This window comes from Streptomyces yangpuensis (assembly GCF_001005295.1).
Lineage (GTDB): Bacteria > Actinomycetota > Actinomycetes > Streptomycetales > Streptomycetaceae > Streptomyces > Streptomyces yangpuensis.
In genome coordinates, this window is sequence record NZ_LBMK01000001.1 from 1,049,835 (window position 1) to 1,106,909 (window position 57,075).

Annotated in this window: 51 protein-coding genes (1 of these 51 cut by a window edge); 33 read left to right on the forward strand and 18 right to left on the reverse strand. The window is 71.3% G+C overall.

Features of this window, described 5'->3' with window-relative positions; translation table 11 throughout:
- The first annotated feature begins 81 nt into the window (after positions 1–81).
- On the forward strand, positions 82–1,065 hold the full coding sequence (locus AAT21_RS04735; protein ID WP_046775618.1) for a TerC family protein: 984 nt from the start codon (positions 82–84) through the stop codon (positions 1,063–1,065).
- Between the two features lie 27 nt (positions 1,066–1,092).
- Here AAT21_RS04735 and AAT21_RS04740 read toward each other — a convergent pair whose 3' ends face one another.
- The 3 genes from AAT21_RS04740 to AAT21_RS04750 form a co-directional block, all read right to left on the reverse strand.
- The gene (locus AAT21_RS04740; protein ID WP_046775367.1) at positions 1,093–2,418 is read right to left on the reverse strand and encodes an MFS transporter; all 1,326 of its coding nucleotides are present in this window, start codon (positions 2,416–2,418) and stop codon (positions 1,093–1,095) included.
- A gap of 195 nt (positions 2,419–2,613) precedes the next feature.
- Positions 2,614–3,270, reverse strand: a complete 657-nt coding sequence (locus AAT21_RS04745; RefSeq protein WP_046775368.1) for an MBL fold metallo-hydrolase — start codon at positions 3,268–3,270, stop codon at positions 2,614–2,616.
- 23 nt (positions 3,271–3,293) lie between these two features.
- On the reverse strand, positions 3,294–3,983 hold the full coding sequence (locus AAT21_RS04750) for a maleylpyruvate isomerase family mycothiol-dependent enzyme (protein ID WP_046775369.1): 690 nt from the start codon (positions 3,981–3,983) through the stop codon (positions 3,294–3,296).
- A 184-nt stretch (positions 3,984–4,167) separates the two neighbouring features.
- Here AAT21_RS04750 and uvrA point away from each other — a divergent pair, with 184 nt between their 5' ends.
- Complete coding sequence (gene uvrA / locus AAT21_RS04755) at positions 4,168–7,149, forward strand: excinuclease ABC subunit UvrA (RefSeq protein WP_046775370.1); 2,982 nt, start codon at positions 4,168–4,170, stop codon at positions 7,147–7,149.
- A 100-nt stretch (positions 7,150–7,249) separates the two neighbouring features.
- On the opposite strand, the gene AAT21_RS04760 is transcribed toward uvrA, so the two are convergent.
- Positions 7,250–8,131, reverse strand: a complete 882-nt coding sequence (locus AAT21_RS04760) for a carbohydrate kinase family protein (RefSeq protein ID WP_046775619.1) — start codon at positions 8,129–8,131, stop codon at positions 7,250–7,252.
- Between the two features lie 145 nt (positions 8,132–8,276).
- Here AAT21_RS04760 and AAT21_RS04765 point away from each other — a divergent pair, with 145 nt between their 5' ends.
- A complete protein-coding gene (locus AAT21_RS04765) occupies positions 8,277–8,708 on the forward strand; it encodes a Rieske (2Fe-2S) protein (RefSeq protein WP_046775371.1) in 432 nt (143 codons plus the stop codon).
- Between the two features lie 121 nt (positions 8,709–8,829).
- Here AAT21_RS04765 and AAT21_RS04770 read toward each other — a convergent pair whose 3' ends face one another.
- Entirely contained in the window at positions 8,830–9,771 is a 942-nt protein-coding gene (locus AAT21_RS04770; RefSeq protein WP_046775372.1) for a hypothetical protein, read from the reverse strand.
- A gap of 227 nt (positions 9,772–9,998) precedes the next feature.
- Here AAT21_RS04770 and AAT21_RS04775 point away from each other — a divergent pair, with 227 nt between their 5' ends.
- The 13 genes from AAT21_RS04775 to pgi all read left to right on the forward strand — a co-directional run bounded on the left by AAT21_RS04775 (position 9,999) and on the right by pgi (position 25,798).
- The gene (locus AAT21_RS04775; RefSeq protein WP_046775373.1) at positions 9,999–10,607 is read left to right on the forward strand and encodes a papain-like cysteine protease family protein; all 609 of its coding nucleotides are present in this window, start codon (positions 9,999–10,001) and stop codon (positions 10,605–10,607) included.
- Positions 10,604–11,413, forward strand: a complete 810-nt coding sequence (locus tag AAT21_RS04780; protein ID WP_052757637.1) for a hypothetical protein — start codon at positions 10,604–10,606, stop codon at positions 11,411–11,413. Before AAT21_RS04775 ends, AAT21_RS04780 begins: the two co-directional genes overlap by 4 nt.
- 217 nt (positions 11,414–11,630) lie before the next feature.
- Entirely contained in the window at positions 11,631–13,667 is a 2,037-nt protein-coding gene (uvrC, locus tag AAT21_RS04785) for an excinuclease ABC subunit UvrC (protein ID WP_046775374.1), read from the forward strand.
- A complete protein-coding gene (gene rapZ / locus AAT21_RS04790) occupies positions 13,664–14,611 on the forward strand; it encodes an RNase adapter RapZ (RefSeq protein ID WP_051809984.1) in 948 nt (315 codons plus the stop codon). The genes uvrC and rapZ overlap by 4 nt, the downstream gene beginning before the upstream one ends.
- Complete coding sequence (locus AAT21_RS04795; protein WP_046775375.1) at positions 14,608–15,663, forward strand: gluconeogenesis factor YvcK family protein; 1,056 nt, start codon at positions 14,608–14,610, stop codon at positions 15,661–15,663. Before rapZ ends, AAT21_RS04795 begins: the two co-directional genes overlap by 4 nt.
- On the forward strand, positions 15,654–16,649 hold the full coding sequence (gene whiA, locus AAT21_RS04800; RefSeq protein WP_030009075.1) for a DNA-binding protein WhiA: 996 nt from the start codon (positions 15,654–15,656) through the stop codon (positions 16,647–16,649). Before AAT21_RS04795 ends, whiA begins: the two co-directional genes overlap by 10 nt.
- 148 nt (positions 16,650–16,797) lie before the next feature.
- Positions 16,798–19,758: a M14 family metallopeptidase gene (locus AAT21_RS04805; protein WP_046775376.1), complete on the forward strand. Its 2,961-nt coding sequence runs from the start codon at positions 16,798–16,800 to the stop codon at positions 19,756–19,758.
- A 233-nt stretch (positions 19,759–19,991) separates the two neighbouring features.
- On the forward strand, positions 19,992–20,996 hold the full coding sequence (gene gap / locus AAT21_RS04810; protein WP_046775377.1) for a type I glyceraldehyde-3-phosphate dehydrogenase: 1,005 nt from the start codon (positions 19,992–19,994) through the stop codon (positions 20,994–20,996).
- Between the two features lie 127 nt (positions 20,997–21,123).
- Positions 21,124–22,335 carry a phosphoglycerate kinase gene (locus tag AAT21_RS04815; protein WP_046775378.1) on the forward strand — a complete coding sequence of 404 codons (1,212 nt, stop codon included), beginning with the start codon at positions 21,124–21,126 and terminating at the stop codon, positions 22,333–22,335.
- 5 nt (positions 22,336–22,340) lie between these two features.
- Positions 22,341–23,117: a triose-phosphate isomerase gene (tpiA, locus tag AAT21_RS04820; protein WP_046775379.1), complete on the forward strand. Its 777-nt coding sequence runs from the start codon at positions 22,341–22,343 to the stop codon at positions 23,115–23,117.
- A 128-nt stretch (positions 23,118–23,245) separates the two neighbouring features.
- On the forward strand, positions 23,246–23,476 hold the full coding sequence (gene secG, locus AAT21_RS04825; protein WP_030831296.1) for a preprotein translocase subunit SecG: 231 nt from the start codon (positions 23,246–23,248) through the stop codon (positions 23,474–23,476).
- A 180-nt stretch (positions 23,477–23,656) separates the two neighbouring features.
- On the forward strand, positions 23,657–23,992 hold the full coding sequence (locus AAT21_RS04830; protein ID WP_010352468.1) for an RNA polymerase-binding protein RbpA: 336 nt from the start codon (positions 23,657–23,659) through the stop codon (positions 23,990–23,992).
- 150 nt (positions 23,993–24,142) lie between these two features.
- The gene (pgi, locus tag AAT21_RS04835) at positions 24,143–25,798 is read left to right on the forward strand and encodes a glucose-6-phosphate isomerase (RefSeq protein ID WP_046775621.1); all 1,656 of its coding nucleotides are present in this window, start codon (positions 24,143–24,145) and stop codon (positions 25,796–25,798) included.
- Positions 25,799–25,862: 64 nt separating this feature from the next.
- Here the strand turns inward: pgi and pgl are convergent, their stop codons facing one another.
- The 5 genes from pgl to tkt all read right to left on the reverse strand — a co-directional run bounded on the left by pgl (position 25,863) and on the right by tkt (position 32,680).
- The gene (pgl, locus tag AAT21_RS04840; protein ID WP_046775622.1) at positions 25,863–26,645 is read right to left on the reverse strand and encodes a 6-phosphogluconolactonase; all 783 of its coding nucleotides are present in this window, start codon (positions 26,643–26,645) and stop codon (positions 25,863–25,865) included.
- Positions 26,646–26,882: 237 nt separating this feature from the next.
- Positions 26,883–27,911, reverse strand: coding sequence for a glucose-6-phosphate dehydrogenase assembly protein OpcA (gene opcA, locus AAT21_RS04845; protein WP_046775380.1), 1,029 nt, complete (start codon positions 27,909–27,911; stop codon positions 26,883–26,885).
- Positions 27,908–29,434: a glucose-6-phosphate dehydrogenase gene (zwf, locus tag AAT21_RS04850; protein WP_030766695.1), complete on the reverse strand. Its 1,527-nt coding sequence runs from the start codon at positions 29,432–29,434 to the stop codon at positions 27,908–27,910. The genes opcA and zwf overlap by 4 nt, the downstream gene beginning before the upstream one ends.
- A gap of 5 nt (positions 29,435–29,439) precedes the next feature.
- Positions 29,440–30,558, reverse strand: a complete 1,119-nt coding sequence (tal, locus tag AAT21_RS04855) for a transaldolase (protein WP_046775381.1) — start codon at positions 30,556–30,558, stop codon at positions 29,440–29,442.
- 34 nt (positions 30,559–30,592) lie between these two features.
- Positions 30,593–32,680 carry a transketolase gene (gene tkt, locus AAT21_RS04860; RefSeq protein ID WP_046775382.1) on the reverse strand — a complete coding sequence of 696 codons (2,088 nt, stop codon included), beginning with the start codon at positions 32,678–32,680 and terminating at the stop codon, positions 30,593–30,595.
- A gap of 325 nt (positions 32,681–33,005) precedes the next feature.
- Between tkt and AAT21_RS04865 the strand changes: the two genes are divergently transcribed.
- The 3 genes from AAT21_RS04865 (at position 33,006) to AAT21_RS04875 (ending at position 35,557) form a co-directional block, all read left to right on the forward strand.
- Positions 33,006–33,953 (forward strand): heme o synthase, encoded by a 948-nt coding sequence (locus AAT21_RS04865; RefSeq protein ID WP_078557166.1) that lies wholly within the window; start codon positions 33,006–33,008, stop codon positions 33,951–33,953.
- Positions 33,954–33,977: 24 nt separating this feature from the next.
- Positions 33,978–34,337: a hypothetical protein gene (locus AAT21_RS04870; RefSeq protein ID WP_235438674.1), complete on the forward strand. Its 360-nt coding sequence runs from the start codon at positions 33,978–33,980 to the stop codon at positions 34,335–34,337.
- Between the two features lie 128 nt (positions 34,338–34,465).
- Positions 34,466–35,557 (forward strand): amidohydrolase family protein, encoded by a 1,092-nt coding sequence (locus tag AAT21_RS04875; RefSeq protein WP_046775384.1) that lies wholly within the window; start codon positions 34,466–34,468, stop codon positions 35,555–35,557.
- Between the two features lie 58 nt (positions 35,558–35,615).
- On the opposite strand, the gene AAT21_RS04880 is transcribed toward AAT21_RS04875, so the two are convergent.
- The 4 genes from AAT21_RS04880 to AAT21_RS04895 form a co-directional block, all read right to left on the reverse strand.
- A complete protein-coding gene (locus tag AAT21_RS04880; protein ID WP_412180296.1) occupies positions 35,616–36,575 on the reverse strand; it encodes a COX15/CtaA family protein in 960 nt (319 codons plus the stop codon).
- Positions 36,576–36,609: 34 nt separating this feature from the next.
- A complete protein-coding gene (locus AAT21_RS04885; RefSeq protein ID WP_052757638.1) occupies positions 36,610–37,746 on the reverse strand; it encodes a hypothetical protein in 1,137 nt (378 codons plus the stop codon).
- A 68-nt stretch (positions 37,747–37,814) separates the two neighbouring features.
- A complete protein-coding gene (locus AAT21_RS04890; protein WP_046775385.1) occupies positions 37,815–38,582 on the reverse strand; it encodes an ABC transporter permease in 768 nt (255 codons plus the stop codon).
- Entirely contained in the window at positions 38,579–39,505 is a 927-nt protein-coding gene (locus AAT21_RS04895) for an ABC transporter ATP-binding protein (protein WP_046775386.1), read from the reverse strand. The genes AAT21_RS04890 and AAT21_RS04895 overlap by 4 nt, the downstream gene beginning before the upstream one ends.
- Positions 39,506–39,854: 349 nt before the next feature.
- Here AAT21_RS04895 and AAT21_RS04900 point away from each other — a divergent pair, with 349 nt between their 5' ends.
- From AAT21_RS04900 to AAT21_RS04945, 10 genes are all read left to right on the forward strand, one after another.
- A complete protein-coding gene (locus AAT21_RS04900) occupies positions 39,855–40,616 on the forward strand; it encodes a helix-turn-helix transcriptional regulator (protein ID WP_046775387.1) in 762 nt (253 codons plus the stop codon).
- Positions 40,613–42,028, forward strand: coding sequence for a Fe-S cluster assembly protein SufB (gene sufB, locus AAT21_RS04905; protein ID WP_046775388.1), 1,416 nt, complete (start codon positions 40,613–40,615; stop codon positions 42,026–42,028). Before AAT21_RS04900 ends, sufB begins: the two co-directional genes overlap by 4 nt.
- A gap of 71 nt (positions 42,029–42,099) precedes the next feature.
- Positions 42,100–43,278, forward strand: coding sequence for a Fe-S cluster assembly protein SufD (sufD, locus tag AAT21_RS04910; RefSeq protein ID WP_046775389.1), 1,179 nt, complete (start codon positions 42,100–42,102; stop codon positions 43,276–43,278).
- Complete coding sequence (locus AAT21_RS04915; protein WP_030027083.1) at positions 43,278–43,595, forward strand: bifunctional 3-phenylpropionate/cinnamic acid dioxygenase ferredoxin subunit; 318 nt, start codon at positions 43,278–43,280, stop codon at positions 43,593–43,595. Before sufD ends, AAT21_RS04915 begins: the two co-directional genes overlap by 1 nt.
- A gap of 7 nt (positions 43,596–43,602) precedes the next feature.
- The gene (gene sufC / locus AAT21_RS04920) at positions 43,603–44,367 is read left to right on the forward strand and encodes a Fe-S cluster assembly ATPase SufC (RefSeq protein WP_046775390.1); all 765 of its coding nucleotides are present in this window, start codon (positions 43,603–43,605) and stop codon (positions 44,365–44,367) included.
- Positions 44,364–45,620: a cysteine desulfurase gene (locus AAT21_RS04925; protein ID WP_046775391.1), complete on the forward strand. Its 1,257-nt coding sequence runs from the start codon at positions 44,364–44,366 to the stop codon at positions 45,618–45,620. The genes sufC and AAT21_RS04925 overlap by 4 nt, the downstream gene beginning before the upstream one ends.
- A gap of 22 nt (positions 45,621–45,642) precedes the next feature.
- Positions 45,643–46,104 (forward strand): Fe-S cluster assembly sulfur transfer protein SufU, encoded by a 462-nt coding sequence (sufU, locus tag AAT21_RS04930; RefSeq protein ID WP_030846233.1) that lies wholly within the window; start codon positions 45,643–45,645, stop codon positions 46,102–46,104.
- Entirely contained in the window at positions 46,101–46,445 is a 345-nt protein-coding gene (locus AAT21_RS04935) for a metal-sulfur cluster assembly factor (protein ID WP_030027092.1), read from the forward strand. Before sufU ends, AAT21_RS04935 begins: the two co-directional genes overlap by 4 nt.
- A gap of 135 nt (positions 46,446–46,580) precedes the next feature.
- Entirely contained in the window at positions 46,581–46,901 is a 321-nt protein-coding gene (locus tag AAT21_RS04940) for a DMT family transporter (protein WP_030963955.1), read from the forward strand.
- Positions 46,901–47,467 carry a TetR/AcrR family transcriptional regulator gene (locus tag AAT21_RS04945; RefSeq protein ID WP_046775392.1) on the forward strand — a complete coding sequence of 189 codons (567 nt, stop codon included), beginning with the start codon at positions 46,901–46,903 and terminating at the stop codon, positions 47,465–47,467. The genes AAT21_RS04940 and AAT21_RS04945 overlap by 1 nt, the downstream gene beginning before the upstream one ends.
- A gap of 96 nt (positions 47,468–47,563) precedes the next feature.
- On the opposite strand, the gene AAT21_RS04950 is transcribed toward AAT21_RS04945, so the two are convergent.
- A complete protein-coding gene (locus tag AAT21_RS04950; protein ID WP_046775393.1) occupies positions 47,564–48,448 on the reverse strand; it encodes a winged helix-turn-helix transcriptional regulator in 885 nt (294 codons plus the stop codon).
- Between the two features lie 136 nt (positions 48,449–48,584).
- Here AAT21_RS04950 and AAT21_RS04955 point away from each other — a divergent pair, with 136 nt between their 5' ends.
- Positions 48,585–49,784, forward strand: coding sequence for an MFS transporter (locus tag AAT21_RS04955; RefSeq protein WP_235438675.1), 1,200 nt, complete (start codon positions 48,585–48,587; stop codon positions 49,782–49,784).
- A 9-nt stretch (positions 49,785–49,793) separates the two neighbouring features.
- Entirely contained in the window at positions 49,794–50,774 is a 981-nt protein-coding gene (gene dapD / locus AAT21_RS04960) for a 2,3,4,5-tetrahydropyridine-2,6-dicarboxylate N-succinyltransferase (RefSeq protein WP_046775395.1), read from the forward strand.
- A 322-nt stretch (positions 50,775–51,096) separates the two neighbouring features.
- Here dapD and AAT21_RS04965 read toward each other — a convergent pair whose 3' ends face one another.
- Both AAT21_RS04965 and AAT21_RS04970 read right to left on the reverse strand, forming a co-directional pair.
- Entirely contained in the window at positions 51,097–51,351 is a 255-nt protein-coding gene (locus AAT21_RS04965; protein ID WP_046775396.1) for a hypothetical protein, read from the reverse strand.
- Between the two features lie 272 nt (positions 51,352–51,623).
- Entirely contained in the window at positions 51,624–53,465 is a 1,842-nt protein-coding gene (locus AAT21_RS04970; protein WP_046775397.1) for an endonuclease/exonuclease/phosphatase family protein, read from the reverse strand.
- 377 nt (positions 53,466–53,842) lie between these two features.
- On the opposite strand from AAT21_RS04970, the gene AAT21_RS04975 reads away from it, so the two are divergent.
- Positions 53,843–55,342, forward strand: a complete 1,500-nt coding sequence (locus tag AAT21_RS04975) for a hypothetical protein (protein ID WP_046775398.1) — start codon at positions 53,843–53,845, stop codon at positions 55,340–55,342.
- Between the two features lie 193 nt (positions 55,343–55,535).
- Complete coding sequence (locus AAT21_RS04980; RefSeq protein ID WP_046775399.1) at positions 55,536–56,975, forward strand: alkaline phosphatase PhoX; 1,440 nt, start codon at positions 55,536–55,538, stop codon at positions 56,973–56,975.
- A 36-nt stretch (positions 56,976–57,011) separates the two neighbouring features.
- On the opposite strand, the gene AAT21_RS37920 is transcribed toward AAT21_RS04980, so the two are convergent.
- Positions 57,012–57,075 carry the 3' portion of a hypothetical protein gene (locus tag AAT21_RS37920; protein WP_167344711.1) on the reverse strand. Its footprint extends 113 nt past the window's final position, so only the last 64 of its 177 coding nucleotides appear in the window; its start codon lies off the right edge, out of view; it ends in the stop codon at positions 57,012–57,014.

The window sequence follows — 57,075 nt, forward strand, 5'->3', positions numbered from 1 at the left end:
CCAGGCCGCCCGGGTGGAAGAGACCTCCGGCAGCGATGACGCTGACGAAGTGCTGAGCCATCCGCCGGAGGCATGTTCACCATGGAAGTTTCCTGGGCCCTTTGGGTCGCGACCATTCTCGGTCTGTCCCTGCTCATCGGCGCCGATTTCTTCATCGGCCGCAAGCCGCACGACGTATCGATCAAGGAAGCCGGCACCTGGACGGTCGTCTGGATCGTCCTCGCCGTACTCTTCGGCCTCGGCCTGTGGTTCTTCGGCACGCCCCAGGCGTCCCAGGAGTTCTTCGCGGGCTTCATCACCGAGAAGTCCCTGAGCGTCGACAACCTCTTCGTCTTCGTCCTGATCATGGCGAAGTTCGCGGTGCCCTCCCACCTCCAGCAGCGCGTGCTGCTCATCGGCGTGCTGATCGCGCTGGTCCTCCGCGCGATCTTCATCGCCGCCGGTGCCGCGATCATCGCCAGCTTCAGCTGGGTCTTCTACATCTTCGGCGCGTTCCTGATCTACACCGCGTGGAAGCTGATCCAGGAGGCCCGCAAGGACGAGGACGACGAGGAGTTCGAGGAGAACCGCCTCCTGAAGTCCGTCGAGAAGAAGTTCGGCGTCGCCGACCAGTACCACGGCACCAAGCTCTTCATCATCAACAACGGCAAGCGCGTACTGACGCCGCTGATGATCGTCATGCTCGCCATCGGTACCACCGACGTGCTGTTCGCGCTGGACTCGATCCCCGCCATCTTCGGCCTCACCCAGGACCCGTACATCGTCTTCACGGCCAACGCCTTCGCGCTGATGGGTCTGCGCCAGCTGTACTTCCTCATCGGCGGCCTGCTGGAGAAGCTGGTCCACCTCAGCTACGGCCTGTCGATCATCCTCGGCTTCATCGGCGTCAAGCTGGTGCTGCACGCCCTGCACGAGTCCGGGGTGCACGTCCCGGAGATCTCGATCCCCTTCTCCCTGGCCGTCATCTGCGGTGTCCTGGTCATCACCACGATCACCAGCCTGATCGCCTCGAAGAAGCGGGCGGCGGCCGAGGCCGCCGCCGGCACCGAGAGCATCGACGCCTGACCCGGCCCGCGGACCGCGTCCGCGGGCCTACACGGGGGCGGCCGAAGCGGCCGCCCCCGTTTCCTTTTCCGCCTCCGCGGCCTCCGCGTCCGACTTCTTGCGCACGGCCAGGGGATTGGTCTCCGGCAGCAGTGCGAAGCAGGCCAGGCTGACCAGGGCGATCGCGGTCAGGTACGCCGCGACGCCCCACGGCGGACCGGAGCCGTCCGCCAGCGCCGTCGCCACGATCGGGGTCAGCGCGCCGCCCAGCACGCCGCCCAGGTTGTAGCCGACGGCCGCCCCCGTGCAGCGGATCCGCGGGGCGTACAGCTCCGGCAGGTACGCGCCGACCACCGCGAACATCGTCACCATGCCCAGCAGCGCCACCGCGAAGCCCAGCGTCATCAGCAGCGGGTCGGCCGTCCGCAACAGCGCCACCAGCGGGAACATCCACACGGCGCTGGCCGCGCACCCGGCCAGGCACAGCGGCCGCCGCCCGTAGCGGTCACCCAGCAGCGCCAGCAGCGGCGTCATCAGTCCCTTGAACGCGACGGCCGCCATGATGCAGGCCAGCATCGTCGTCCGGCCCACCGGCAGGTGCTCGGCGGCGTAGGCCAGGGACCAGGTGGTGACCGCGTAGAAGACGGCGTAGCCCACCGCGAGGGCCCCGCCGGTCAGCAGCAGCAGCCGCCAGTGGCCCCGGAACACCTCGGCGAGCGGGGCTTCGGCCCGGCGCCCGGTCGCCGCGAGCGCGCGGAACTGCGGGGTCTCCTCCACCGAGCGGCGCAGCCACAGCCCTGCCAGTGCCAGCAGCCCCGCCGCCCAGAAGGGCACCCGCCACCCCCAGGAGGTGAACTGGGCGTCGGTCAGCGACGCGGACAGCCCCAGCATCAGGCCGTTGGCCAGCAGGAACCCCACCGCCGGGCCGACCTGCGGGAAGCTCGCCCACAGTCCACGCCGGTGTTGCGGCGCGTGCTCGGCGGTCAGCAGCACCGCACCGCCCCACTCCCCGCCGAGCCCGAGGCCCTGGAGGAAGCGCAGCAGGAGCAGCAGCGCCGGCGCGGCGATGCCGATCGTCCCGTACGTCGGCACACAGCCGACGGCCACCGTGGCGAGGCCGGTGAGCAGCAGGGAGGCCAGCAGCACCGGGCGTCGGCCGTAGCGGTCGCCGATGTGACCGAAGACGGCGGACCCCAGCGGGCGGGCGAGGAAGCCCACGCCGAAGGTGCCGAAGGCGGCGAGGGTCCCGGCGAGCGGGGAGAAGGACGGGAAGAAGAGCGGGCCGAGCACGAGGGCCGCGGCCGTCCCGTACACGAAGAAGTCGTAGAACTCGATGGCGGTCCCGGCGAGCGCGGCGGCCGCGAGGCGCGGCATGCCCGGCCCGGAGGAACCCCCGGCCTCAGCGGCCCGCGGGGCCGGAGGAACGGGGGTGGCGGCAGGGACGGGGGGCGGGGAGGGGTCCTGTGGCATGCGGCACCAAATACCGCCTCCCCGTCCGCCGGGGCACGAGTTCGGCCGTCAACGACCGGAAGGAGTGCTCCGTGTCCGGAAGTTGACGCGTTGCCGTCCCTACCAGCCGCGCTCGCGCCACTCGGCGAGGTGCGGACGCTCCGCGCCGAGCGTGGTGTCGTTGCCGTGGCCCGGGTAGACCCACGTCTCGTCGGACAGCTGCTCGAAGAGCTTGTGCTGCACGTCGTCGATGAGACTCTTGAAGGCCTCCGGGTCGTCGTGGGTGTTGCCGACGCCGCCCGGGAAGAGGCAGTCGCCGGTGAACACGTGCGCGTGGCCGTGCGGGTCGTCGTAGATCAGGGCGATCGAGCCGGGGGTGTGGCCGACCAGGTGGCGCGCGGTCAGCTCGACCCGTCCGACGCGCACGGTGTCCCCGTCCGCGACCGGGACGTCGGTCGCGACCGGGATGCCCTCGGCGTCGTGGGCGCCCGCGTAGGTCCTTGCCCCGGTGGCCGCCACGACCTCCGCGAGCGCGCCCCAGTGGTCGCCGTGGCGGTGGGTGGTGACGACGGAGGCGATGCCGTCGTCGCCGATCAGGTTCAGCAGGGTCTGCGGTTCGGCTGCCGCGTCGATGAGCAGCTGCTCATCGGTGGCCCGGCAGCGCAGCAGGTACGCGTTGTTGTTCATCGAACCCACCGCGACCTTGGAAATCATCAGGTCCGCGAGCTCGTGCACGTCGGCCGGACCGCCGACCTTGACCTCTCCGGTGTACGTCATGTGGTGATCCTAGAGGTGTATTCCTACAGCGGCGGGAGCGCGGGCAGAGGGCCGCCCGTGGTGGTCAGGGAGGCGCCCTTGTCGCCGCGGCCGGCGAGCCAGGCGAGCAGTGCGGCGGGGGAGCCGGACACGGTCACGGCCGGGTCCCCGGCGGAGCCGGTGCGCCAGGTGCGCCCGTCGGCGGTGGTCAGGGCCGTCGCGGGCACCTCCGGGCGTCCCGACCAGCGGTCGGCGAGGAAGGTGATTTCGCGGTCGGTGAACTCCTCCGGGAGGTCGGAGAGCTCGTAGCCGATGTTCAGGTCGACGTGGTGCAGGTCCACCTCGACCCAGCGGCGGAAGGGCACGTTCCCGGCGCGGTCCGTGACGCCGCCCCGCAGCTCGACGGTGCGGGACCAGTCCTGGTCGGGCTCGGTGGCGGCGAGGAAGCGGGCCGCGGAATCACGGAGGTCCGCCAGGTGTTCTTCCAGGGACCGGCCCGCGCCGCGTGCGATGTCCGCGTCGCGCGCCTCGCCGCTCTCGTACATCGGGCGGCCCTCGAGGACGTTGAGGAGGGCATCGGCGTTGCGCGCGAGGTGGGCCAGGATGTGGCCGCGGGTCCAGCCGGGGAGGTGTGACTCCTCGGAGAGCGCGCCGTTGTCCAGTTTCGCGACCGCGGTCAGCAGTCGGTCCGTGGCTTCACGTACAGATCGCAGGTCGTGCACATGATCAGTCATGGCTTCGAGCCTAGTGCTCGGAGCCGGTGGCCACACGATCGGGTGAAGAGGTCTGCGGAGTGCCGTAAATCGAATGTGCGTGCTATACGCTCGAAGTCCAGACTCCATCTCACCGCAGTGGCGCCCCCCATACCCTGGGACGGGGGCCGTGCCCCCCGCTCTCTCAAGAAAGGTGCGGACCGGCGTGACCGACCGTCTCATCGTTCGTGGCGCTCGCGAGCACAACCTCAAGAACGTCTCGCTCGACCTGCCCCGCGACTCGCTCATCGTCTTCACCGGACTCTCCGGGTCGGGCAAGTCCTCCCTGGCCTTCGACACGATCTTCGCCGAGGGTCAGCGCCGCTACGTCGAGTCGCTCTCGTCGTACGCCCGTCAGTTCCTGGGGCAGATGGACAAGCCCGACGTCGACTTCATCGAGGGCCTCTCCCCGGCCGTCTCGATCGACCAGAAGTCCACCTCGCGCAACCCACGCTCGACGGTGGGCACCATCACCGAGGTCTACGACTACCTCCGCCTCCTCTTCGCCCGCATCGGCAAGCCGCACTGCCCCGAGTGCCGCAGGCCCATCTCGCGCCAGTCGCCGCAGGCGATCGTGGACAAGGTGCTCGCGCTCCCCGAGGGCAGCCGCTTCCAGGTGCTCTCGCCGCTCGTGCGCGAGCGCAAGGGCGAGTTCGTCGACCTCTTCGCCGACCTCCAGACCAAGGGCTACAGCCGGGCGCGGGTGGACGGGGAGACCATCCAGCTCTCCGAGCCGCCGACGCTGAAGAAGCAGGAGAAGCACACGATCGAGGTGGTCATCGACCGCCTGACCGTCAAGGACAGCGCCAAGCGCCGGCTCACCGACTCCGTGGAGACGGCCCTGGGCCTCTCCGGCGGCATGGTCATCCTGGACTTCGTCGACCTCGCCGAGGACGACCCCGAGCGTGAGCGGATGTATTCCGAGCACCTCTACTGCCCGTACGACGACCTCTCCTTCGAGGAGCTGGAGCCGCGCTCCTTCTCCTTCAACTCGCCCTTCGGCGCGTGCCCCGAGTGCACCGGCATCGGCACGCGCATGGAGGTGGACCCGGAACTGATCGTCCCGGACGAGGACAAGTCCCTCGACGAGGGTGCGGTCTCGCCGTGGTCGCTCGGTCACACCAAGGACTACTTCCAGCGGCTGATCGGTGCGCTGGCCGGGGAGCTCGGATTCCGCACGGACATCCCGTGGGCCGGGCTGCCGGTCCGCGCGAAGAAGGCCCTGCTCTACGGCCACCGGACGCAGATCGAGGTGCGCTACCGCAACCGGTACGGGCGCGAGAGGGCCTACACCACGGCCTTCGAGGGTGCCGTGCCGTTCGTGAAGCGGCGGCACGCGGAGTCCGAGAGCGACGCCAGCCGCGAGCGCTTCGAGGGCTACATGCGCGAGGTGCCCTGCCCCACCTGTGAGGGCACCCGCCTCAAGCCGATCGTGCTCGCCGTGACGGTGATGGAGAAGTCCATCGCCGAGGTCGCCGCCATGTCGATCAGCGAGTGCGCGGACTTCCTGGGCCGGATGCGGCTCGACGCCCGCGACAAGAAGATCGCCGAGCGGGTCCTGAAGGAGGTCAACGAGCGGCTCCGCTTCCTCGTGGACGTCGGTCTGGACTACCTCTCCCTCAACCGGGCCGCCGGCACCCTGTCGGGCGGCGAGGCCCAGCGCATCCGGCTCGCCACCCAGATCGGCTCCGGCCTCGTCGGTGTCCTCTACGTGCTGGACGAGCCCTCCATCGGCCTGCACCAGCGCGACAACCACCGGCTGATCGAGACGCTGGTGCGGCTGCGGGACATGGGCAACACCCTCATCGTCGTCGAGCACGACGAGGACACCATCAAGGTGGCCGACTGGGTCGTGGACATCGGTCCGGGCGCGGGCGAGCACGGCGGCAAGGTGGTCCACAGCGGTTCGCTCAAGGAACTGCTGAAGAACACCGAGTCCATGACCGGGCAGTATCTGTCGGGGAAGAGGTCCATCGAGATCCCGGACATCCGCCGGCCCGTGAACGGGGAGCGGAAGCTGACCGTCCACGGTGCCAAGGAGAACAACCTGCGGGACATCGACGTGTCCTTCCCGCTGGGCGTGCTCACGGCCGTGACCGGTGTCTCGGGCTCCGGAAAGTCGACCCTGGTCAACGACATCCTCTACACCCACCTGGCACGGGAGCTGAACGGCGCCCGCTCGGTGCCGGGGCGCCACACCCGCGTGGCCGGGGACGACCTCGTCGACAAGGTGGTCCATGTCGACCAGTCGCCCATCGGCCGGACGCCCCGGTCGAATCCGGCGACGTACACCGGCGTCTTCGACCACGTGCGCAAGCTCTTCGCCGAGACGATGGAGGCGAAGGTGCGCGGCTACCTGCCGGGCCGCTTCTCCTTCAACGTCAAGGGCGGCCGGTGCGAGAACTGCTCCGGCGACGGCACGATCAAGATCGAGATGAACTTCCTGCCGGACGTCTACGTCCCCTGCGAGGTCTGCCACGGCGACCGCTACAACCGGGAGACGCTGGAGGTCCACTACAAGGGCAAGTCCATCGCGGAAGTCCTGAACATGCCGATCGAGGAGGCGCTGGGCTTCTTCGAGGCGGTGCCGACCATCGCCCGTCACCTCAAGACGCTGAACGAGGTCGGACTGGGCTACGTCCGCCTCGGCCAGTCCGCGCCGACCCTGTCGGGCGGTGAGGCGCAGCGCGTGAAGCTGGCCTCCGAGCTGCAGAAGCGCTCGACCGGCCGGACGGTCTACGTGCTGGACGAGCCGACGACGGGTCTGCACTTCGAGGACATCTCGAAGCTGATCAAGGTGCTGTCCGGGCTGGTCGACAAGGGGAACTCGGTGATCGTCATCGAGCACAACCTGGACGTCATCAAGACCGCGGACTGGGTCATCGACATGGGCCCCGAGGGCGGTTACGGCGGCGGCATGGTGGTGGCCGAGGGCACCCCCGAGCAGGTCGCCTCCGTGGGCGCGAGCCACACGGGCAAGTTCCTGCGGGACATCCTGGGCGCGGACCGCGTCTCCGACGCGGGCACGTCCCCGGTGCGGGCCGCGGCGAAGAAGGCCCCGGCCAAGAAGGCCGCCGCGGCGAAGAAGGCGGCCCCGGCCAAGAAGACGGCCGCCAGGAAGACGACGGCACGAGCCCGCAAGGCCTAGTCGCTGCGCTCAGCCCAGCAGGAGGGGCCCGGCCGCCGCGCCGGGCCCCTCCCGCCGTCCGTGGCGGTGCGCCCCGGCGGCGGGACGGGTGTGGGTGCCGCTAGTCGCCGAGCTCCGTCGCGTAGGGGGGTTCGGCTCCGGGTCGAGTGCAGGTCAGAGCTGCCGCGTGGGCGGCGTAGGCCAGGATGTCCGGCCAGTCCACCGGGCCGCCCGGGGCCGCCGTCAGGCGGTGCAGCAGGGCCGCGTTGACCGTGTCGCCCGCGCCGATCGTGTCCGCCACCGCGACCGGGCGGGCCGTGGCCGAGTGCTCGGCGCCCTCCCGGGTCCAGACCGTCAGGCCCGCCGCTCCCCGGGTCAGCACCACCGCCGAGGGCCCGGCCGCCAGCCAGTCGCCGACCCGGCCGCCCAGCCAGGCCGCGTCCTCCTCCGACAGCTTGAGGACGCCCGTGTACGGGAGCAGCCGCTCCCTGAAGCGGGCGCGGTGGCCCGCCGGGTCCGCGATGAGCGCCGGCCGGATGTTGGGGTCCAGCAGGGTCAGCAGCCCGCGCCGCGACTCCCGGCGCAGCAGGGCCTCGTACGCGCTCGCGCCGGGCTCCAGGACGAGCGAGCAGGTGCCGAGCGAGAGGGCCCGTACCCCCTCGGGGAGGGCCGGCGGCAGGGTGAACAGCCGGTCCGCGGTGCCCTCGACGTAGAACCCGTACGAGGCCGAGCCGTCCGGCGCCAGGGAGGGCACGGCGAGGGTGGTCGGCTCCGGCCCGCGCTGGACCAGGGACACGTCCACCCCCGCCGCCCGCAGCCCGGCCAGCAGACCCTCGCCGAAGCCGTCTGTCGAGACCCGGGAGCAGAAGGCGACCTCGGCGCCGAGCCGCCCGAGCGCACGCGCCGTGTTGTACGGTCCGCCGCCCGGCCGGGGCAGCAGCGCACCCGGCGGTCCGGCCGCGGGCACCAGGTCGATGAGGGCTTCTCCGCCGACGACGATCACGCGGAGGAAGGTACTCCATGGGGCGGCGGTATCGTCGGGTGGGCCGGTGCCGGTGCCGGTGCCGGTGCCGGGGCCGGGCCCGGCCTCGTGCCCCCGTCCGTGCCACCGCCATCGCCCCACCGCGCCAGCACCCCAGGAGAACCGCATGTCCGCGCCGCAGTCCGCCGCCCGCCGTACCGTCCTCAAGGGCGCAGCCGCGCTCGCCGGGGCCGCCGGCGCCGGGGCGGCACTCACGGCCTGCTCCACGAAGACCAACAGCGGCGGCAACACCCCCGCGACCCCCACCGCACCCGTGGAGCTGGGCGCCACGGCCGACGTCCCGGTCGGCGGAGCCAAGCTCTACCGGGAGCGGAAGCTGATCGTCAGCTGCCCGGCGGAGGGCCAGTACAAGGCGTTCAGCGCCCAGTGCACGCACGCCGGCTGTGTCCTGGACAAGATCGTCGAGGGGGAGGGGAACTGCCCCTGCCACGGCAGCCGTTTCGACGTGGCGACGGGCAAGGTCCTCAGCGGCCCGGCCGACCGGCCGCTGCCGGAGGTGCCGGTCCGCGCGGAGAACGGCAAGCTCGTCGCGGGCTGACCGCGCCGGACGCCCGAACCGGACGCCCGAACCGGACCCCCGAACCGGACGCCCGCGCCGGACGCCCGCGCCGGACGCCCGCGCCGGACGCCCGAGCCGGCACCGGCAGGACCCCCGTGCCTCAGTCCCAGTCCCAGGCGATCCCGAGGATGCCGCGCCGCACCGCCTGTTCCACCAGGTGCACCGCCCGGTGCCGGCCGTTCGGCGTCAGGTCCGCCAGGCCGGTGCGCGGGGCGTCCGGCCCGGTGCGGGCGAAGCGCCGGCACCGCACCGGGAGGGCCGCCTCGTCAAAGCGGACCTGGAGCACGTACTGGCCGCCCGCGTAGCTGAAACCGCGCACGTACTCGTCGCTGCGGGGGCCCGTGCCGTCCTCGATGCCGTAGCCGAAGACGTAGGTGTCCCCGCGCCGCAGCCCGGCGTCGAAGAGCAGCTCGGCGACGACCACCCCGGCCTCCGGATGGCATCGCACACGGCCCGTGCGGCAGTTCTCGTACGCCGTCACGCGCACCCGGGAGACGTCGCTGCCCGGGTCGCCGTGGTGCACGGCGAGATAGCGGTCGACGCCGTCCCGGTGCGCCCGGACGATCTGCTGCGACTCGCGGACCCGCAGCTCACCCCCCGGACCGATGCGGACCCGCTCGTGGTGGCCGAGCGAGTGCAGCCCGCCGTCCGGCGGGAGTTCCATCCCGTCGAGCAGCCGCTCCACCGTCCCGCCCCCGCTGAACAGGGCCCGGTACGAGCGGCCCGGCGGCTGTGCGGTCCCGCCGCCCGGAGCCGGGGCGGCCAGCAGCCTGACCAGGGCGCCCTCGGGCAGCTCCAGGATCCGCTCCAGGGCGGTGACGGCCCGCAGCGATTCCGGCTGACGCGGCCTGCGGGCGCCCTGCTGCCAGTAACTGAGGCTGGTCACTCCGACCTTGATGCCCTGCGCCGCGAGCCGGTGCTGCACGCGCTGGAGCGGCAGCCCGCGGGCCGCGAGGGCGGCGCGCAGGGCGAGGTGGAAGGGGCCGCCGCGCAGCAGCCGGTTCAGTTCCGCCATGCTCGCCGGATCCGTGGAAGGCCGCATGGCGACTCCTCTGTGAACGTTCACACGCGCCGTGGTGGGGGTCACGGCGGCAGCTCCGGGGGACCAGGTGGAACGACAGCAACCGTTCACACCGCAGTCCCACCGTTCACACTGCAACGTCACCGCGTATTGAAGCGCGTTGACCTGATCGCGACAACTCCCGGATGCTCCTCCACAGCGTCCGGACGCGCTCCTCCACCCCCACTCCCCACTTCGGGAGGAACGCGATGCGCAACCGAAACCGGCGGCTTTCCCCGGCCGCCCTCCTCACCGCCGTTCTCACCACCCTGCTCCTCGCCCTGCCCGCCGGCACCGCCACCGCCGCCGATGCCGACGCCGCACCCGCATCCGCCCTGGCGCAGAAGCGCCTGAACATCACCATGCAGGCGCAAGCGAAGACGAACTGGTGCTGGGCCGCGGGCGGCAACACCATCGCCACCTGGTTCGGCCGCACCTACAGCCAGAACCAGTTCTGCAACGCCGCCTTCAACCGCCAGCAGGGCACCGACTGCCCCAACAACCAGGCCACCCTCGGCAACGTCCAGACCGGGCTGCGCTGGGCGGGCGTCAACCCCGGCTCCTACGTCACCGGCTGGCTGCAGTACTCCACCGTCCAGACCGAGATCAACGCGAACCGGCCGATCGAGACCCGCATCCAGTGGTCGGGCGGCGGCGGCCACATGCACGTCCTCCACGGCTACGACACCGCGAGTAACTGGGTCTACTGGGGCGACCCCTGGCCCTCCAGCGACCGTTACAACTGGGCCTCCCACGCCTGGTACGTCAACAACAACACCTTCTCCTGGACCCACTCGCTCTACCGGATCGGGGCGTGAGCGCCATGACCCTGCGTGCTTCGGCCGCCGCGGCCGTCCTCGCCACCACCGTCCTCCTCGGGCTCGCCCCGCAGGCCGCCGCCGCCCCCGTGCCGCAGCCGCAGGCGGCCACCGCCGAGAACAGGGCCGCCGCCGCGCAGGCGGCCACCGCCCCCGACACCCTGGCCACGCTCTCCCGCTTCTTCGCCCGGGAGGGCAGGGTCTCCCCCGCCGCCGCACAGCCCCGCATCGAGGGCGAGGTGATACCGGTCCACCACCTCTCGCCGGACTTCGTCGCGGGCCGGGCGGACGCGCCCGTCGCCCGCCTGGAGTTCCTCGCCGGCCAGGCGGTCTCCTCCGACGGGCAGCGGGCCGCCCTGTGGACCGCCCGTACGGAGACCGGCTGGCAGGTCGTGAACATCGCCACCGGCGACGACGAATTCCGCTACGCGCGACTGGGCGCCGCGAAACTGCCCGGCGGGACCGTGTTCCGGGAACCGCAGATCGACGCCTGGTACGTGGCCGGGGGCGGCCGGGTGCTGCCGCTGGACGAGGACGCGGTGCGGGCCGTGGGTGCCGGGGGTACGACGCTGGGCGGCTACCGGGTGCGGGTCACCGAGGCGTACGGGGACAAGCTCCCCGGCTCCCCGTACGCCGAGCGCGGCGCGGCGGGCGGCTTCGCCGAGGCCGAGGCCGGCGCGGATGCCGTGCCGGCTGCCGCCGCGGGCGTGGAGGTGCCGTGGGCGGCAGGGGCCGGTGTCCTGGCGCTCGGGGCGCTGGGTGCGGCCGCCGTCCGGCGCTTGCGCCGGGCGGGCGCGCGGGCCTGAGCTCCGCCCCCGCAGGGCCCGGCCCGCCCCCCCACCCCGGGGCGGGGCCCTGCGGGCAGCTCTCCCGCCCCGCCCTTTCGCCGTTTCCCGGGCTCTGCCCGGACCCGCGCCTCAAACGCCGGCGAGGCTGAAAGGCGGGGCTCCGCCCCGGAGCCCCGATCTTTCAGGCCCGGAGGGCTACGGGGCGTTGTCGGTGCGCGCCAGTAGGGTGGTTGGCATGGCCGACCCTTCCAGCTACCGGCCCCAGCCGGGGCAGATCCCCGATTCGCCCGGGGTCTACAGGTTCCGCGACGAGCACCGCCGGGTGATCTACGTCGGGAAGGCCAAGAGCCTGCGCCAGCGCCTGGCCAACTACTTCCAGGATGTCGCGGGCCTGCACCCCCGGACCGCCACCATGGTGACCACGGCCGCCTCCGTGGAGTGGACCGTGGTCTCCACCGAGGTCGAGGCGCTCCAGCTGGAGTACTCCTGGATCAAGGAGTACGACCCCCGGTTCAACGTCAAGTACCGGGACGACAAGAGCTACCCCTCCCTCGCCGTCACGCTGAACGAGGAGTACCCCCGGGTCCAGGTCATGCGGGGCCCCAAGAAGAAGGGCGTGCGCTACTTCGGTCCGTACGCCCACGCCTGGGCGATCCGCGAGACCGTCGACCTGATGCTGCGGGTGTTCCCGGTGCGGACGTGCTCCGCCGGGGTGTTCAAGCGCTCCGCCCAGATCGGCAGGCCCTGCCTCCTCGGCTACATCGGCAAGTGCTCCGCGCCCTGCGTCGGCCGGGTCACCCCCGAGGAGCACCGCGAACTGGCCGAGGACTTCTGCGACTTCATGGCCGGCCGCACCGGCGCCTACCTCTCCCGGCTTGAGCAGGAGATGCACATCGCGGCCGAGGACATGGAGTACGAGAAGGCCGCCCGGCTGCGCGACGACATCGGGGCGCTGCGCCGCGCCATGGAGAAGAACGCCGTGGTGCTCGCCGACGCCACCGACGCGGACCTGATCGCCGTCGCCGAGGACGAGCTCGAAGCCGCCGTGCAGATCTTCCACGTACGCGGCGGGCGCGTCCGCGGCCAGCGCGGCTGGGTCACCGACAAGGTCGAGGCCGTCGACACGGCCGGGCTCGTCGAGCACGCTTTGCAGCAGCTCTACGGCGAGGAGCAGGGCGAGGCCGTCCCCAAGGAGGTCCTGGTCCCCGCGCTCCCCGAGGACACGCCCGCGCTGGCCCAGTGGCTGGCCGGGCGCCGCGGGTCCCAGGTCAGCCTGCGGATACCGCAGCGCGGCGACAAGAAGGCCCTCATGGAGACCGTCCACCGCAACGCGCAGCAGTCCCTCGCCCTGCACAAGACCAAGCGCGCCGGCGACCTCACCACCCGCTCCCGGGCCCTGGAGGAGATCGCCGAGGCCCTGGAGCTGGACGGCGCACCGCTGCGCATCGAGTGCTTCGACATCTCCCACCTCCAGGGGGACGACGTCGTCGCGTCCATGGTCGTCTTCGAGGACGGCCTGGCCCGCAAGAGCGAGTACCGGCGCTTCCAGATCAAAGGTCGTGTCGGAGACACGCAGGTCTGGCACGGCGAGGGGCAGGACGACGTCCGGTCCATGCACGAGGTGGTCTCCCGGCGCTTCCGCCGCTACCTCCTGGAGAAGTCCAGGACGGGGGAGTGGGAGCCCCAGGACGGTGAGGACGGGCCGCCCGAGGACGACGGGAAGCCCAAGCGCTTCGCCTACCCGCCCCAGCTCGTCGTCGTCGACGGCGGGCAGCCGCAGGTGGCCGCCGCCCGGCGGGCCCTTGACGAGCTCGGCATCGACGACGTCGCCGTATGCGGCCTGGCCAAGCGGCTGGAGGAGGTCTGGCTGCCCGGCGAGGACGACCCCGTCGTCCTGCCCCGCACCAGCGAGGGCCTCTACCTGCTCCAGCGGGTACGTGACGAAGCCCACCGCTTCGCCATCCAGTACCAGCGCAGCAAGCGCGGAAAACGCCTGAAGTCGGGCCCGCTGGACGAGGTGCCGGGCCTCGGCGAGAGCCGCAAACAGGCCCTGGTGAAGCACTTCGGTTCGGTGAAGAAGCTGAGACAGGCGACAATCGACCAGATCTGCGAGGTTCCGGGCATAGGACGGAAGACGGCCGAGACCGTCGCCGCCGCCCTCGCCCGGGCGGTCCCCGCCGGTCCTGCCGTCAACACGGCCACAGGAGAGATCATTGAGGATGAGAACCCCGCGCCAGCGGGAGCATCGTCCGAACGGGGGACCGAGCAATGACCGAGCACGAGACCACGCACGACCGAGACGGAGCACAGGTGAGTACGGGCACGACAGTGGAGCCCGGCGAGACCGCCGAGGCGGCCATCCCCGAGCTGGTGATCATCTCCGGCATGTCCGGGGCCGGCCGGAGCACGGCGGCCAAGTGTCTGGAGGACCTCGGCTGGTTCGTCGTCGACAATCTCCCGCCGGCGCTGATCCCCACCATGGTGGAGCTCGGTGCCCGCTCCCAGGGCAACGTGGCCCGCATCGCGGTCGTCGTCGACGTCCGCGGCCGCCAGTTCTTCGACGCGCTGCGCGAGTCCCTCGCCGACCTCGACAGCAAGGGCGTCACCCGCCGCATCGTCTTCCTGGAGTCCTCCGACGACGCGCTGGTCCGCCGCTTCGAGTCGGTCCGCCGCCCGCACCCCCTCCAGGGCGACGGGCGCATCACCGACGGCATCGCCGCCGAGCGCGACCTGCTGCGCGAGCTGCGCGGAGACGCCGACCTGGTGATCGACACCTCCAGCCTCAACGTGCACGAACTGCGCGCCAAGATGGACGCCCAGTTCGCCGGGGACGAGGAGCCCGAGCTGCGGGCCACCGTCATGTCCTTCGGCTTCAAGTACGGCCTCCCCGTCGACGCCGACCTCGTCGTCGACTGCCGCTTCATCCCGAACCCGCACTGGGTCCCGGAGCTGCGCCCCTTCACCGGGCTCAACGAGGAGGTGTCGGGGTACGTCTTCAGCCAGCCCGGCGCCAAGGAGTTCCTCGACCGTTACACCGAGCTGCTCCAGCTCATCGCCACCGGCTACCGTCGCGAGGGCAAGCGGTACGTGACCATCGCGGTCGGGTGCACGGGCGGCAAGCACCGCAGCGTGGCCATGTCCGAGAAGCTCGCCGCCCGCCTCGCCTCCGAGGGAGTCGAGACCGTCGTCGTACACCGGGACATGGGGCGCGAGTGACCGCACGGACCCCGCGGCTGAGCCGCCTGCGCCGCCTCACCCCGGGACGGGGAGAGGACGGCGCGGGCCGCTCCGGCCGCCGGAGGGGCGCCACGCCCAAGGTGGTCGCGCTCGGCGGCGGCCAAGGCCTGTCGGCCTCCCTCGCCGCCCTGCGCCGGATCACCGGTGACCTCACCGCCGTGGTCACCGTCGCCGACGACGGCGGCTCCAGCGGACGGCTCCGGGAGGAGCTCGACGTGCTGCCGCCCGGCGACCTGCGCAAGGCGCTGGCGGCGCTGTGTGGTGACGACGACTGGGGCCAGACCTGGGCCCGGGTCATCCAGCACCGCTTCCAGTCCGAGGGCGACCTGCACGGGCACGCCGTCGGCAACCTGCTGATCGTCGCCCTGTGGGAACAGCTCGGAGACCCCGTCCAGGCCCTCGACCTGGTCGGCCGGCTGCTGGGCGCCCACGGCCGGGTGCTGCCCATGTCGGCGGTGCCCCTGGAACTCCAGGCCCTGGTCAGGGGCCACGACCCGGCCCGTCCCGAGGACGTCGACACCGTCCGCGGGCAGGCCACGGTGGCGCTGACCCCGGGCGAGGTGCTGTCCGTACAGGTCGTGCCGAGCGCCCCGCCGGCCGTGCCGGAGGCCGTCGCGGCCGTCCTGGACGCCGACTGGGTGGTGCTGGGCCCCGGATCGTGGTTCTCGTCCGTGATCCCGCACCTGCTGGTGCCGGAACTCCTGGACGCGCTGATGGAGACGAAGGCCCGGCGGGTCCTCTCGCTGAACCTCGCGCCGCAGCCCGGCGAAACAGAGGGCTTCTCTCCGCAGCGTCATTTGGAGGTTTTGGCCCGACACGCCCCTAAACTCGCCCTGGACGTGGTGCTGGCCGACGAGGCCGCCGTGCCCGACCGCGAGTCCCTCGCCGATGCCGCGAAACGCTTCGGTGCCGCGGTCGAGCTGGCCCCCGTGGCCAGGCAGGACGGCTCGCCGAAGCACGACCCGGAGCTGCTGGCCGCCGCGTACGACCGTATTTTTCGGATGCATGGAAGGATCGGCCCATGGCGATGACGCCTGCGGTGAAGGACGAGATCTCCCGCCTGCCCGTCACCCGGACCTGCTGCAGGAAGGCGGAGGTCTCGGCGATCCTTCGGTTCGCGGGCGGGCTGCACCTGGTGAGCGGCCGCATCGTCATCGAGGCGGAGCTGGACACCGGGATCGCCGCCAGACGTCTGCGCAAGGACATCCTGGAGATCTTCGGCCACTCCTCGGACCTCGTCGTGATGGCGCCCGGCGGACTGCGCCGCGGCAGCCGCTACGTGGTCCGCGTCGTGGCCGGCGGTGACCAGCTGGCGCGCCAGACGGGCCTCGTGGACGGCCGCGGACGCCCCATCCGGGGCCTTCCCCCGCAGGTGGTCTCCGGGGCCACCTGTGACGCCGAGGCGGCGTGGCGCGGCGCCTTCCTGGCCCACGGCTCGCTCACCGAGCCGGGCCGGTCCTCCTCCCTGGAGGTCACCTGCCCCGGTCCGGAGGCCGCCCTGGCCCTGGTGGGCGCCGCCCGCAGGCTCTCCATCGCCGCGAAGGCGCGCGAGGTGCGCGGCGTGGACCGGGTCGTGGTCCGCGACGGCGACGCCATCGGCGCCCTGCTGACCCGGCTCGGCGCGCACGAATCGGTGCTGGCCTGGGAGGAGCGGCGGATGCGGCGCGAGGTGCGCGCCACCGCCAACCGCCTCGCCAACTTCGACGACGCCAACCTGCGCCGTTCGGCGCGGGCCGCCGTGGCCGCCGGAGCCCGTGTGCAGCGCGCGCTGGAGATCCTCGGCGAGGAGGTCCCCGAGCACCTCGCGGCAGCCGGCCGGCTGCGCATGGAGCACAAGCAGGCCTCCCTGGAGGAGCTGGGCGCGCTCGCCGACCCGCCGCTGACCAAGGACGCGGTCGCCGGCCGGATCCGGCGCCTGCTCGCCATGGCCGACAAGCGGGCCCAGGACCTCGGCATCCCGGGCACCGAGTCGAACCTCGACCTCAGCGAGGAGATGGCCGACAACATGGCCGGATAGCCCGGACACCGCTCCACGGCTACGTCCGAAGGGGCCCGCGCGATCACTCGTGCGGGCCCCTTCGCGGCATGCCCCATTGACATGAGCATGGGCCGGTCTTGAGTCTGGCGTCCGAACCTTTCGTGGCAGACGACGCCCAGGGGGGCACATGAGTCACCGCGCGAGAGTCATCCTCGCCGCAAGCGCACTCGTCTTCGCAACCACGCTCGCCGCACTGCCCGCGGCCGCCCAGGCCCGGCCCGGCACCGGCGCCGCCTCCGGCGCCGAGGAGGTACGGGTCTACGACGCCGACATCACCAAGGAACAGGTTCCGCTCGTCCTCGCGGCCGGCCAGGACGCCCACGAGCTCACCGAGCGCGCCCCGGAGACCGGGACCGCCCGGGTCGAGCTCTTCCTCACCGCGGCCCAGGCCGGCGAGCTCGCCGGCCAGGGCGTCCGGCTCGCCGAGCGCAGGATCCCGGCCCAGGGCCTGGCCCGCGCCAAGGCGGCCGGCGACGGAGTGTTCCGCCCGTACAGCGGCAAGGGCGGCCTCCAGGAGGAGATCCTGCGCACGGCCCGGGAACACCCGGAGCTCACCAAGGTCGTCTCCATCGGCAGGACCGTCCAGGGCAAGGACATCCTCGCGCTCAAGGTCAGCAAGAACGCGAAGAAGACCAGGGACGGCGCCAAGCCCTCCGTGCTGTACATGTCCAACCAGCACGCCCGCGAGTGGATCACCCCCGAGATGACCCGGCGGCTGATGCACCACACCCTCGACAACTACGGCAAGGACCAGCGCATCACCGGCCTGGTGGACTCCAGCGAGCTGTGGTTCCTGCTCAGCGCCAACCCCGACGGCTACGACCACACGCACGCCGCCGACAGCCAGCGCCTGTGGCGCAAGAACCTGCGTGACAACAACGGCGACGGGAAGATCACCACCGGCGACGGCGTCGACCTCAACCGCAACTTCGCCTACAAGTGGGGCTACGACAACGAGGGCTCCTCGCCGAACCAGGCCAGCGAGACCTACCGCGGCCCCCAGGCCTCCTCCGAGCCCGAGACCGTCGCCCTCGACGCCTTCGAGAAGCGCATCGGTTTCGAGTACGCCGTCAACTACCACTCCGCCGCCGAGCTGATCCTCTACGGCGTGGGCTGGCAGGTGGCCACCCCCACCCCCGACGACGTGGCCTACAAGGCCCTCGCCGGCACCCCCGAGAACCCGGCCGTGCCCGGCTACTACCCGCAGGTGTCCTCAGAGCTGTACACCACCAACGGCGAGGCCGACGGCCACGGCGCCAACGTCAACGGCATCATGATGTTCACCCCGGAGATGACCACCTGCCAGACCGCCGCGGCGAGCGACCCGGACGACCGGTGGAAGCCCGAGGACTGCGCCTCCGGCTTCAACTTCCCCGACGACGAGAAGCTCATCCAGGCGGAGTTCGCCAAGAACGTCCCCTTCGCCCTCGCGGTCGGCGAGAGCGCCGCCCGCCCGGACCGCCCGGCGTCCCCGGTCGGCCTGACCGCGGCCGACTTCACCCCCGACCCCTTCACCACCTCCTACGCGGCCCGCGGACAGGACCAGGAGGTCGCCGTCACGGCCCGAAAGGCACTGAAGGACAAGGAGCTCAACTACCGCATCAACGGCGGCCGCACGCACGACGAGGACCTCAAGGCCTGGAAGGGCGGCGACGTCTACGGCGGCGAGGACAACAACTGGTTCGACGAGTACCGGGCCGAGATCGAGGGCGCGAAGCCGGGCGACAAGGTCGAGGTCTGGTTCACCGGCCGCGACCGCTCCGGCAAACAGGTCTCCAGCGAGCACTTCACGTACACGGTGGCCGAGCGGCCGCGCGCCGACGTCCTGGTGATCGCCGAGGAGGGGGCCGCCGCCCAGCACGCCCAGACGTACGTCGACGCCCTGCGCGCCAACGGCCGGTCCGCCGCGGTCTGGGACGTAGCCGTCCAGGGCGTCCCGCACCACCTCGGCGTCCTCTCCCACTTCGGCACGGCCGTCCACTACACGGGAGCCAAGTCCCCCGGCGGGGAGACGCAGTTGGCGGTCCGCGACTTCCTGAACGAGGGCGGCAGGCTGATCGAGGCCGGAGAGCTGGCGGGCGGCAACGCCCAGGTCGGCCGCGCCGTGACCAACGACTTCAGCCAGTACTGGCTCGGCGCCTACGGCCGCAGCAGCACCCCCGGCGCCACCGGCTTCGCCGGCACCGGCGCCCTGCAGGGGGCGCAGGGCGCCCTCGCTGACGCCGCGGGCAACCCGCTGAACGCCCCCGGCTCCTACACCGTGACCTCCGAGACCCTGGCACCCGCGCAGTTCCCGCAGTTCAAGAGCGCGCAGGCGGGCCGCTACACCGGTGTCGCGAACCCGTACGCCCCCTACACCGGCACCGGGATGGCCTCGGCCCTCCACGCCGACAGCGACTGGAAGCGGCTCGTCCGCACCATCGACCTCACCGGCGTGACCGCCGCCGACCAGCCGAAGCTGAAGCTCGCCCTCAACTGGAACACCGAAGAGGGCTACGACCACGCCGCGCTGGAGGCCCGCACGGCCGGCGGCGACGACTGGACCATGCTGGCGGAGGCGGGCGGTCTGAGCAGCCAGGCCGTCCCGGAGGAGTGCGCCGCCGGGTTCTTCATCAACGGCCACCCGTTCCTGCGCCGCTACCTCACCCTGGACGCCGGCGGATGCAGCCCGCAGGGCACCAGCGGTCAGTGGAACACCTTCACCGGGTCCTCCGGCGGCTGGAAGCAGGTCTCCTTCGACCTGAGTGCCTACGCGGGCAGGTCCGTCGAGCTCTCGCTCTCCTCCATCACCGACCCCGGATCGGGCGGACGCGGCGTCTTCGCGGACGAGGTGCGCCTGGCGACGGCCGCCGGGGAGCAGGCGGTCGAGGGGTTCGAGACCTCCCTCGGTGCCTGGACCGCCCAGGGCGCACCCGCCGGAAGTCCCGACGTCCCGGGCGACTGGTCCCGGACAGGAGAGCTCTTCCGCTCCTATGCCTCGGTGACCACGCGTGACACCGTACTTCTGGGCTTCGGCCTGGAACACCTGCCCGCGGCGACGGACCGCGCCCTACTCGTCGGTAAGGCGCTCCGCTCGCTCAACCGCTGATCAGCGCCACGCTCGTTGCTCACCCACAGTGACCGGGACCAAGGTCCCCGGGGCCCGCACCGGTGTGTCCGGAGCGGGCCCCGGAGGGGACGGCCCCCGTGAAGTGGGGGGAGTGTCAGGCCTCGACCGATGTCACCCAGAAGCTCACGGAGAGGTAGGGTCGTAAGCGGTCGGGGACATCCCATTTCAGCTCGCCGGCGCTCTCACCGGCGCACCAACGAGGAGATCGGTTCGTGACGATCCGCGTAGGCATCAATGGTTTTGGCCGAATTGGCCGTAACTACTTCCGGGCTCTTCTCGAGCAGGGAGCGGACATCGAGATCGTCGGTGTCAACGACCTGACGGACAACGCCACCCTGGTGCACCTTCTCAAGTACGACACCATTCTGGGCCGCCTCAAGGCCGAGGTGTCCCACACCGACGACACCATCACCGTCGGCGGCAACACCTTCAAGACCTTCGCCGAGCGCGACCCCGCGAACCTCCCCTGGGGCGAACTGGGCGCCGACATCGTCATCGAGTCGACCGGCATCTTCACGAAGAAGGCCGACGCCGCCAAGCACCTCGCGGCCGGCGCGAAGAAGGTCCTCATCTCGGCCCCGGCCAAGGACGAGGACATCACGATCGTGATGGGCGTCAACCAGGACAAGTACGACGCGGCCAGCCACCACGTCATCTCCAACGCGTCCTGCACCACGAACTGCGTGGCGCCGATGGCCAAGGTCCTCGACGAGAACTTCGGCATCGTCAAGGGCATGATGACGACGGTCCACGCGTACACGAACGACCAGCGCATCCTGGACTTCCCGCACTCGGACCTGCGCCGCGCCCGCGCCGCCGCCGAGAACATCATCCCGACCTCCACCGGTGCCGCCAAGGCCACCGCGCTGGTCCTGCCGCAGCTCAAGGGCAAGCTGGACGGCATCGCGATGCGCGTCCCGGTCCCCACCGGCTCGGTGACGGACCTCGTGCTGGAACTCGACCGCGAGGTCACCAAGGACGAGATCAACGCCGCCTTCCAGAAGGCCTCCGAGGGCCAGCTGAAGGGCATCCTCGACTACACCGAGGACGCGATCGTCTCCTCCGACATCGTGAACTGGCCGGCTTCCTGCACCTTCGACTCCTCCCTGACCATGGTCCAGGGCAAGCAGGTCAAGGTCGTCGGCTGGTACGACAACGAGTGGGGCTACTCCAACCGCCTCGTCGACCTCACGGTCTTCGTCGGCGGCCGGCTCTGAAGTTCCAGGGCTGACACCACGATGTGAGGCACAGGGTCCGGGCCACGCGACGATGCGCAGCTCGGACCCTGTAGCTTGCCAGTCGTTCTACGCCCCCGACACGGGCGCCCAAAGGAGTCAGAAACACATGAAGACGATCGACGAACTGCTCGCCGAAGGCGTCAAGGGCAAGCGGGTCTTCGTCCGCGCGGACCTGAACGTTCCGCTCGCCGAGGGCACCATCACCGACGACGGCCGCATCCGCGCCGTCCAGCCCACGATCGAGAAGCTCGCCGAAGCCGGCGCCCGCGTCGTCGTGGCCTCGCACCTCGGCCGCCCCAAGGGCGCCCCGGACCCGGCCTTCTCGCTCGCGCCGGCCGCCGCCCGCCTCGGTGAACTGCTGGGCACGGGCGTCGCGTTCGCCACCGACACCGTCGGTTCCTCCGCCAAGGAGACCGTCGCGGCCCTCACCGACGGCCAGGTCGCCGTGATCGAGAACCTCCGCTTCAACGCCGGCGAGACCTCGAAGGACGACGCCGAGCGCGGTGCCTTCGCGGACCAGCTGGCGGAGCTCGCCGACGTCTACGTCGGCGACGGCTTCGGCGCCGTCCACCGCAAGCACGCCTCGGTCTTCGACCTGCCCGCGCGGCTCCCGCACGCGGTCGGCCAGCTCATCGCCACCGAGGTCGGCGTCCTGAAGAAGCTGACGGACGAGGTCAAGCGCCCCTACGTCGTGGTCCTCGGCGGCGCCAAGGTCTCCGACAAGCTCGCCGTCATCGACGAGCTCCTCGGCAAGGCCGACCGCCTGCTGATCGGCGGCGGCATGGCCTACACCTTCCTCTACGCCAAGGGCTACGAGGTCGGCATCTCCCTGCTCCAGAAGGACCAGGTCGACAAGGTCAAGGAGTACATGCGGCGTGCCGAGGAGACCGGCGTCGAGCTGGTCCTCCCCGTCGACGTCCTGGCCTCGACCGACTTCCCGGACCTGAAGACCAAGGCCCCGGCCGTCTTCGAGACCGTCGACGCGGACAAGATCCCTGCCGACAAGGAGGGTCTGGACATCGGCCCGAAGACCCGCGAGCTGTACGCATCGAAGATCGCCGACGCGGCGACCGTCTTCTGGAACGGTCCCGTGGGCGTCTTCGAGCACCCCGACTACGCCGACGGCACCCGCGCGATCGCGCAGGCCCTCGTCGACTCCAGCGCCTTCACCGTCGTCGGCGGTGGCGACTCGGCCGCCGCCGTGCGCACGCTGGGCTTCGACGAGAACGCTTTCGGCCACATTTCCACCGGTGGTGGCGCCTCCCTCGAGTACCTCGAGGGCAAGACGCTCCCCGGCCTCGCCGCCCTGGAGGGCTGACCCGCATGACCACCCGCACCCCGCTCATGGCGGGCAACTGGAAGATGAACCTCAACCACCTCGAGGCCATCGCCCACGTCCAGAAGCTCGCCTTCGCGCTCGCCGACAAGGACTACGACGCCGTCGAGGTCGCGGTCCTGCCGCCCTTCGTCGACCTGCGCTCCGTCCAGACCCTGGTCGACGGCGACAAGCTGAAGATCAAGTACGGCGCCCAGGACATCTCCGCGCACGACTCCGGCGCCTACACCGGCGAGATCTCCGGCCCGATGCTGTCGAAGCTGAAGTGCACGTACGTGGCCGTCGGCCACAGCGAGCGCCGCCAGTACCACGGCGAGACCGACGAGATCTGCAACGCCAAGGTCAAGGCCGCCTTCAAGCACGGGATCACCCCGATCCTGTGCGTCGGCGAGGGCCTGGACATCCGCAAGGCCGGCCAGCAGGTCCCGTACACGCTCACCCAGCTCGACGGCGGCCTGGCGGACGTCCCGGCCGAGCAGGTCGAGTCCATCGTGATCGCCTACGAGCCCGTCTGGGCCATCGGGACCGGCGAGGTCGCCACCCCCGAGGACGCCCAGGAGGTGTGCGGGGCGATCCGTGCCCGCCTGGCCGAGCTGTACTCGCAGGAGCTGGCCGACAAGGTCCGTATCCAGTACGGCGGCTCCGTGAAGTCCGGGAACATCGCGGCGATCATGGCCCAGCCCGACGTCGACGGCGCCCTGATCGGCGGCGCGGCGCTCGACGCGGACGAGTTCGTCAAGATCGTCCGCTTCCGCGACCAGTGAGTATGCGGTAGGGCCGATCCGTCGTACCCTTGCGGGGGCCAGAGGCTGAACCACCAGCCACTGGCCCCCGTGCACATCCCGCAAGCCGGAAAGCCTGAAAAGCCAGAAAGTAGGAATCAGCCGTGATTATGGGGTTCTCGATCGCCCTGATCGTCTTCAGCGCCCTGCTGATGCTGCTCGTGCTGATGCACAAGGGCAAGGGCGGCGGCCTCTCCGACATGTTCGGCGGCGGTATGCAGTCGTCGGTCGGCGGTTCCTCCGTCGCGGAGCGGAACCTGGACCGCATCACCGTCGTGGTGGGTCTGCTCTGGTTTGCGTGCATCGTCGCGCTCGGCCTGGTGATGAAGTCGGGCAGCTGACCGTTCTCGCCATTCCGGCAGTCCGGTCGGCATCGCCCGGCCTATCATGAGGCTGGCGTTCACGACGTGGAATCAGTAACTCCGCTCACTGGACGTGCGTTGGGCCTTACGTAGACTTGGCGCTCCGCGGCGGAATTTCCACTCACACTCCGCGGCACCTTCACGCAGGGAGTTACGACCGTGGCAAGTGGCAACGCGATCCGTGGTAGCCGGGTCGGAGCGGGGCCGATGGGTGAGGCAGAGCGTGGCGAGTCCGCGCCCCGCCTGCGCATCTCCTTCTGGTGCTCGAACGGGCACGAGACGCAGCCGAGCTTCGCCAGCGACGCGCAGGTGCCGGACACCTGGGACTGCCCGCGCTGCGGGTTCCCGGCCGGCCAGGACCGGGACAACCCGCCCGCCCCGCCGCGCACCGAGCCGTACAAGACGCACCTGGCGTACGTGCGTGAACGGCGCTCGGACGCCGACGGCGAGGCGATCCTCGCCGAGGCGCTCGCCAAGCTCCGGGGCGAGATCTGACCCCGCCCGGTGAATATGACGTGAGGCCCGGCCCCGCAGGAATCTCTCCTGCGGGGCCGGGCCTCTTTGTGTGCGTTGCGCCGCTTGTGATCCCTTAAGTTGGTGAACGGCGGGGCACGACAGGACGGAAGAAACGGGTTGATGTCCGAGATGAACACAGAGAGCAGGGCGAAGCTCAACCGGACGCCGCAGTGGCTGGCACTCGGCAAGCACCGGGAGGAGTTCGGGCACACGCACCTGCGGCAGCTGTTCGAGGAGAACCCCGGCCGCGGCGCCGGCTACACCCTGCAGGTCGGGGACCTGCACATCGACTACTCCAAGCACCTCGTCACCGACGAGACGCTGGAGCTGCTGCGCGAACTGGCGGCGGCGACGGGCGTGGCCGAGCTGCGCGAGGCCATGTTCCGCGGCGAGAAGATCAACACGACCGAGGACCGGGCGGTCCTGCACACCGCGCTGCGGGCACCTGCGGACACCGTCGTCGAGGTGGACGGCGAGGACGTCGTCCCCGGCGTACACGCGGTCCTGGACAAGATGGCCGCCTTCTCCGAGCAGATCCGGTCGGGTAAGTGGACCGGCTTCACCGGCAAGCGCATCAAGAACGTCGTCAACATCGGCATCGGCGGCTCCGACCTTGGTCCCGCGATGGCCTACGAGGCCCTGCGCGCCTTCGCCGACCGCGACCTGACCGTGCGTTTCGTGTCCAACGTCGACGGCGCGGACCTGCACGAGGCCGTGCGCGATCTGGACCCCTCCGAGACGCTGTTCATCATCGCCTCCAAGACCTTCACCACCATCGAGACCATCACCAACGCCACGTCGGCGCGGGGCTGGCTGCTCGCGGGACTGGGCGGCGACCAGGCCGCCGTGGCACGGCACTTCGTCGCGCTGTCGACCAACGCCGAGAAGGTCACCGAGTTCGGCATCGATCCGGCCAACATGTTCGGGTTCTGGGACTGGGTCGGCGGGCGCTACTCCTTCGACTCCGCCATCGGCCTCTCCCTGATGATCGCGATCGGCCCGGCCGCCTTCCGCGACCTGCTGGCCGGCTTCCACCTGATGGACCAGCACTTCCGCACGGCGCCCGCCGAGGAGAACGCCCCGCTCCTGATGGGCCTGTTGGGCATCTGGTACGGCGCCTTCTTCGACGCGCAGTCGCACGCGGTGCTCCCGTACAGCCACTACCTCTCGCGCTTCACCGCGTACCTGCAGCAGCTGGACATGGAGTCCAACGGCAAGTCCGTGGACCGTGACGGCAATCCGGTGGAGTGGCAGACCGGCCCGGTGGTCTGGGGCACGCCCGGCACCAACGGCCAGCACGCCTACTACCAGCTGATCCACCAGGGGACGAAGGTGATCCCCGCGGACTTCATCGGCTTCGCGAACCCGGTGGCCGAGCTGGAAGCGGCCCCGGCCGCCCAGCACGACCTGCTGATGGCCAACTTCTTCGCGCAGACCCAGGCCCTGGCCTTCGGCAAGACGGCCGACGAGGTCCGCGCGGAGGGGGCGCCGGAGTCGCTCGTCCCGCACAAGACCTTCCACGGCAACCACCCGACGACCACCATCCTGGCCACGGAACTCACCCCCGGCGTGCTGGGCCAGCTGATCGCGCTGTACGAGCACAAGGTGTTCGTCCAGGGCGCCGTGTGGAACATCGACTCCTTCGACCAGTGGGGCGTCGAGCTCGGCAAGGTACTCGCCAAGCGCGTCGAGCCCGCACTGACCGAGGGCGCGGACGTGCCCGGACTGGACGCCTCGACGAAGGCCCTGGTCGACACCTACCGCAAGCTGCGCGGCCGCAGCTGACGCACGCGCGAAGGGCCCGCTCTCCCGAGCGGGCCCTTCGTGTCGGCCGGTGTCGGGCGGACCGTCAGGAGGAGACCGGGGGATACATCCCGGACGGCAGCCTGGCCGCCGCCGCGCGGTCCAGCAGCCACAGGGTGCGCGAGCGCCCGTACGCCTCCGCGGCCGGTGCCTGCACCCCGCCGGCTCCGCCGAGGGCGATGGAGACCGCTCCGGCCTTGTCCTCGCCGGCCGCCAGCAGCCAGACCTCGCGGGCCGCCCGGATGGCCGGGAGGGTCAGCGAGATCCGGGTGGGCGGGGGCTTCGGGGCGCCGTGCACGCCGACCACCGTGCGGTCGGTCTCCCGGGCCGCCGGGTGCTCGGGGAAGAGCGAGGCCACGTGCGTGTCCGGGCCGACGCCCAGCATCAGCACGTCGAAGGTGGGCACCGGACCGTGGTCCTCCGGCCCGGCCGCCCGCGCCAGCTCGGCCGCGTAGGCGGCGGCCGCCGCGTCCACGTCCGCGCCGTACGGGCCGTCCGAGGCCGGCATGGCGTGCACGCGGGCGGGGTCGACCGGGACGGAGTCCAGGAGGGCCTCCCGGGCCTGGGTGTGATTGCGCTCGGGGTCGTCGGCGGGCACGTACCGCTCGTCGCCCCACCACAGGTCCAGCCGGTGCCAGTCGATCGCGTCGCGGGCCGGGGCGGTGGCCAGTGCGGCGAGGAGACCGTTGCCGTTGCGTCCGCCCGTGAGGACCACGGACGCGCTGCCGCGGGCCGTCTGGGCGTCCACGATCTTCGTGATGAGCCGGGCCGCGGTGGCCTGGGCCATCAGTTCCTTGTCCCGGTGGACGACGACCTGAGGAGTCGTCATACCCATGTGCTGCCGCCTTCGTGGGTTCTGGGGTGATGTACGGTCGCCGCTGCGCGGAGCCCTTCCCCCACCCCGCCCGTTCCCGAAACCGGGGCTCCGCCCCGGACCCCGGTCCTCAAACGCCGGACGGGCTGGAAGATCCAGCCTCGCCGGCGTTTGAGGCGCGGGGTCTGGGGCGGAGCCCCAGGAAACGGAGAAAGGGCGGGGCGGGGAGCGGCTCCGCGCAGCGGTTCCCGGCTACTTGGCCGTCGCCTTCTTCGCAGGCTTGGCGGCCGGCTTGGCCGCCGGCTTCCCGGCCGGAGCCCCCTCCGCCGGAGCCTCGGCCTCGGGCTTCGGCGAGGGCGCCGCCAGCTGGGACACTCCGTACTTCAGCGAGGCCTCGTACGTGTTGTCCGGGTCCAGCCGGCGCAGCTCCTCCGCCAGGAGCTCGGCCGTGTCGCGGCGCTTGAGCGCCACGTTCCGGTCGGGCTGTCCCGGCATGCACAGCGTGGCCAGTCCGCCGTCCGCCCGGTTCAGGACGATGTCGCCGTCCTTGGTCGCCAGGCGTACGGCCGTCAGGCCCGGCCCCGCCGACAGCGTGCGGCGGACGGGGACCTGGAGCCGGTCCGCCAGCCACATGGCCAGCAGTTCACAGCTCGGGTTGTCGCCCTCGCCCTCCACGGTCGCCGAGACGACCGTCAGGGCCTGCTGGTCCAGTGCCGCGGCCAGCATGGAGCGCCACGGGGTGATCCGGGTCCACGACAGATCCGTGTCCCCGGGCGCGTACGCCCCGGCCCGGGAGCCGAGCGTCCCGACCGGGTCCTCGCAGGAGTACGTGTCCGTGATGCGGCGCTGCCCGAGCGCACCCAGCGGATCGCCCGCCAGGTCCGTGGGAGCACCGTCCGGCCACCAGACGACCACAGGCGCATCCGGAAGGAGCAGCGGGAGAACCACCGACTGGGCGTGGTCGACCAGTTCGCCGTGAAGGCGCAGCACGACCGTCTCGCCGCTGCCCGCGTCCGCCCCGACGCGGACTTCCGCGTCGAGCCGGGCGTCACGGCGGCTGCGGGGCGAGCGGCTGGCCCGCTTGATGACGACGACGATCCGCGAGGGGTGTTCGTGGGACGCGTCGTTCGCCGACTTGAGCGCGTCGTACGCGTTCTCCTCGTCGGTCACGATCACCAGCGTGAGGACCATGCCGACGGCCGGCGTGCCGATGTCCCGGCGTGCCTGCACCATCGCGGCGTTGATCTTGCTGGAGTTGGTCTCCGTGAGGTCGATCTTCATGGCCGGCGCCAGCTCCGTCCGTCTCGTGCGAGCATCTCGTCCGCCTCGACCGGCCCCCAGGTGCCCGCCGGGTACTGCGCGGGCTTGCCGTGCTTGTCCCAGTACTCCTCGATCGGGTCGAGGATGTTCCAGGACAGTTCGACCTCCTGGTGGCGCGGGAAGAGGTTCGCGTCGCCGAGGAGCACGTCGAGGATGAGCCGCTCGTACGCCTCGGGGCTCGACTCAGTGAAGGACTCGCCGTAGGCGAAGTCCATCGTGACGTCCCGGACCTCCATGGAGGTGCCCGGAACCTTGGACCCGAAGCGGACGGTCACGCCCTCGTCCGGCTGGACCCGGATGACCAGGGCGTTCTGCCCGAGCTCCTCGGTCGCGCCCGACTCGAAGGGCAGGTACGGGGCCCGCTTGAAGACCACGGCGATCTCGGTGACCCGGCGGCCCAGGCGCTTGCCCGTCCGCAGGTAGAAGGGGACGCCCGCCCAGCGGCGGTTGTTGATCTCCAGGCGGATGGCCGCGTAGGTGTCGGTCTTCGACTTGGGGTCGATGCCGTCCTCTTCGAGGTACCCGACGACCTTCTCGCCGCCCTGCCACGCCGCCGCGTACTGGCCGCGCACGGTGTGCTTGCCCAGGTCCTCCGGCAGCTGCACCGCCGTCAGCACCTTGAGCTTCTCCGCCACCAGCGCCTTGGGGTGGAAGGAGCCGGGCTCCTCCATCGCGGTCAGCGCGAGCAGCTGGAGCAGGTGGTTCTGGATGACGTCACGGGCCGCGCCGATGCCGTCGTAGTAGCCCGCCCGGCCGCCGATGCCGATGTCCTCGGCCATGGTGATCTGCACGTGGTCGACATAGGACCGGTTCCAGATCGGCTCGAACATCGTGTTGGCGAAGCGGAGCGCCAGGATGTTCTGGACGGTCTCCTTGCCGAGGTAGTGGTCGATCCGGAAGACCTCGTCACGCGGGAAGACCTCGTGGACGACCTTGTTGAGCTCCTCGGCGCTCTTCAGGTCGTGGCCGAAGGGCTTCTCGATGACGGCGCGCCGCCAGGAGCCCTCCTTCTGTGCCAGACCGTGGTCCTTGAGCTGCTGGACCACCTTGGGGAAGAACTTCGGGGGCACGGACAGGTAGAAGGCGAAGTTGCCCCCCGTGCCCTGCGCCTTGTCGAGCTCGTCGATCGTCGCCTTGAGCGTCTCGAAGGCGGCGTCGTCGTCGAAGTCGCCCTGGACGAACCGGCAGCCCTGGACGAGCTGCTGCCAGACCTCCTCACGGAAGGGGGTGCGCGAGTGCTCCTTGACCGCCTCGTACACCTCCTGGGCGAAGTCCTCGTGCTCCCACTCCCGGCGGGCGAAGCCGATGAGGGAGAAGCCCGGCGGCAGCAGGCCGCGGTTGGCCAGGTCGTAGACGGCAGGCATCAGCTTCTTGCGCGACAGGTCACCCGTAACGCCGAAAATGACCAGGCCGGACGGCCCCGCGATGCGCGGGAGCCGCCGGTCCTGTGCGTCACGAAGCGGGTTCGCTCCGTTTACAGACAAGGTGTTCAGGCCTCCGTGGGGGCGAGGCGCTGGAGCTCCGCCTCGGTCGACTTCAGCAGGTCGTTCCAGGACGCCTCGAACTTCTCGACGCCCTCGTCTTCCAGCAGCTGAACGACATCGTCGTACGAGATGCCCAGCTTCGCGACCGCGTCGAGCTCGGCGCGGGCCTGCTCGTAGGTGCCGCGCACGGTGTCACCCGTGATCGAACCGTGGTCCGCGGTGGCCTCCAGGGTGGCCTCCGGCATGGTGTTCACCGTGTTCGGGGCGACCAGGTCGTCCACGTACAGGGTGTCCTTGTACGCCGGGTCCTTGACGCCCGTCGAGGCCCACAGCGCACGCTGCTTGTTGGCTCCGGCGCGCTCCAGGGCGTTCCAGCGGTCCGAGGAGAAGACCTCCTCGTAGGCCTCGTAGGCCAGACGGGCGTTGGCGAGCGCCGCCTTGCCCTTGAGGGCCTTCGCCTCGTCGGTGCCGACGGCGTCCAGGCGCTTGTCGATCTCGCTGTCCACGCGGGACACGAAGAAGGAGGCGACCGAGTGGATCAGGGAGAGGTCCAGGCCGGCGGCCTTGGCCTTCTCCAGACCCGCCAGGTACGCGTCCATGACCTCGCGGTAGCGCTCCAGCGAGAAGATCAGCGTGACGTTGACGCTGATGCCCTTGCCGATGACCTCGGTGATCGCCGGCAGGCCGGCCTTCGTCGCCGGGATCTTGATGAGCGTGTTCGGCCGGTCCACCAGCCAGGCGAGCTGCTTGGCCTCGGCGATCGTCGCCGCGGTCCGGTGGGCCAGACGGGGGTCGACCTCGATGGACACGCGGCCGTCCTGGCCGTCGGTGCGGTCGTAGACCGGGCGCAGGATGTCGGCGGCGTCCCTGACGTCCGCCGTCGTGATCATGCGCAGGGCCTCGTCCACGGTGACCTTGCGGGTCGCGAGGTCGGTGAGCTGCTGCTCGTAGCCCTCGCCGCCGCTGATCGCCTTCTGGAAGATCGCCGGGTTGGTGGTGACACCGACCACGTGCGACTGGTCGATGAGCTCGGCCAGGTTGCCGGACGTGATGCGCTTGCGGGACAGGTCGTCCAGCCAGATCGCCACGCCTTCGTCGGAGAGGCGCTTGAGTGCGTCTGTCATGGGATTTGCATCTCCTACTGGTGTAGTACGGGCGTCAGCGCGCGGCGGCGGCGAGGGAGTCGCGGGCGGCGGCGGCGACGGCCTCCGGCGTGAACCCGAACTCGCGGAACAGCACCTTCGCGTCGGCCGAGGCACCGAAGTGCTCCAGCGACACGATCCGGCCCGCGTCGCCGACGTAGCGGTGCCAGGTCAGGCCGATGCCCGCCTCGACCGCGACCCGGGCCTTGACGGAGGGCGGCAGGACGCTGTCCTTGTACGCCTGGTCCTGCTCCTCGAACCACTCGACGGACGGCATCGAGACCACACGGGTCGGGATGCCGGCGGCCTGCAGCTGCTCGCGGGCCTCGACGGCCACGTGGACCTCGGAACCGGTGCCGATGAGGACGACCTGGGCGTCGCCGCCTTCGGCCTCGAAGCGCACGTAGCCACCCTTGACGGTGTTCTCGTCGGCCTCGTAGGTCGGCACGCCCTGGCGGGTGAGGGCCAGGCCGTGCGGGGTGCCCTTGCCGAACACCTTGGTGTGGCGCTTGAGGATCTCGCGCCAGGCGATCGCGGTCTCGTTCGCGTCGGCCGGACGGACGACGGTCAGGCCCGGGATGGCGCGCAGCGAGGCCAGGTGCTCGACCGGCTGGTGGGTCGGACCGTCCTCGCCCAGGCCGATGGAGTCGTGCGTCCACACGTAGGTCACCGGCAGGTGCATCAGGGCGGACAGGCGCACGGCGTTGCGCATGTAGTCGGAGAACACCAGGAAGGTGCCGCCGTAGATACGGGTGTGGCCGTGCAGCGCGATGCCGTTCATGGCCGCGGCCATGGCGTGCTCGCGGATGCCGAAGTGGATGGTGCGGCCGTACGGGTCGGCCTCCGGCAGCGGGTTGCCCACCGGCAGGAACGAGGAGTCCTTGTCGATGGTGGTGTTGTTGGAGCCGGCCAGGTCGGCCGAGCCGCCCCACAGCTCCGGGATGACCGCGCCGAGCGCCTGCAGGACCTTGCCGGAGGCGGCGCGGGTGGCGACGGCCTTGCCGGCCTCGAAGACGGGGAGCTTGTCCTCCCAGCCGGCGGGCAGCTCGTTCGCGTTGATGCGGTCGAACTCGGCGGCGCGCTCCGGGTTGGCGGTGCGCCAGGCGGAGAAGTCCTTCTCCCAGGCGGCCTTGGCCTCGCGGCCCCGGTCCAGCGCCTTGCGGGTGTGGGCGATGACCTCGTCGGCGACCTCGAAGGTCTGCTCCGGGTCGAAGCCGAGCACGCGCTTGGTGGCCGCGACCTCGTCGTCGCCGAGCGCCGAGCCGTGGGCGGCCTCGGTGTTCTGGGCGTGCGGGGCGGGCCAGGCGATGATCGAGCGGGCCGCGATGAAGGAGGGGCGGTCCGTGACGGCCTTCGCGGCCTGGAGCGCGGCGAACAGCGCCTTCGGGTCGAGGTCGCCGTTCTCCTGCTGCTCGACGCGCTGGACGTGCCAGCCGTACGCCTCGTAGCGCTTCATGGTGTCCTCGGAGACGGCCGTCTCCGTGTCACCCTCGATGGAGATGTGGTTGTCGTCCCACAGCAGGACGAGGTTGCCCAGCTTCTGGTGGCCGGCCAGTGCGGACGCCTCGTGGGAGATGCCCTCCTGGAGACAGCCGTCGCCCGCGACCGCGTAGACCATGTGGTCGAACGGGGAGGTGCCGGGGGCGGCCTGCGGGTCGAAGAGACCGCGCTCGTAGCGGGCGGCCATGGCCATGCCCACCGCGTTGGCGACACCCTGGCCGAGCGGGCCGGTGGTGGTCTCGACGCCGGCCGTGTGGCCGTACTCCGGGTGGCCGGGGGTCTTGGAGCCCCAGGTGCGGAAGGACTTCAGGTCGTCCAGTTCGAGCCCGAACCCGCCCAGGTACAGCTGGGTGTAGAGGGTCAGGGACGAGTGCCCCGCGGAGAGCACGAAACGGTCGCGGCCCACCCACTCGGGGTCCGCCGGGTCGTGCCGCATCACCTTCTGGAAGAGGGTGTACGCGGCGGGGGCGAGGCTCATCGCCGTCCCGGGGTGGCCGTTTCCGACCTTCTGGACCGCGTCAGCGGCCAGGATGCGGGCGGTGTCGACGGCCCGCTGGTCCAGTTCGGTCCACTCGAGCTCTGTGGTGGTCGGCTTGGTGCTCACCGTGGGTCAGGGCTCCTCTCCACATGTTTGTATCCCGGTGACGAACGGTGCACCGGCGGTTCCGAGCCTACCCCCGCAACGGCGTGCAGCTATTCGAGTGCAGGCGGTCCGTCACCGCGCCGCCGGCATGCGTTCACCCGGCCACGGGGACGCGGCGGGTGTCGTCCCCCGTATGTATGCACGGTCCGATCGGCTCAACACGAGGCGACCCCGGCGCGGGGCGACGTCAGCGCAACGTCTACAGTGGCGTGGTACGCGCAAGCCCCAACCCGGCCTCCACACAGTGAACGGCCGGAGTCGGAGCTTGCTGGATTCTCTCTCAGGGGTGTGCGTGACGGCCGTCGAATCCCGTCCAGCGGGGGTGCTCGGGACGAGCCCCGGTCACCGGCCGTTCGGGACCCGCGTCATGGCTTTCGTGGCATTGACCAAGCCGCGGATCATCGAACTTCTGCTGATCACCACAGTGCCGGTGATGTTCCTCGCGGAGCAGGGCGTGCCGTCGCTGTGGCTGGTCCTGGTGACCTGCGTCGGCGGTTATCTGTCCGCGGGCGGCGCCAACGCGCTGAACATGTACATCGACCGCGACATCGACGCGCTGATGGACCGGACCTCCCAGCGCCCGCTGGTGACCGGCATGGTCAGCCCGCGGGAGTGCCTGGTCTTCGGCATCACGCTCGGCGTGGTCTCCACACTGTTCTTCGGCCTGCTCGTCAACTGGCTGTCGGCCGCGCTCTCGCTCGGTGCGCTCCTCTTCTACGTCGTCGTCTACACGATGCTGTTGAAGCGGCGCACGACCCAGAACATCGTCTGGGGCGGCATCGCCGGCTGCCTGCCGGTCCTCATCGGCTGGTCCGCGGTCCGCAACGAGGTCTCCTGGGCCGCCGTCATCCTCTTCCTCGTCATCTTCTTCTGGACGCCGCCGCACTACTGGCCGCTGTCGATGAAGGTGGCCGACGACTACGCGCGCGTCGGTGTGCCGATGCTCCCCGTCGTCGCGGGCAACAAGGTCGTGGCGCGCCAGATCGTCCTCTACAGCTGGGTCATGGTCGGCGTCTCGCTGCTGCTGACCCCGCTGGGGTACACCGGCTGGTTCTACACCTCGGTCGCGCTGCTGGCCGGCGGCTGGTGGCTGTGGGAGGCGCACGCGCTGCACGCGCGGGCCAAGGCGGGTGTGACCGGCGCGAAGCTCAAGGAGATGCGCCTGTTCCACTGGTCGATCACCTATGTGTCGCTGCTGTTCGTGGCGGTGGCCGTGGATCCCTTCCTCCGTTGATTACTCGCCGGTAGCATGGCTTCCATGGGAGACACCGCAGACACCGCGGCCGCCGCAGGCGCCGCGGACAAGAAGCAGGACCGTACGGCCGCGAAGCTGGCCAGGCAGATCGGCGCCTTCGCCAAGCAGCACGGCGGCGCCGAGGGCCAGCTCGCGCACATCGGCCAGGCCGGCACCCGCATCGTGCTCGTGGGCACGGACGGCGGCTGGGGCGACCTGGTGGCCCCGACCTTCGCGGTGGCGCAGCTGGCCGCCGAGAAGGCCGGACTGACCCTCCATGACGAGTTCGACGGGGAGTTCGCCGCGCGTGTGCGGACGGGCCCGTACGAGTGGTCGCGGATGGCCGGCATCCAGCTCGGCGGACCCGGGAACCCGGCGGCCTGACCGCCCCCGGCTCCGTCCGGGGGCCCGGGTGTGCGGTCTCGGTCAACAGCCCGAGCAACACCTCACACCCCGCTCACCCGTTAGGACGTGTGGAAGCGCCTTCCTCACGTCCGCAACGGGATGCCCGGATGATCGAAACGCCGCCCCTGGTGGACCAGTACTGCCACGGAGTCCTCCGTACGGAGCTGGGCCTGGGTACCTTCGAGGCCCAGCTGATCCCTTCGGCCGGGCCGCCCGCCGCGGGCACCACCTTCTTCGACACCCAGACCGGTTTCGCGGTCCGCCGCTGGTGTCCGCCGCTGCTGGGGCTGGAGCCGCACGCGGCCCCCGCCCGCTATCTGGCCCGGCGCCGCGAGCTGGGCCCGGCCGAGACCGCGCGGCTGCTGCTGCGGGGATCCGGGGCCGGTGTCTACCTGGTCGACACCGGCCAGGCCGGGGACCTCACCGGCCCCAAGGAACTGGCCCTCGCCGCCGACGCCGAGGCCTTCGAGACGGTCCGGCTGGAAGCGCTGGCCGTACAGGCCGCCGACACCTCCGGGACCGTGGCCGCCTTCCTCGCCGGCCTCGCCGAGGCCGTCCACCACGCCGCCGCCGGCGCCGCGGCCTTCGCCTGCGCCGCGGCCCCCGACCACGCCGGCGGTCCCGCCCTCGACCCCGGTCCGCCCGGCCCGGGCGAGGTGCGCGGGGCGGCCGGGCGGTGGCTGGCAGGACGGCCGCGCGGCGGACCCGTACGGGATCCCGTGCTCCTGCGGCACCTGCTGTGGAGCGCGGTGCCGTCCGGGCTGCCGCTCCAGCTGCACACGGGTACGGGGGATCCCGCGGCGCTGACCGGGTTCGTACGGGCCACCGCGGGGCTGGGCACACGGCTGGTGCTGCTCGGCGGACATCCGTACCACCGGCACACGGCGCGGCTCGCGGAGGTCTTCCCGCACGTCTACGCCGACGCGGGCGCGGCCCTCGGGCGGACCGGGGCGCGGGCCGCCGCGGTCCTGGCCGAGCTGCTGGAGACCGCGCCGTTCGGGAAGCTGCTGTTCTCCAGCGGGGGCCGGGGGCTGCCCGAACTGCACGCGGTGGGCGCCCTGGTGTTCCGGGAGGCGCTGACCCGGGTGCTGGGCGGCTGGGTCGCCGAGGGGTCCTGGTCGTGGCGGGACGCGGACCGGGTGGCGGCCATGGTCGCGGCGGGCAACGCCCGCCGCCTCTACCGCCTGGACGGACCGTGAGGCCCCGTCCAGGCGGTAGAGCCGGCGGACGGGGCCTCACGGGCCCGGGCGGAGGCGGTCAGACGGAGGAGAGCTGGGCGTCGCCCGGTGCGGCCACCCCGGCCTCGTCGGCCGGCCGCTCGCGCAGGCTCAGCGCGAGGCGGAGCACGGCGATCCACACCAGGCAGGAGCCGAGCATGTGCACGGCGACCAGGACCTCGGGCACATCGGTGAAGTACTGCACGTAGCCGATGCCGCCCTGGGCGAGCAGCACGAGCAGCAGGTCGCGGGCGCGGGCCCGGGTGTCGACCGGGGCGTCGACCACCCGCAGCACCAGCCACATCGCGACGGCCAGCGCGCAGACCACCCAGGCGGCGATGGCGTGCACGTGCGCGGTCGCCTCCCAGTCGAACGGCATTCGCTTGATCTCGCTGCTGTCACCGGCGTGCGGGCCGGACCCGGTGACCACCGTGCCGGCGGCGATCAGGACGAGGGTGGTGGTGATCAGCGCCCACGACAGCTTGCGGACCGGGCCGGGGACGCGCGGGCGCGGGGCGGTGTCGCCCTCGCCGACGCGCTGCCAGGTGACGGTCGTCACGGCGATCAGCGCGGTGGCGAGCAGGAAGTGCCCGGCCACGCTGTACGGGTTCAGGCCCGTCATGACGGTGATGCCGCCGAGCACGGCGTTGCACACCACGAGGGCGAACTGGATCCAGCCGAGCTTCGTCAGCGAGTGGCGCCAGGGCTCGGCCGACCGGGCCGCGACGATCACCCAGCCGACGGCGGCGCTGAGCACGTACGTCAGCATCCGGTTGCCGAACTCGATGGCCCCGTGGATGCCCTGCTCCTGCGTCGCGACCAGGCTGTCGTCGGTGCACTTGGGCCAGGTGTCGCAGCCGAGACCGGATCCGGTCAGCCGCACCGCGCCGCCGGTGACGACGATGGCCACGCTCATGAAGAGCGCGGCGAGCGCGGCCCGCCGGACGATCCGGGGTGACGGAGTCCAGCGGCTGGCGATGTACGCGAGGGGGTTCAACACGCCCCATATCGTAGGCGACCCCTTGTGCAAAGTTTCACGAGGGGGTGGGGGGTGCCGAGTCCGGGCCCACGAGCAGGCGGAACCTGGCCCCGGCGGGATCGCCCTCCTCGTGCCACCAGAGCAGGACGCGCCAGTGCGCGGCGTGGCCCGGGTGGTCCGGTGAGTGCGTGAACCCTTCTATCAATTCGGTTGCCACGTCCTCGGCCGTCCGGTTCCGCACTTCTGTGGCGCTGTGCCACGGATGGGGGAGTGTGTTCCATGATCCGTCGGGGCTCCGGACGTCGAACCGCCACACCGCGAGCCACGGGGTGACCTCCAGCATCGTGCGCACCTGTTCGGCGCCGAGGTGCAGCCGGGCCGCGATCTCGGGCTCCTCCACCGACCGGATACGGGCGGCCACCACGGCCCGGGGCAGCAGCCGTTCGGGCAGCAGCCCCCGCGTGCGCAGCCCCACCAGCTCGTCGAAGGCCAGGTAGCGCAGGCGCAGTTCCAGCTGGCGGCCGATGTGGTCGAGGGCCTCCTCGGCGGCCTCGGCCTCCTCCGCCCCGGGGTCGGCCAGCAGCAGCCGGCGGAAGTCGGCCTCCGCGTCCACGGCCCAGGCCACCGCTTCCTCGGTCAGACCCAGCTCGGCGAGGCGGTCCCCGAGGAACACCTTGGCCTGCGCGAGGCCCCGCCGGTTGACCGGGTCCTGCTGGTCCAGTCCGGCCCACACCTCCACCGCGGTACGGGTCAGATGGCGGGCGCGCTCACCGGCGGCCCGCTCCATGGCGCTGGGGCCCCCGCCGGCGGCGGCCGGGCCCAGCGGGTGCTTCGGCAACCGGTTCGCGTCGCTCAGCGGCCAGGCCAGCCACACCCCGTGGTTGATCAGCCCGCGGGCGTACCAGCGGGCGTACTCCGGGGTGTGCCGGGCCGCGCGTTCGGAGCTGCGCAGGCCCTCCTCGATGGTGGCGAGGGCGCTCGCGCGGTCTCCCGCGGCGAACCGCAGGGCGGCCCGGTCGGCGAGGCGCAGCCCGAGCAGGGCGGTGCACTGGGGGTCGTCCGGGAGGGTGCGCAGGGCGCCGATCAGCTCGTCGAGGAGCCGCTCGCGTTCCGCCGGCGCCGCCTGCGCGGCCCCCGCCCGCACCCGCGCCCACCGGTCGTCCAGCCGAAGAACGGCCTCCCGCTGCACCATGTCCGCCCCCCGGCTTCATGTGTGGAGGCGCCCATCCTCGCGGCTGCGCGGTCGCGAGGGAAAGGGTTTCATTCCCAGCGGAAGAGGCGCGCGGCGGCGCCCAGACCGAGTACGGCCCAGGCCGTGAGCACGGCCACGTCGCCCCACGGCAGCGCCGCTCCGTGCTGGAGCACCTCGCGCAGGCCGTCGGACAGCGCCGAGATCGGCAGCAGCCCCAGGGCGGACTGCACGGCGTCCGGGAACTTCTCCATCGGCACGATCACCCCGCCGCCGACGAGCAGCAGCAGGAACACCAGGTTGGCGGCGGCCAGGGTGGCCTCGGCCCTGAGGGTGCCCGCCATCAGCAGCCCGAGCCCCGAGAAGGCGGCGGTGCCCAGCAGGACCAGCGCGGCGACCGACAGCGGGTTCCCCTGCGGGGACCAGCCCAGGGCGAGCGCGATCACCGTCAGCAGGGCGATCTGCAGCACCTCGGTGACCAGGACCGACAGGGTCTTGGCGGCCATCAGCGCCCAGCGCGGGAGCGGGGAGGCCCCGAGCCGCTTGAGGACCCCGTAGCGGCGGTCGAAGCCGGTGGCGATGGCCTGGCCGGTGAAGGCCGTGGACATCACGGCGAGGGCGAGGATGCCCGGTGCGAGGAAGTCCACCGGCTTCCCGGCGCCGGTGTCGACGATGTCGACGGCGGAGAACAGCACCAGGAGCAGTGCCGGGATGATCACCGTCAGCAGCAGCTGCTCGCCGTTGCGCAGCAGCATCCGGGTCTCCAGCGCCGTCTGCGCGAGGATCATGCGGGACACGGGCGCGGCCCCCGGGCGGGGGGTGAACGTACCGGCGCTCATGCGCGCAGCTCCTTACCGGTCAGTTCGAGGAAGACGTCTTCGAGGGTGTGCCGCTCCACGGTGAGGCTGTCGGGCAGCACGCCGTTCTGTGCGCACCAGGAGGCGACGGTGGCCAGCATCTGCGGGTCGACCTCGCCGGTCACCCGGTAGACGCCCGCGGTGACCTCGGCCGCCTGGGTGCCGTCGGGCAGCGCCTTGAGCAGCGAGGCGAGGTCGAGGGAGGGACGGCCGGTGAAGCGCAGGGTGTTCTCGGCACCGCCGCGGCACAGCTGCTCGGGGCTGCCGTGGGCGATGACCCGGCCCGCGTCCACGATGGCGACCTCGTCGGAGAGCTGCTCGGCCTCGTCCATGTGGTGGGTGGTGAGGACGACGGTGACCCCGTCGGTGCGCAGTTCCCGTACGAGGTCCCAGGTGGCGCGGCGGGCCTGGGGGTCCAGGCCGGCGGTCGGCTCGTCGAGGAAGACCAGCTCGGGGCGGCCCACGACGGCCATGGCCAGGGCGAGGCGCTGCTGCTGGCCGCCGGAGAGCCGGCGGTAGGGGGTGCGGCCGCAGCCGCCGAGTCCGAGACGTTCCACCAGGGTGCCGGGGTCGAGCGGGTCGGCGTACAGCGTGGCCATGTGGCGCAGCATCTCGACGGCGCGGGCGCCGGAGTAGACGCCGCCGGACTGGAGCATCACGCCGATGCGCGGGCGCAGCGCCCCGGCCTGGGCGACCGGGTCGAGGCCGAGGACGCGGACGGTGCCGGCGTCGGGGCGGTGGTAGCCCTCGCAGGTCTCCACCGTGGTCGTCTTGCCCGCGCCGTTGGGACCGAGGACCGCGGTGACGGTGCCCCTGCGGACGGTGAGGTCCAGTCCGTCCACCGCGGTCTTGGTGCCGTACCGCTTCACCAGTCCGCGGATTTCCACGGCGGGGTCGTTGCTCATGGAGGGTGAGTCTACGGAGCCGGAGGGTGGCCCCCGGGCCGAGGGCGGCAGTATGCGAACAGCCGGTAGCGGAAATGACTTTTTTCAGTCCGCCCCCCCGGACGGCCGATCCGGTTTCGGTGATCTTTCGTCGCGCTCGGCGCTCGGGGCGCCCGGAACCGGACCGGGGTGCATGAGTGCTGGTGGGGGGCGTTGTGCCCGGCGGAATTGCGGGTGCGGGGGTGATCGGAATTAACCCTTCCGAATAACTCTCCGTCGATAAATAAGGTAACCCTTAGTGATGGAGGCCACCAGGCGTGGCGTCCGTCACGGCTTGTACGGGCTCGGTTAATTACGCAACAATGGCGTTGTGAAATACGGCGAACGGCAGAACGAGGCCCCCCAGGGGGAGCTCACCACCGGGGAGCGGTCCACCCGCAACCGGGTGGCGCGCTCGATCCTGGACCACGGCCCGTCCACCGTCGCCGACCTCGCCCAGCGCCTCGGCCTCACCCAGGCCGCCGTCCGCCGCCACCTCGACACACTCGTCGCCGACGACGTCGTCGAAGCCCGTGAGCAGCGCGTCTACGGAGCGCGGACCCGGGGTCGGCCCGCCAAGGTCTTCGCGCTCACCGACTGCGGCCGCGACGCCTTCGACCAGTCCTACGACACGCTCGCCGCGGACGCCCTGCGCTGGATCGCGCAGTCCGTCGGCGGCGGCGAGCAGGGTGCGGCAGCAGTCGCCGCCTTCGCCCGGTCGCGGATGGAGTCGCAGGCGCAGACCTACCGGGAGGCCGTCGAGGCGGCCGCCCCCGAGGGCCGCACGGAGGCCCTGGCCAAGGCGTTGACGCAGGACGGGTACGCTGCTACGGCGAAGAGCGCTCCCGGTCCGCACAGCGGTGAACAGCTCTGCCAGCACCACTGCCCGGTCGCCCACGTGGCCGAGCAGTTCCCGCAGCTCTGCGAGGCGGAGACCGAGGTCTTCTCACGCCTGCTCGGGACGCACGTGCAGCGCCTCGCCACGATCGCCCATGGCGACGGAGTGTGCACGACGTTCATTCCGCGAAGCGCGGGCACCACACAGACCGACACATCAGTATCTGCAAGTACGGCCGGGAGGAACCCCGCATGACCACGGAGACCGCTCACCCTGAGCTCGATGGCCTGGGCACCTATGAATACGGCTGGGCCGACTCCGACGCGGCCGGTGCCGCCGCCAAGCGGGGTCTGTCCGAGGCCGTCGTCCGCGACATCTCGGCGAAGAAGTCCGAGCCGGAGTGGATGCTGAACCTCCGCCTCAAGGGCCTCAAGCTCTTCGACAGGAAGCCCATGCCGATGTGGGGCTCCGACCTCTCCGGCATCGACTTCGACAACATCAAGTACTTCGTGCGTTCCACCGAGAAGCAGGCCGCTTCCTGGGAGGACCTGCCCGAGGACATCAAGAACACCTACGACAAGCTCGGCATCCCGGAGGCGGAGAAGCAGCGCCTCGTCGCCGGTGTCGCGGCCCAGTACGAGTCCGAGGTCGTCTACCACCAGATCCGTGAGGACCTGGAGGAGCAGGGCGTGATCTTCCTCGACACGGACACCGCGCTCAAGGAGCACCCGGAGCTCTTCCAGGAGTACTTCGGCACGGTCATCCCGGTCGGCGACAACAAGTTCGCGTCGCTGAACACCGCGGTGTGGTCCGGCGGCTCGTTCATCTACGTCCCCAAGGGTGTCCACGTGGACATCCCGCTCCAGGCCTACTTCCGTATCAACACGGAGAACATGGGCCAGTTCGAGCGGACGCTGATCATCGTCGACGAGGACGCCTACGTCCACTACGTCGAGGGCTGCACCGCCCCGATCTACTCCTCCGACTCGCTGCACAGCGCCGTCGTCGAGATCATCGTGAAGAAGGGCGGCCGCTGCCGCTACACGACGATCCAGAACTGGTCGAACAACGTCTACAACCTGGTCACCAAGCGCGCCGTGGCGTACGAGGGCGCGACCATGGAGTGGATCGACGGCAACATCGGTTCCAAGGTCACCATGAAGTACCCGGCCGTCTACCTGATGGGCGAGCACGCCAAGGGCGAGACCCTGTCCATCGCCTTCGCGGGCGAGGGCCAGCACCAGGACGCCGGCTCCAAGATGGTCCACATGGCGCCGAACACCTCCTCGAACATCGTCTCCAAGTCGGTGGCCCGTGGCGGTGGCCGCACCTCCTACCGCGGCCTGGTCGAGATCGGCGAGGGCGCGGCCGGCTCGAAGTCGAACGTGCTCTGCGACGCGCTGCTCGTCGACACCATCTCCCGCTCGGACACGTACCCCTACGTGGACGTCCGCGAGGACGACGTGACGATGGGCCACGAGGCGACCGTCTCCAAGGTCTCCGACGACCAGCTCTTCTACCTGATGCAGCGCGGCCTCACCGAGTTCGAGGCCATGGCCATGATCGTGCGCGGCTTCGTCGAGCCGATCGCGAAGGAGCTGCCCATGGAGTACGCGCTGGAGCTCAACCGGCTGATCGAGCTGCAGATGGAGGGCTCGGTCGGCTGACCCGCCGACCGTCCCCGCACCGCAGCACAGCGACGATTCTGTAGACGTAGGAAGAGAGCAAGACGACAGCCATGGCTGAGGCTCAGAATATTCCGGCGGGCTCCACCACCGCCGGCGCGATCGCGGTGGCCGCCGAGTCCACCGTCGCCACCCGGATGAGCGCGCCCCCGTCCTTCGACGTGGCCGACTTCCCGGTTCCGCACGGCCGTGAGGAGGAGTGGCGCTTCACGCCGCTCGCCCGCCTCAAGGGCCTGCACGACGGCACCGCGGTCGCCAACGGCACCATGAAGGCCCAGATCGACGCGCCCGAGGGCGTGACGGTCGAGTCCGTGGAGCGCGGTGACGAACGGATCGGCAAGGCCGGCACCCCCGTCGACCGGGTCGCCGCACAGGCCTTCTCGTCCTTCGCCAAGGCCACGGTCGTCACCGTGCCCAAGGAGACCGTGCTCGACGAGCCGATCCGGGTCGCCCTGCACGGCGAGGGCGGCACGACCTTCGGCCACACCGTCTTCGACGTGAAGCCCTTCGCCGAGGCGATCATCGTGATCGACCACACCGGCGACGGCGTGCGCGCCGCCAACGTGGACATCCTCGTCGGCGACGGCGCCAAGGTGACCTTCGTGTCCGTCCAGGACTGGGACGACACCGCCGTCCACACCTCGCAGCACAACGCCCTCATCGGCCGCGACGCGAGCTTCAAGTCCGTGGTCGTCACCTTCGGCGGCGACCTGGTCCGCCTCCACCCGCGCGTCACCTACGCGGGCCCCGGCGGCGAGGCCGAGATGCTCGGCCTGTACTTCACGGACGCCGGCCAGCACCAGGAGCACCGCCTCCTGGTCACGCACGACGCCCCGCACTGCAAGTCGAACGTGGTCTACAAGGGCGCGCTCCAGGGCCAGGACGCCCACGCCGTCTGGATCGGTGACGTGCTCATCGAGAAGAGCGCCGAGGGCACCGACACGTACGAGATGAACCGCAACCTCGTCCTCACGGACGGCGCGCGGGTCGACTCCGTGCCGAACCTGGAGATCGAGACCGGCGAGATCGTCGGCGCCGGCCACGCCTCCGCCACCGGCCGCTTCGACGACGAGCAGCTCTTCTACCTGCAGGCCCGCGGTATCCCGGCCGACGAGGCCCGCCGCCTGGTCGTCCGCGGCTTCTTCGCCGAGCTCGTCCAGCAGATCGGTGTCGACGACATCGAGGAGCGCCTGATCGCCAAGATCGAGGCCGAGCTCCAGGGTTCCGTCTGATGAATTACGTCAAGGCCTGCGCGCTGAGCGAGCTGGAGGAGAACACCCCCAAGCGGGTGGAACTCGACGGCACGCCGGTGTCCATCGTCTCCACCGACGGGGAGGTGTTCGCGATCAACGACATCTGCTCGCACGCGAACGTCTCGCTCTCGGAGGGCGAGGTCGAGGACTGCATGATCGAGTGCTGGCTGCACGGGTCGGCGTTCGACCTGCGCACCGGCAAGCCCTCCGGTCTGCCCGCGACGCGCCCCGTTCCCGTATACCCCGTAAAGATCGAAGGGGACGACGTGCTCGTCTCCCTCACCCAGGAGTCCTGAGGTATCCATGGCAACGCTTGAAATCCACGACCTGCACGTCTCCGTCGAGGCCGAGAACGGCGCCCGCGAGATCCTCAAGGGCGTCGACCTCACCGTCAAGCAGGGTGAGACGCACGCCATCATGGGTCCGAACGGCTCCGGCAAGTCCACGCTGGCGTACTCGCTGGCCGGTCACCCGAAGTACACGATCACCGGCGGCACCGTCACCCTCGACGGCGAGGACGTCCTGGAGATGTCCGTCGACGAGCGCGCCCGCGCCGGCGTCTTCCTCGCCATGCAGTACCCGGTCGAGGTCCCCGGTGTCTCGGTCTCCAACTTCCTGCGCACCTCCGCCACCGCCATCCGCGGCGAGGCCCCCAAGCTGCGCACCTGGGTGAAGGAGGTCAAGTCCGCGATGGAGCAGCTCCAGATGGACCCGGCCTTCGCCGAGCGCAACGTCAACGAGGGCTTCTCCGGCGGTGAGAAGAAGCGTCACGAGATCCTCCAGCTGGAGCTCCTGCAGCCGAAGATCGCGATCCTCGACGAGACCGACTCCGGCCTCGACGTCGACGCCCTGCGCATCGTCTCCGAGGGCGTCAACCGCGTCCGCGAGACCGGTGAGGTCGGCACCCTGCTGATCACCCACTACACGCGCATCCTGCGCTACATCAAGCCCGACTTCGTGCACGTGTTCGCGAACGGCCGCATCGCCGAGTCCGGCGGCGCCGAGCTCGCCGACCAGCTGGAGAACGAGGGCTACGACAAGTACGTGAAGGGTGGCGCGACCGCGTGACACAGCTGCCTGGCCTCCTCGACATCGAGGCGATCCGCAAGGACTTCCCCCTGCTGGATCGTGTGGTCCACGACGGGAAGAAGATCGTTTACCTGGACAACGCTGCGACCTCGCAGAAGCCGCGCCAGGTGCTCGACGCGCTGAACGAGTACTACGAGCAGCACAACGCGAACGTCCACCGCGGCGTGCACGTGCTCGCCGAGGAGGCCACGGCGCTGTACGAGGGCGCCCGCGACAAGGTCGCCGCCTTCATCAACGCGCCGAGCCGCGACGAGGTGATCTTCACCAAGAACGCCTCGGAGTCGCTCAACCTCGTCGCGAACATGCTCGGCTGGGCGGACGAGCCCTACCGGGTCGACCGCGACACCGAGATCGCCATCACGGAGATGGAGCACCACTCCAACATCGTGCCGTGGCAGCTGCTCGCGCAGCGCACCGGCGCCAAGCTGAAGTGGTTCGGCCTCACCGACGACGGCCGGCTCGACCTGTCCAACATCGAAGAGGTCATCACGGAGAAGACGAAGATCGTCTCCTTCACGCTGGTCTCCAACATCATGGGCACGGTCAACCCGGTCGAGGCGATCGTCCGGCGCGCCCAGGACGTCGGCGCGCTGGTGCTGATCGACGCCTCCCAGGCCGCTCCGCACATGCCGCTGGACGTGCAGGCGCTCGGCGCCGACTTCGTGGCCTTCACCGGCCACAAGATGTGCGGCCCGACCGGCATCGGCGTCCTCTGGGGCCGCCAGGAGCTCCTGGAAGACCTGCCTCCGTTCCTCGGCGGCGGCGAGATGATCGAGACCGTATCGATGCACGCCTCGACCTACGCCCCGGCGCCGCACAAGTTCGAGGCCGGTACGCCCCCGATCGCCCAGGCCGTCGGCCTCGGCGCGGCCGTGGACTACCTGTCCGCGATCGGCATGGACAAGATCGCCGCGCACGAGCACGCGATCACCGAGTACGCGATCAAGCGCCTCGCCGAGGTGCCCGACCTGCGGATCATCGGCCCCACCACGGCCGAGGACCGCGGCGCCGCGATCTCCTTCGTACTCGGCGACATCCACCCGCACGACGTCGGCCAGGTCCTGGACGAGCAGGGCATCGCGGTCCGCGTGGGGCACCACTGCGCGCGCCCCGTCTGCCTGCGCTACGGAATTCCGGCGACGACGCGAGCGTCTTTCTACCTGTACTCCTCTCCGGCCGACGTCGACGCGCTGATCGACGGGCTGGAGCACGTACGGAACTTCTTCGGCTGACGGACGAGGCGACGAGGACGCAGTGAAGCTGGATTCGATGTACCAGGAACTGATCCTGGACCACTACAAGCACCCGCACGGGCGTGGCCTGCGCGACGGCGACGCCGAGGTGCACCACGTCAACCCGACGTGCGGCGACGAGATCACGCTGCGCGTGAAGTACGACGGTGAGAAGCTGACAGATGTCAGCTACGAGGGCCAGGGCTGCTCCATCAGCCAGGCCAGCGCCTCCGTACTGAACGAGCTGCTCGTGGGCAAGGAACTGGCCGAGGCGCAGAAGATCCAGGCTGTCTTCCTGGAGATGATGCAGTCCAAGGGCAAGATCGAGCCCGACGAGGCCATGGAGGAGGTGCTGGAGGACGCGGTCGCGTTCGTCGGTGTCTCCAAGTACCCGGCCCGTGTGAAGTGCGCCCTGCTGAGCTGGATGGCGTGGAAGGACGCGACCGCCCAGGCCCTGGGTGACGCGGAGAGGAAGACGGCATGACCGAGAACGCGACGCCCGAGGCGTCGACCAAGCCGGCCACCGAGGAGGAGGTCCGTGAGGCCCTCTACGACGTGGTCGACCCCGAGCTGGGCATCGACGTCGTCAACCTGGGCCTGATCTACGGCATCCACATCGACGACGCGAACATCGCCACCCTCGACATGACCCTGACCTCGGCGGCCTGCCCGCTGACGGACGTCATCGAGGACCAGGCGAAGTCCGCGACGGACGGCATCGTCAACGAACTCCGGATCAACTGGGTCTGGATGCCGCCGTGGGGCCCGGACAAGATCACGGACGACGGCCGTGAGCAGCTCCGCGCGCTCGGCTTCAACGTCTGAGCACCCCCGCTCGTACAGCAGGGCCCCCGGCACGTCGGTGCCGGGGGCTCTCGCTGTTCTCCGGACGGACGGACCGGACGGCGTGCACCTCCTGGGTGTGTACGGCCGTACGCATCGATGTGTACCCTTGTACACATGCCCTATGTCCTGCTTGCCGCAGCCATCGCCGCCGAGGTCGCCGGCACCACCGCCATGAAGTACAGCGACGGCTTCACGAAGCTGTGGCCCTCGCTCGGCACCCTCCTGGGGTACGCCATAGCGTTCACCCTGCTCGCGCAGACGCTGAAGACCATGTCGGTCGGCACGGCCTACGCGATATGGGCCGGCGTCGGCACCGCCGCCATCGCCGCGATCGGCATGGTGTTCATGGGGGAGGCGGCCACCGCCGCGAAGATCGCCGGGATCGCCCTGGTGATCGGCGGGGTGGTCCTGCTGAACCTGGGCGGGGCCCACTGATGCCGCAGGGCGTCCGGCGCTACGACCCGGACCGGCGCCAGCGCATCATCGACGCCGCGATCCGGGTGGTCGGCGCCAAGGGCATCGCGGGGCTGAGCCACCGCAGCGCCGCCGCGGAGGCCGACGTACCGCTGGGCTCGACCACATACCACTTCAAGACGCTGGACGACCTGCTGGTCGCGGCGCTCCGGCAGGCCAACGAGGGCTTCGCGCAGGCGGTGGCCGACTCGGCCGCGCTGGCCGACCCGGACACCGACCTCGCCGGGGCGCTGGCCCGGCTGCTGGGCGAGTTCCTGGCGGCGGACCGCGGCCGGGTGGAGCTGGAGTACGAGCTCTACCTCGCGGCGCTGCGCCGCCCTGCCCTGCGGCCGGTGGCCGCCGAGTGGTGCGAGGCGGCGGCCGAGGCGCTGACGCCGCGGACCGACCCGGCGACGGCCCGGGCGCTGGTGGCCGTGATGGACGGCATCAGCCTGCAGGTCCTGCTGACGGACGCCGCGTACGACGAGTCGTACGCCCGCGAGATCCTGGCCCGGGTCCTGGGGGGCCGGGCCGAGTCCGGGGCGTAGCACCGGCCGCCCGTGCAGGGCACCCGGGTGCGCCCGACGGTGCGGCGAGGCGCGGTGCCGGGCGTCGCGGGGCAGGCGGGGCTTGGCGGACGGGCCTCAGGCCGTGGAGGCGGCGGTGCGGACTGCCGTGAGGGCCGTCCGCACGCTCGCCTCGATGTCGCGGATCGGGTAGATCACCTCGCGCACCGTGCGGTCGCGGTCGACGACCAGGGTCAGCCGCTTGATCCGGCTCACCCCCGCCGCGCGGAACGTCGGCAGGCGCAGCGCGGCCGTCAGTGCCAGATCGGCATCCGAGAGGAGCGGGAAGCGCAGCCGCTCCTGCTCCGCGAACTCCCGCTGCTCGTCGGGGCGCTGCGTCGAGACCCCGTGCACGGTGGCGCCGGCCGCCGTGAACTCCGCGAGCTGGTCGCGGTACGTGCAGGACTCGAACGTGCAGCCCTTGGCACCCGGGATTCCGGCCCAGCCGGGCGGATAGGACTCGGCGCGCGCGTACGCGCCCGGGAAGAAGTACAGAACCGTGAACGGGGTGTCCGCCACCGGGTCGGCGAGCCCGCCGAAACGGTCCGGCAGCAGCAGCGGCGGCACCCGCGTGCCGTGCAGCGCGTGCACCCGTTCCGCCTCGCGCGATGCCTCGTCGGTCGTCGCCGTCATCTCTCCCTCTCCCAGGATCCAGGTGTCGCCCCAGTCCTGGAGGGCCACCAGGACCGGCACCAGCCCCCGCCCGCGCGGGGTCAGCCGGTACTCGTGCCGTACCGGACGTTCCTGGTACGGCTCGCGCGCCAGCACCCCGGCCTCGACCAGCAGCTTCAGCCGCTCCGCGAGCACCTTGCGGGAGACCCCCAGCTCGCGCTGGAGCTCCTCGAAGCGGTGCAGGCCGCGCGCCGCGTCCCGCACGATCAGCAGCGTCCACCAGTCGCCCACCACGTCGAGGGCCTGGGCGATCGCGCAGTCCGCGTCGCCGAGGTGTGTGCGCTGGGCCATGGGAGCTCCTTTGTCCGTTGACCCAAGGCTGTCATGCTGACATAGTCCGTTCCCAAAAGGAACTTACTCAACGATCGACTCGTCGGAAGCGGGGGGCACGGGTGTGCTGCAGGGGTTCAAGGACATACCGAGGGTCGTGTGGCTGCTGGCTGCGGGGGTGTTCGTCAACGCCGTCGTCAGCTTCACCTTCGTCTTCGTCTTCCTCTACCTGACCGGCCCGCGCGGCCTCGGCGCCGCCCAGGCCGGCCTCGTCAGCGGAATCGGCGGGGTCGGCCTGGTCGCGGGCAACTTCACCGGCGGCTGGTACGGAGACCGCTTCGGCCACCGCCGGGTGCTCCTGGCCGCCGCCACCCTGGGCGGGCTGACCCTCATGGCCTTCCCGCTGCTGCCCGCGCCGCTCCTCTTCGTGGCCATGCCGGTGGCCCAGTACGCCTCCGGCGTGATCCGGGCCGCCAACTCCGCGCTGGTCGCGGTCACCGTTCCGGAGGGCGGCCGCCGCCAGGCCTTCGCCCTCGTACGCTGCGCCTCCAACGGCGGTTTCACCCTCGGGCCGCCGCTGGGCGCCCTGATCGCGACCGGCCTCTCGTACGACTGGCTCTTCGTCGCCGACGGCCTCGGAACCCTCTTCTTCGCCCTCTGGACCGCCCGCGTCGTCCCGGCGCGCGGCGCCTCCCGCACGGCCTCCGCGGCCCCGGACGGGGGTCGGGGCCGCGGACTCGCCGCCGAACTACGGGCCCGGCCCGCCCTGCTGGTGGTGCTCGGCGCGATCCTGGTGACCGACGTCGTCTACCGCCAGCAGTACTCCACCTTCTCCGTCTTCCTCACCGACCACGGCCTGGACCCACGCGTCTTCGGGCTCGTCATCGCCCTCAACGGCGGGGTGATCCTGCTGCTGGAGCTGCCCGCCGCCGTCGCGCTGCGCGAGCGCCCGGCGCTGCCGGTGATCGGTACCGGCCTGGTGCTGGTCGGGGCCGGGTACGCGGCGCTGCTGCTCGGAGCCGGGATCGCGAGCGCCGTGGTCATGATGGTCCTGCTGAGCCTCGGCGAGATCCTCTACAAGACCACCGCCACCGCCTACGTCGCCGACGAGGCACCCGAGCACGCCGTCGGACGCTTCCAGAGCCTGTACGCGGGGATCTCGGTCAGCGGGGTCGTCATCGGCCCGCCGCTGGGCGGAGCGCTGTACGCGGCCGCGCCCGGGCTGTTGTGGCCGCTGTGCGCCGGGCTCGCGGCGGCGGCGGGCGCGGCGGTGCTGTGGGCCTCGGCGCGGCAGCGGCGGCACGCGGCCCGACCGGCACATGAGACCGGTTCGCAACCTCAGGCCGTCGCCGGTTAGGTTTCGGGCATGACTGCTACGCGTACCACCGGCGCCGTCGCCGCCGGACTTGCCACCATCACCGCCGACGGCACCGTCCTCGACACCTGGTTCCCCGCCCCCGAGCTGGTCGCCGAGCCCGGCCCGGCCGGCACCGAGCGCCTCACCGCCGAGCAGGCCGTGGAGTCCCTCGGCGCCGCCGCGGCCAAGGCGATCCGCAGCGACGCGGTCCGCGGCGTCGAGGTCGTAGCCGTCCGCACGGTCATCGCCTCCCTGGAGGACAAGCCGCTGGACGCGCACGACGCGTACCTGCGCCTGCACCTGCTCAGCCACCGCCTGGTCAAGCCGCACGGCCAGAACCTCGACGGTGTCTTCGGCCTGCTGACCAACGTCGCCTGGACCTCGCTCGGCCCGGTCGCCGTCGACCAGGTCGAGACCGTCCGCCTCAACGCCCGCGCCGAGGGCCTGCACCTGCAGGTCACCTCGATCGACAAGTTCCCGCGGATGACGGACTACGTCGCCCCCAAGGGCGTGCGCATCGCCGACGCCGACCGCGTCCGCCTCGGCGCGCACCTCGCCGAGGGCACCACCGTCATGCACGAGGGCTTCGTCAACTTCAACGCCGGTACCCTCGGCACCTCCATGGTCGAGGGCCGCATCTCCGCGGGTGTCGTCGTCGGCGACGGCTCCGACATCGGCGGCGGCGCCTCCACCATGGGCACCCTCTCGGGCGGCGGCAAGCAGATCATCTCCATCGGCGAGCGCACCCTGGTCGGCGCCGAGGCGGGCATCGGCATCGCCCTCGGCAACGAGTGCGTCGTCGAGGCCGGCCTGTACGTCACCGCGGGCACCCGCGTCACCCTGCCGGACGGCCAGATCGTCAAGGCCCTGGAGCTCTCCGGCGCCGACAACATCCTCTTCCGCCGCAACTCGGTGACCGGCGCCGTCGAGGCCCGCCCGTACAAGGCGAACTGGGGCGGCCTGAACGAGGTCCTGCACAGCCACAACTGACGCCCGCGTCCGTCCCCGGGCGCCCTCCCGGACCCAAGCGGCCCGGGAGGGCGCCCGGCTGTGTTCAGCACGGGCCGCGCAAGGCCGCGTACGCCGTCGACGAAGAGGTGGGTGTGCGCCGCCATGCATGCGGGCGCTCCGGGACACGTGCCGACCAGCAGTGTGCCGAGCGCGCTCGGGCTGCCGGGCGCACCGGCCCTCAGCTCCCCCGGGGATCTACGAGGCATCCGCCTGGTGTGTCGCCATGGCCCGAGCGAAGCGCCCGGCGGGCGCTGTCGGCGGAGGCATTCACCATCCGGGCACCGGCATGATCGGTGAGTACTCAGTGGTGGGGGATCGTGCGGATCAGGCCGGCGAAGGCCTGCTCCTCCGCCTCGGTCAGCTGGACCGACTCCATCGGGTGCGCGGCCGAGGTGCGCTGGGCCGGGATCCTCGGCAGGGCGTCGGCCGCGCCGGGCTCCGGCTGCCGGAAGCGGCCGTCCCGCAGCATGTGGCCCAGGCCGGCCACCCAGACGAGCGCTGCCACGAGCAGGACGGCGAGGCCGATTTCCTGGGCGAGGGAGATCGAGGGGAACACCAGGATCCTCCAGGGATGCGGGGGTGCGAGCCGGGACAAGATCGGGCGTGCAGACACTCAACACCACAACCGGTCGATTCGGTGGAGATGTGGCGAGCGTCACGTCAGGGCCGAAAGTCCCCATCTCGCCCGGGAACCCGGTCCCCGGCGGCGAGCAGGGCGCCTGCGGCCGGCCGGGCCCGGCGGGCGGTGGCACGGAGGATCGCGGCGAAACGGTGGCAAGGGGCCCGGCCGGGACGGCGGCCGGGCCCCTGCTGCTCCGGACCCGGGGGTTACGGGCGGAAGCGCAGCACCTGCGGGTCGTGGTCGCTGTTCTGCGCCGCGAACTCCGCGTTGATGTGCACGCTGTCGTACGTGAACTTCTTGATCGCCGGGCTGGTCAGGATCTGGTCCAGCACCTGGGCGTTGCCCTGGTAGACGTACGAGTAGCGCTCGGTCTTCGGCAGGGACTTGATCGCCGGGTACAGCGCCCCGCCGTCGGCCAGCGCGTCCGTGGTCGCCGAGAACTCGAAGTCGTTGATGTCACCGAGCACGAGGACGTTGGCGTTCTTGTCCTCCGCCAGGATCTGCTTCACGAAGCCGTTCACGGCCTGCGCCTGGAGCAGCCGCTTGGCCTCCGAGGAGCGCAGCGGCGGCTGGTGGTGCGAGGTCAGGCCCTCGTCGCCGCCCTTGGAGCCGAAGTGGTTGGCGATCACGAAGACCGTCTTGCCGCGGAAGAGGAACTCGCCGGCCAGCGGCTTGCGGCTGTCGGCCCACGCCGGGTTCGCGGGGTCGACGCGGCCGGGGGAGTGGGTCAGGTGGGTCTTGCCGTTCTCCTTGACCACGCCCGTCGCCGTCACCGCGTCGCCCGGGGCGCGCTCGGTGAAGGAGACCCGGGCCGGGTTGAAGAGGAAGACCTGGCGGATGTTGCCGCCGGGCTCGCCGCCGTCCTTCTTGTCCTCCGGGTTGACGGTCCGCCACTGGTAGGCCGGGCCGCCCGCCGCCGCGATGGCCGCGGTGAACTTGGTGAGGGTCTGCTCCGCCGAGACGGTGCCGTCGTTCTTGGCGCCGTTGTCGTCCTGGATCTCCTCCAGCGCGAGGATGTCGGGGGAAGCGAGGTTCTCGACGACGGCCTTCGCCAGCGCGTCGAACTTCTCCTGCGGGTCCGTCGGGTCGAGGTTCTCGACGTTGTACGTGGCGACCGCGAGTTCGTGCTCGGTCTGCGGCTTGGTCTTCTCGGGGGCCAGGGCGCCCGCCTTGACGGTGCCGAGGGTGCGGGCCACCAGGGTGTAGCCGCCGAACTGGTTGAAGTCCAGCGGGCCTTCCGTGGTGCCGGTCAGCTTGTCGCCGACGTTGGCCACCGGGAAGGGCTGCTGCGCGATCGGCGCGAGCTGCTGGATCTGCAGGCGGCCGGTGTTCTGGGACTCGTAGGAGCCGTAGACGGTGCCGCCGCGCTTGGCGGCGTTCTCCCAGCCCTTCACCGTGACCCACAGCTCGGAGTACGGGTCGGTGGCGCCGACGACGCGCGAGGTGCCGATCTTGACGTTCATGCCCTCGAGGGACTCGTAGAAGTCCAGGGCGTAGCGCGAGGGGTCCAGCGTCAGGCCGTTGATGCTGCCTTCGGCGGCCGGGTCGCCGGCCGGGGCGTACTCGGCGGGCACGTTGTACTCGTTGATCGCGGTGGCCTCGGGCAGGGCGTTGCCGGAGGAGACCACGGTGACCGCCGGCTTGGAGATCTGGGTGACCGACTGGTTGCCGGACTTCACGCCGCCGGGGATGTACTCGCCGACGGTGCCGGAGACCTTGACCGCGTCGCCCACGGCGACGGTCGGGACCGAGCTGGTGAAGACGAAGACGCCCTCGCTCGTCGCGGCGTCGTCGTCGGCGTCGGGGTCCTGGATCCAGAAGCCGCGCGAGCCGTAGGTCCGCACGCCCGTCACGATGCCCTCGACGTCGGAGACCTGCTTGCCGTTGAGCGGGGATATCCGGGTGGTGCCCTGGATGTCGTGGATGCGTACCGGGTCGGCGGACGCCGCGCCCTCGGCCGCGTCGGCGGAGCCCGCGAGCAGGCCGGTGGCCAGCGCGGTGGCGACGAGGGCCGCGACGGCGGCGGAGCGGGGATGCGAGGAGCGCATGGTCAGGAAACTCCGGTGTGGGAGAGGGGTAGGGAGAGGCTGCGAACAGCGAGATCTGCGGGGGGTTGGTCAGCCCCCAAACGTCTACGCGCGTCAATTTCCTGTGTTGTCAGCAAAGTTGTCAAGCCCTCCAGGGCAGACGGAAGTCGACTGTGGGATGAACCAAAGGCGATGGCCCGGCGGGCGTGCCCGATATGCGTCTACGCTGGGTCGCCGTACGACGGCCACGGCTGTCATCTGCGCCACATCCGCCATGCCCGCACTGCCCCGCCATGTCGGCCATGTCGCCGGTTTTCGGGCACGTATGACGGTCTGGTCGCCCGGCCGGACCGTCACGGCCCGCCCTCATCACCGCGTCCGCGAGGAGACCCTCACCCATGTCCGCTGAGTCGCACCCCACACTGCCGCCGGTACGGCTGCACTCCGACGCGGAGCTGGCCCGCGAAGCCCTCGGAGCCCCGCTGTTCGCGCGCGCCGTGCGGCTGGCCCGCTGGGCCGGGCCCGCAACCCGCGTCGGCGTCGGCGGCGAACTGGCGGCCGACCAACTGGCCGGGGCCGCCGCCCATCTCGGTCTCGACGCCGGCGACGAGGACACCGCCGGGTACGCGAGCCAGGCCTGGCGGGTGGCCGTGGACACCGGGCTGGTGGACGTGACCGAACCGGAGGAGGACACGGCCGCGGAAGGGGGCGGCGAGGCGGGCGGGGAGCCGTACGGCACGGCCGCGCCCGGCGAGGACCTGGCGCTGGTGACGGGCGGGGCGCCCGCCGACGTCCTCGGCCTGTGGCGGGCTGCCCTGGAGGCGGTGCTCGCCGACGCGGCGGTGCCGGACCTGGACGGCCTGGCCGACGCGCTGGACGCGGGCGGGGAGATCGACTTCGACCGGCTGGACTGGAACCCGGGCCGCGAGGCGGACCTGCTCGACGAGGTCCTGGCTCATCTGTACCTGCTCAGCGTCGCAGGGGGCAGGGCTGCGGACCGTCAGATTCCGCTTCCGGTGCTGGCCGCGTCGGTGGTCGTTCCCGACGGAATGGGTGAGCCGACCGATGCCGTGCTGGAGCAGGTATCGGACGCGATGATGCGCCTGGACGACCAGTTCCGGCAGCTGGAGCCGATCGGACTGGTGGAGTTCCGGCCCGTCGACGAGGAGCTGATGGCGCAGCCCGACGAGGACGGCGGGCGCGGTGAGCGCGCGGGCGACGACGAGGACGACGAGGACGTCTCCCGCTACGGCATGGTCCGGCTGACCCCGCTCGGCCTCTACGGGATCCGCGCCCGGATGCTGGAGGCCGGAGTGGACGCCCCCGCCGTCGGCGAACTGGCCGGCAAGGGCGCCGACGCCCTCCTCGACGCCGTCTCCTCCTACCCCGAGCACGCGGCGCAGGCCGAGATCGAGCAGTGGATGGCGGGCCGTGAACCGTCCGCCGCCGTCGCCGAACTGCTCGCCGCCGCCCGCGGGGACGACGAAGGGGGCCCGCTGCGCAGGCTGCGCTGCCAGCAGGCCCTCGCGCTGGCCGGGCCGGAGGCCGAAGGGGCCGTCCGCGCCGTGCTGGACGAGGCGGAGCTCGGCGGGCTCGCCCGGGTCTGGCTGGCGGAGCACGGAGTGACCGGGGTACCGGCGCCCGCCCCGGAGATGGTGTTCTGGCTGACGGTCGACACGATCGCGGCGCAGCTCGCCGCGGACGGGGAGACCGAGGAGCTGCCCCTTCTGATGGAGGCCCTGACCGCCCATCACGCGGGCTTCTTCGACCAGGTGTGGCGCGTCCGGCACCCTTCGACGGTCCAGGTCCTGGAGGCCGTGGGACGGCTGCACCCCGACCGGAAGACGGCGAAGGAGGCCCGCAAGGCCGCCTTCAAGGCGCGCTCCCGCAGGTCCTGAGCAAGGCTCTGAGCGCGCGGTCGGGGAGGCGGGCGACAATGCGCCGTTCCTGGGCCGGAGTCGGCCATTGAGGCCGACCGGCGTGGGGCCGGTTCTCCTTCGTGGGTAATTCAGCCGCCGTTCACGTGCGGGCGGGAGCGTGTGCGCCGACGACCGCACGACAGGCGCACCACTCCCCACCCCTGGAGACCCGATGCCGCTCAGCCGCAGAGACTTCACCGCCCGTACCGTCATCGCCGGCGCGGGAGTCGCGCTCACCGGGACGGTCGGCGCCCTCGCCACCGCTCCGGGCGCGCTGGCCGCCGAGGACGCAGCGGACCGCGACGAGCACGGGCGGCCCTGCGAGCTTGGCTACGGCCCGCTCGTCCCCGACCCGGCGGGCATCCTCGCCCTGCCCGCCGGATTCACGTACCGCGTGATCACGCACAGCGGCGTCACCAGGCTGGAGTCCGGCGAGACCACCCCGTCCAACCATGACGGGACCGCGGCCTTCGAGGGCCACCGCGGCGTCACTCTCCTCGTCAACAACCACGAGCTCAAGGGCAGGCGGGAGAACTGGGCCCGGCCCGTCCCGCTCGCCGAGGGCCTCGTCTACGACCCGGCCGCGGCCGGCGGATGCACGGTCGTCGAGGTCCGGCGGGGCGGCGAGGTCGCCGAATGGGTGGGCATCGCCGGTACGTCGACCAACTGCGCGGGCGGCGCCACCCCCTGGAACACCTGGCTGACCTGTGAGGAGAACTCCGACCTCGCGGGCAGGAACGGCATGACCAAGGACCACGGCTATGTCTTCGAGGTCGACCCGCACGACCGCCGGGCCAACCGCGACCCGCGGCCGGTCAAGGCCTTCGGCCGCTACGACCACGAGGCCGTGGTCATCGACCCGCGCCAGGGCCACGCGTACCTGACCGAGGACGCCTCCGGCCCCAACGGGCTGCTCTACCGCTGGACCCCGCCCCATGGCTTCCGGCACGGGCGCGGCCGGCTCCGTACGCTCGCCGCCGACGCCGGCGTGCTCCAGGCCGCCAAGTGCACCGACAGCTCGGGCCGGTTCGTCGACGACCTCTCGCGTGCCACGCGGATCGGCACCGTTTACGGCGTCGACTGGGTGGACGTGCCCGACCGCGACGCGCGGACCGTGCCCGTGCGCAAGCAGTTCGGGGCCAACGTGGTGACGCGCGGACGCAAGCTGGAGGGCATGTGGTGGGGCGACGGGGGCGCCTACTTCGTCTCCTCCTACGCCCGTGAGGAGAGCCCGGGCGCGGCGCACGACGGCCAGGTGTGGTTCTACGACCCCAAGCGGCGCACGATCCGGCTGACCGTCCTCATCGGGGTCAACGCCGACCCGTCGGCGGACGGCGGCTACGACGGCCCGGACAACATCACCGTGTCGCCGTACGGAGGCCTGGTCATCGCGGAGGACGGCTCGGGGCTGCAGCACCTCTTCGGCGCGACCGACTCCGGGCGCACCTACCCGCTGGCGCGCAACGAGCTGAACATCGGGTCGGCCGAGGAGCCCGAATACTCCGAATTCACCGGGGTCTGCTTCTCACCGGACGGGCGCACCCTGTACGCCTGCATCCAGGACCCGGGCATCATGCTGGCCGTCACCGGGCCGTGGCGGCGCGCACGCTGACGCTCCGCCCGGCCGGCATCGCGGGCATCGCGGGCCTCAGTGGGCCGGGGAGACCTCCGCGCGGGAGGCCTCGGCCCACTCGGCAAGCAGGAACTCATAC

Coding starts and splice junctions, on each gene's coding strand:
- pgl (WP_046775622.1), bottom strand. CDS start 26,645: ATGACGACTCCTCAGGTCGTCGTCCACCGGGACAAGGAACTGATGGCC.
- AAT21_RS04870 (WP_235438674.1), top strand. CDS start 33,978: ATGGGAGACACCGCAGACACCGCGGCCGCCGCAGGCGCCGCGGACAAG.
- tal (WP_046775381.1), bottom strand. CDS start 30,558: ATGACAGACGCACTCAAGCGCCTCTCCGACGAAGGCGTGGCGATCTGG.
- sufD (WP_046775389.1), top strand. CDS start 42,100: ATGGCTGAGGCTCAGAATATTCCGGCGGGCTCCACCACCGCCGGCGCG.
- pgi (WP_046775621.1), top strand. CDS start 24,143: ATGAACACAGAGAGCAGGGCGAAGCTCAACCGGACGCCGCAGTGGCTG.
- dapD (WP_046775395.1), top strand. CDS start 49,794: ATGACTGCTACGCGTACCACCGGCGCCGTCGCCGCCGGACTTGCCACC.
- secG (WP_030831296.1), top strand. CDS start 23,246: ATGGGGTTCTCGATCGCCCTGATCGTCTTCAGCGCCCTGCTGATGCTG.
- AAT21_RS04895 (WP_046775386.1), bottom strand. CDS start 39,505: ATGAGCAACGACCCCGCCGTGGAAATCCGCGGACTGGTGAAGCGGTAC.
- AAT21_RS04745 (WP_046775368.1), bottom strand. CDS start 3,270: ATGACGTACACCGGAGAGGTCAAGGTCGGCGGTCCGGCCGACGTGCAC.
- whiA (WP_030009075.1), top strand. CDS start 15,654: ATGGCGATGACGCCTGCGGTGAAGGACGAGATCTCCCGCCTGCCCGTC.
- AAT21_RS04775 (WP_046775373.1), top strand. CDS start 9,999: ATGCGCAACCGAAACCGGCGGCTTTCCCCGGCCGCCCTCCTCACCGCC.
- AAT21_RS04890 (WP_046775385.1), bottom strand. CDS start 38,582: ATGAGCGCCGGTACGTTCACCCCCCGCCCGGGGGCCGCGCCCGTGTCC.
- opcA (WP_046775380.1), bottom strand. CDS start 27,911: ATGAAGATCGACCTCACGGAGACCAACTCCAGCAAGATCAACGCCGCG.
- AAT21_RS04765 (WP_046775371.1), top strand. CDS start 8,277: ATGTCCGCGCCGCAGTCCGCCGCCCGCCGTACCGTCCTCAAGGGCGCA.
- AAT21_RS04940 (WP_030963955.1), top strand. CDS start 46,581: ATGCCCTATGTCCTGCTTGCCGCAGCCATCGCCGCCGAGGTCGCCGGC.
- AAT21_RS04750 (WP_046775369.1), bottom strand. CDS start 3,983: ATGACTGATCATGTGCACGACCTGCGATCTGTACGTGAAGCCACGGAC.
- AAT21_RS04935 (WP_030027092.1), top strand. CDS start 46,101: ATGACCGAGAACGCGACGCCCGAGGCGTCGACCAAGCCGGCCACCGAG.
- sufB (WP_046775388.1), top strand. CDS start 40,613: ATGACCACGGAGACCGCTCACCCTGAGCTCGATGGCCTGGGCACCTAT.
- sufC (WP_046775390.1), top strand. CDS start 43,603: ATGGCAACGCTTGAAATCCACGACCTGCACGTCTCCGTCGAGGCCGAG.
- rapZ (WP_051809984.1), top strand. CDS start 13,664: ATGACCGAGCACGAGACCACGCACGACCGAGACGGAGCACAGGTGAGT.
- AAT21_RS04945 (WP_046775392.1), top strand. CDS start 46,901: ATGCCGCAGGGCGTCCGGCGCTACGACCCGGACCGGCGCCAGCGCATC.
- AAT21_RS04980 (WP_046775399.1), top strand. CDS start 55,536: ATGCCGCTCAGCCGCAGAGACTTCACCGCCCGTACCGTCATCGCCGGC.
- AAT21_RS04950 (WP_046775393.1), bottom strand. CDS start 48,448: ATGGCCCAGCGCACACACCTCGGCGACGCGGACTGCGCGATCGCCCAG.
- AAT21_RS04815 (WP_046775378.1), top strand. CDS start 21,124: ATGAAGACGATCGACGAACTGCTCGCCGAAGGCGTCAAGGGCAAGCGG.
- AAT21_RS04740 (WP_046775367.1), bottom strand. CDS start 2,418: ATGCCGCGCCTCGCGGCCGCCGCGCTCGCCGGGACCGCCATCGAGTTC.
- AAT21_RS04735 (WP_046775618.1), top strand. CDS start 82: ATGGAAGTTTCCTGGGCCCTTTGGGTCGCGACCATTCTCGGTCTGTCC.
- AAT21_RS04770 (WP_046775372.1), bottom strand. CDS start 9,771: ATGCGGCCTTCCACGGATCCGGCGAGCATGGCGGAACTGAACCGGCTG.
- AAT21_RS04875 (WP_046775384.1), top strand. CDS start 34,466: ATGATCGAAACGCCGCCCCTGGTGGACCAGTACTGCCACGGAGTCCTC.
- AAT21_RS04975 (WP_046775398.1), top strand. CDS start 53,843: ATGTCCGCTGAGTCGCACCCCACACTGCCGCCGGTACGGCTGCACTCC.
- AAT21_RS04970 (WP_046775397.1), bottom strand. CDS start 53,465: ATGCGCTCCTCGCATCCCCGCTCCGCCGCCGTCGCGGCCCTCGTCGCC.
- AAT21_RS04915 (WP_030027083.1), top strand. CDS start 43,278: ATGAATTACGTCAAGGCCTGCGCGCTGAGCGAGCTGGAGGAGAACACC.
- AAT21_RS04805 (WP_046775376.1), top strand. CDS start 16,798: ATGAGTCACCGCGCGAGAGTCATCCTCGCCGCAAGCGCACTCGTCTTC.
- uvrC (WP_046775374.1), top strand. CDS start 11,631: ATGGCCGACCCTTCCAGCTACCGGCCCCAGCCGGGGCAGATCCCCGAT.
- tpiA (WP_046775379.1), top strand. CDS start 22,341: ATGACCACCCGCACCCCGCTCATGGCGGGCAACTGGAAGATGAACCTC.
- AAT21_RS04885 (WP_052757638.1), bottom strand. CDS start 37,746: ATGGTGCAGCGGGAGGCCGTTCTTCGGCTGGACGACCGGTGGGCGCGG.